General features: G+C 47.4%; 28 protein-coding genes (1 of these 28 cut by a window edge). 11 read left to right on the top strand and 17 right to left on the bottom strand.

The window, feature by feature from the left end:
* Window positions 1-210 (top strand): transposase (locus BM283_RS06565; protein ID WP_217646457.1); only part of this gene is annotated, 210 nt, incomplete at its 5' end.
* Between the two features lie 847 nt (window positions 211-1,057).
* Window positions 1,058-2,599, top strand: coding sequence for a cytochrome B6 (locus BM283_RS06560; RefSeq protein ID WP_090691115.1), 1,542 nt, complete (start codon window positions 1,058-1,060; stop codon window positions 2,597-2,599).
* Between the two features lie 130 nt (window positions 2,600-2,729).
* On the opposite strand, the gene BM283_RS06555 is transcribed toward BM283_RS06560, so the two are convergent.
* The 11 genes from BM283_RS06555 to BM283_RS06510 all read right to left on the bottom strand — a co-directional run bounded on the left by BM283_RS06555 (window position 2,730) and on the right by BM283_RS06510 (window position 19,779).
* The gene (locus tag BM283_RS06555; RefSeq protein ID WP_090691112.1) at window positions 2,730-3,668 is read right to left on the bottom strand and encodes a bestrophin family protein; all 939 of its coding nucleotides are present in this window, start codon (window positions 3,666-3,668) and stop codon (window positions 2,730-2,732) included.
* 435 nt (window positions 3,669-4,103) lie between these two features.
* Window positions 4,104-6,287, bottom strand: coding sequence for a penicillin acylase family protein (locus BM283_RS06550; RefSeq protein WP_090691110.1), 2,184 nt, complete (start codon window positions 6,285-6,287; stop codon window positions 4,104-4,106).
* A gap of 79 nt (window positions 6,288-6,366) precedes the next feature.
* A complete protein-coding gene (locus tag BM283_RS18720; protein ID WP_175492051.1) occupies window positions 6,367-6,507 on the bottom strand; it encodes a hypothetical protein in 141 nt (46 codons plus the stop codon).
* 19 nt (window positions 6,508-6,526) lie between these two features.
* On the bottom strand, window positions 6,527-8,089 hold the full coding sequence (locus tag BM283_RS06545; RefSeq protein ID WP_090691107.1) for a long-chain-fatty-acid--CoA ligase: 1,563 nt from the start codon (window positions 8,087-8,089) through the stop codon (window positions 6,527-6,529).
* A gap of 12 nt (window positions 8,090-8,101) precedes the next feature.
* Complete coding sequence (locus tag BM283_RS06540) at window positions 8,102-11,251, bottom strand: efflux RND transporter permease subunit (protein ID WP_090691104.1); 3,150 nt, start codon at window positions 11,249-11,251, stop codon at window positions 8,102-8,104.
* Entirely contained in the window at window positions 11,248-12,447 is a 1,200-nt protein-coding gene (locus BM283_RS06535; RefSeq protein ID WP_090691100.1) for an efflux RND transporter periplasmic adaptor subunit, read from the bottom strand. Before BM283_RS06535 ends, BM283_RS06540 begins: the two co-directional genes overlap by 4 nt.
* A 48-nt stretch (window positions 12,448-12,495) precedes the next feature.
* Window positions 12,496-13,863 (bottom strand): efflux transporter outer membrane subunit, encoded by a 1,368-nt coding sequence (locus tag BM283_RS06530; RefSeq protein WP_090691098.1) that lies wholly within the window; start codon window positions 13,861-13,863, stop codon window positions 12,496-12,498.
* Between the two features lie 67 nt (window positions 13,864-13,930).
* A complete protein-coding gene (locus BM283_RS06525) occupies window positions 13,931-14,908 on the bottom strand; it encodes an alpha/beta hydrolase (RefSeq protein ID WP_090691096.1) in 978 nt (325 codons plus the stop codon).
* A gap of 71 nt (window positions 14,909-14,979) precedes the next feature.
* A complete protein-coding gene (locus BM283_RS06520) occupies window positions 14,980-17,325 on the bottom strand; it encodes a TonB-dependent siderophore receptor (protein ID WP_090691093.1) in 2,346 nt (781 codons plus the stop codon).
* 35 nt (window positions 17,326-17,360) lie between these two features.
* Window positions 17,361-18,662, bottom strand: a complete 1,302-nt coding sequence (locus tag BM283_RS06515; RefSeq protein ID WP_090691091.1) for a lysine N(6)-hydroxylase/L-ornithine N(5)-oxygenase family protein — start codon at window positions 18,660-18,662, stop codon at window positions 17,361-17,363.
* A 10-nt stretch (window positions 18,663-18,672) separates the two neighbouring features.
* On the bottom strand, window positions 18,673-19,779 hold the full coding sequence (locus BM283_RS06510; RefSeq protein ID WP_090691086.1) for a GNAT family N-acetyltransferase: 1,107 nt from the start codon (window positions 19,777-19,779) through the stop codon (window positions 18,673-18,675).
* A gap of 285 nt (window positions 19,780-20,064) precedes the next feature.
* Here BM283_RS06510 and BM283_RS06505 point away from each other — a divergent pair, with 285 nt between their 5' ends.
* A complete protein-coding gene (locus BM283_RS06505; RefSeq protein WP_090691084.1) occupies window positions 20,065-21,735 on the top strand; it encodes a cyclic peptide export ABC transporter in 1,671 nt (556 codons plus the stop codon).
* A 4-nt stretch (window positions 21,736-21,739) separates the two neighbouring features.
* Complete coding sequence (locus BM283_RS06500) at window positions 21,740-23,008, top strand: PepSY-associated TM helix domain-containing protein (RefSeq protein ID WP_090691081.1); 1,269 nt, start codon at window positions 21,740-21,742, stop codon at window positions 23,006-23,008.
* Between the two features lie 575 nt (window positions 23,009-23,583).
* Here BM283_RS06500 and BM283_RS06495 read toward each other — a convergent pair.
* The 5 genes from BM283_RS06495 to BM283_RS06475 all read right to left on the bottom strand — a co-directional run bounded on the left by BM283_RS06495 (window position 23,584) and on the right by BM283_RS06475 (window position 31,726).
* A complete protein-coding gene (locus tag BM283_RS06495; protein ID WP_090691078.1) occupies window positions 23,584-24,648 on the bottom strand; it encodes a multicopper oxidase domain-containing protein in 1,065 nt (354 codons plus the stop codon).
* 408 nt (window positions 24,649-25,056) lie between these two features.
* Window positions 25,057-26,166 (bottom strand): Wadjet anti-phage system protein JetD domain-containing protein, encoded by a 1,110-nt coding sequence (locus BM283_RS06490; protein ID WP_254776230.1) that lies wholly within the window; start codon window positions 26,164-26,166, stop codon window positions 25,057-25,059.
* 61 nt (window positions 26,167-26,227) lie between these two features.
* Window positions 26,228-29,629 carry an ATP-binding protein gene (locus BM283_RS06485; protein WP_254776228.1) on the bottom strand — a complete coding sequence of 1,134 codons (3,402 nt, stop codon included), beginning with the start codon at window positions 29,627-29,629 and terminating at the stop codon, window positions 26,228-26,230.
* Window positions 29,607-30,257 (bottom strand): DUF4194 domain-containing protein, encoded by a 651-nt coding sequence (locus BM283_RS06480; RefSeq protein ID WP_090691072.1) that lies wholly within the window; start codon window positions 30,255-30,257, stop codon window positions 29,607-29,609. The genes BM283_RS06485 and BM283_RS06480 overlap by 23 nt, the downstream gene beginning before the upstream one ends.
* 2 nt (window positions 30,258-30,259) lie before the next feature.
* Window positions 30,260-31,726 carry a DUF3375 domain-containing protein gene (locus BM283_RS06475; RefSeq protein WP_090691069.1) on the bottom strand — a complete coding sequence of 489 codons (1,467 nt, stop codon included), beginning with the start codon at window positions 31,724-31,726 and terminating at the stop codon, window positions 30,260-30,262.
* Window positions 31,727-32,617: 891 nt separating this feature from the next.
* Here BM283_RS06475 and BM283_RS06470 point away from each other — a divergent pair.
* The 7 genes from BM283_RS06470 (at window position 32,618) to BM283_RS06440 (ending at window position 42,687) form a co-directional block, all read left to right on the top strand.
* On the top strand, window positions 32,618-34,168 hold the full coding sequence (locus tag BM283_RS06470; protein WP_090691066.1) for a Fic family protein: 1,551 nt from the start codon (window positions 32,618-32,620) through the stop codon (window positions 34,166-34,168).
* Between the two features lie 446 nt (window positions 34,169-34,614).
* On the top strand, window positions 34,615-37,656 hold the full coding sequence (locus tag BM283_RS06465; RefSeq protein WP_090691063.1) for an ATP-binding protein: 3,042 nt from the start codon (window positions 34,615-34,617) through the stop codon (window positions 37,654-37,656).
* Window positions 37,626-40,340, top strand: coding sequence for a hypothetical protein (locus BM283_RS06460; RefSeq protein ID WP_090691060.1), 2,715 nt, complete (start codon window positions 37,626-37,628; stop codon window positions 40,338-40,340). The genes BM283_RS06465 and BM283_RS06460 overlap by 31 nt, the downstream gene beginning before the upstream one ends.
* Window positions 40,341-40,363: 23 nt before the next feature.
* The gene (locus tag BM283_RS18715) at window positions 40,364-40,897 is read left to right on the top strand and encodes a hypothetical protein (protein WP_090691056.1); all 534 of its coding nucleotides are present in this window, start codon (window positions 40,364-40,366) and stop codon (window positions 40,895-40,897) included.
* The gene (locus tag BM283_RS06450; RefSeq protein ID WP_090691052.1) at window positions 40,872-41,561 is read left to right on the top strand and encodes a hypothetical protein; all 690 of its coding nucleotides are present in this window, start codon (window positions 40,872-40,874) and stop codon (window positions 41,559-41,561) included. Before BM283_RS18715 ends, BM283_RS06450 begins: the two co-directional genes overlap by 26 nt.
* 200 nt (window positions 41,562-41,761) lie before the next feature.
* Window positions 41,762-41,947 (top strand): IS630 transposase-related protein, encoded by a 186-nt coding sequence (locus BM283_RS17990; RefSeq protein WP_139225208.1) that lies wholly within the window; start codon window positions 41,762-41,764, stop codon window positions 41,945-41,947.
* Between the two features lie 95 nt (window positions 41,948-42,042).
* Window positions 42,043-42,687: an IS630 family transposase gene (locus BM283_RS06440; RefSeq protein ID WP_090691046.1), complete on the top strand. Its 645-nt coding sequence runs from the start codon at window positions 42,043-42,045 to the stop codon at window positions 42,685-42,687.
* Window positions 42,688-42,923: 236 nt separating this feature from the next.
* Here BM283_RS06440 and BM283_RS06435 read toward each other — a convergent pair whose 3' ends face one another.
* A protein-coding gene (locus BM283_RS06435; RefSeq protein ID WP_090691043.1) for an amino acid adenylation domain-containing protein crosses the window boundary here: on the bottom strand, window positions 42,924-51,051 show its 3' portion. 3,827 nt of this gene lie beyond the right edge of the window; only the last 8,128 of its 11,955 coding nucleotides appear in the window; the start codon falls outside the window, past its right edge; the stop codon is at window positions 42,924-42,926.

Here is a 51,051-nt window from a genome sequence, read left to right as displayed (position 1 = left end):
CTTTTTGACAAGCTGATGTTACGTAAACGCTCGATCATTGAGACCGCCAATGACCCATTGAAGAATATTTCGCAAATCGAGCATTCCCGTCATCGCAGCCCGGTTAACTTCTTTGTTAATCTGATAGCCGGACTGGTGGCTTACACCTTTCGCGAGAAGAAACCCTCGCTTAATATCAGACTCCCTCAAGCTCTTCCAATCGTGATGTGATGATTCTTATGTCGAACTCACGTTAAATACAAACTGAGATAATTATTCAGCTTATCCTGAGTCCCGGATGAGCTTGCCATGTAGGCATAACTTACAAGCTTTATATTTGCACCAGCACGAAAAAATTTCAGAAAGCGTTTAAAAACCAAATACACTTGCCCAATGACTGCGGCAACAAGCGCTATTGTGTGCTAATACATAACATTCACGATACTTCATTAAAAGAACAATGGCGGTTTCAATGCACCTCGCATGAACTCGTTCTTGAGGAAATAAGCGACTATGAAGTAGCGAATAATTCTACAGACGAAGATGAGATATGAAAGGCTACCTGTAAAAGAACTCATCGTACCAACCGTCCATCATTTGTAGCACTTTCAAGAAATCCTTTTTTACAAGGAACAAATTCTGCATAGTCAGTTCCAACATACAAGGCACTGTTGTATAGCGAGCGTTTTGGATAATTGGGTATTTTTAAGTGATTGATTTTATCAGTCAGATTTAGACAGAAAAGTCTAAAAACAGTTATGCAGAAGTCTCGTCTCTATAAGCAGTGTACTTTCATTTTCAGGGGGTTGAGTATGATTTATTCTCCTGAATACTATCAATAGAAATTCTTATACTTGCAACCTGCAATTACGATAGTTCGTCAGGAATCTCTACAATTGATTTACTTTCGTTTTCAGGAGATTGCTCATGGTCTATTCTCCAGAATATTGTAAATATTAGAAATTCTTACACCTGAGACTTGCAATTATGATAGTTCGTTCTAGAACAGAGAAATTTTCTTCATCAGAGCTTTAATCCAATCCTTAATATAACCCTAGATTTCTCTAAGGAGGTTATTATGAAAAAATCAAATATTTTATTTCTTGCTATAACAGGAGTCAGCTTGTTCGGATTTATAGCGAATAATGCTATTGGTAAGAACGATAAAGAAGCATCTAAGGATTCAGATGATGCAGTTGTACGGGCACAAGAAGCTCGACCAGTGGAAAAAAAAGAAAAAATAGACAAACAAACTGAGGCTCACGATAAATCCGATATTTTTAAAGCCTCCAATGCTATGCCTCTCTCAGATGCCTTTAAAAATCAACCGGATAATGGAAAAATTACAGGATTCGATTTTTATCGAGATCCGTTAAATGCTAAAAAACCGTTTGAGACTTTTGAAGAAATAAAAAGTAAGCTTACCAAAGAACGCCCAACTGTTACAAAAACCCAGCAAGTCCTCCTCCAGAAACGCTATGACTTAACTCCTCGGTTAGATCCTCATGCAACGATGACGCGCGGAAAGCCGCTGGCTGTGGGTCCAACTGCAAGGTTACCAGATGGTTTAACCTGGCAAAAGCTGGCAAAAATGTCCAGCGATGAAATACGCAAAAAGAATATCTTCCCCTACCCTAGTCTTCCGCATCCACAACAATCAAGCGGTGGTATGGTATTTCCACCCACTCAGATTAAGATGTTTCCAAGGCTGGAAAGGTTTGACATAGAATTTGATTTACCAGAAGCTTTTTTGCCAGAATTTCCGCCCGCAATGTTTCTGCAGAATCGTCCAGAATTAGGAGATGTTTCCCGGGGAGAAGTTGTCTCGATTAACAATTTTTATGATCTTTTCAAAGATATTTTGACCCCTGTACAATTAAATGGTCTGCAAATGCTGCTGACACCACTCCCACAGGAAGATTTTAATCCAACAGATGATCGTAAATCTGAAAAACCCAGTCTCGGAGTAGCTTGTTTCGATTGCCATGTAAATGGTCATACGACAGCTCAATTTCATCAGAGCCCTGATATTCGCCCACAAGAAAGAAGATTTCGCCTAGACACAACAAGTTTAAGAGGAATGTATAATCAACAGATTCATAGTTCAAAACGAAGCTTGCGATCTGTTGAAGATTTCACTGAATTTGAATTCCGTACAGCTTATTTTAACGGCGATCCTATTCACGCAATGAAAAAAGGATTTCCAGTAATAGACAGAATTCACGTAAGCCATATGGCTCAGTTTCAAAATATGCTGGATTTCCCGCCAGCACCCAAATTAGATGTGTTGGGACGCCTTGATAAAGACAAAGCTACTGAGCAGGAATTACGCGGTGAAACGATCTTTTTTGGTAAAGGCCAATGCGCTACTTGCCATCAACCTCCTGCGTTTCTAGACCATCAAATGCATGATCTAAAGCTTGAACGATTTTTGAATGAACCGGGAGACGGGCCGATCAAAACGTTTACACTTCGCGGTATCAAGGACAGCCCCCCTTATTTACATGATGGCCGTTTATTAACCTTAGAGGATACTGTCGAGTTTTTTAACCTGGTTTTACAACTTCAATTGACGGACGAAGAAAAATCTGACCTTGTAGCATACATGAGGCAATTATAATCTCTCAAGGTCTGTTGCCAATTTGTGATAAGTATTTTAATAAGGTGCAAATTCGTCATATTGGGGTTCCTAACCTACAATGAAACGAGTTTGCACTGTCTCCACTGATGATTTGATCATTTTTTACAACTTATCTCAAAATATCACCTTCAGGCTTCAGTGCTTCAGGACGATTGCAGTCATTCATCAATTCAAGCAGGTTGATTTCAATATTCCGTGAGATTGCAGCTAAGGGCAGATCGTTAGGATGCAGGCCAAACGGATCTTCAAGCTCATCGCCAATAGCATCGAGTTCAAAGAATGCATACGAAATCATCAGTACTACGAGCGGTGTCAGGATGCCCGTTGTCTCAACTAATCCAAACGGTAAGAGAAAGCAGTAGGAAGCCACAATGCGATGAATCAATACCCTATAACTAAATGGAATTGGGGTATTTTTAATACGTTCGCAAGCACCGAGTATATTGGATAATTCGTTGAGCTGCGCGTCCATAAAGGGGTAACTGAATTCGTTTAGCCAGCGCCGATTGCGTGCGAATGCAAGATCACGACCCAGTTGCTGCAGAATGGCAAGTGGCCGATGTGTAGATTGAATAACCATGCTTAAATCTTCCGCAGGTAAAAACTTATTAATTTCCCCTGCCAGATCTTCATTACGCAAATGACAGCGTAGCGCATGTGCAAACGCAATGACACGTTTGACGAAAGCTTCTCGTAAATGTTGCAATTCCACACTATCCTGGACAGAGTCCAGCATAAAGCAAGCTTGGCGCGTCAAGCTACGCGAAGTATTGACTAAGCCCCCCCAAAGCTTGCGACCTTCCCAGAATTTATCGTATGAGGCGTTATTGCGGAAAGCCAGGAAAATGCCCATGATCACCCCGAGCAGCAAAAATGGTGTGGTAGTGAGCGTATAGGCTTGAATATTATAGTATAGTTCTATATAGGTAACGATCATCGAGGTAACCGTTACTGTAAGAATGCGGGGCCACGTTATCATAAAGCTGCTGCCTCGAAAGTGAAATAGCAACCGTACCCACGAAACTTTATCTTTATCTTTAACTATCACGTTAGTAACAATCTCTTATTAAATTCAATTCGTCCAATTCCGTTTACCAACCACTGGTTTCAAAATACTATTCCCAAAAGAGCTATGATAAGTTCATATCATAAGCCCATACTGTTTACCAAATGGAGATACCTGCCAGCCAAAGCACATAAAGATCAAGTATGATAAAAGACAGTCCGAGATAATTGACGGGAGAGTTTATGACATACGAACAGCTTGCCTTTGAGAAGAGAAATTATATCGAAAACAGCTAGTACGCAAAATCCTATATATAGGATATAAAGCGCTCTTGATCCATTACTAACCAAGTAGCTTATTCAGAACACAGGACTGCTCGCTACCGCTATAATTTAACTGGGAAATGAACTTAACTATAGCATCAGTGTGCAGCAGCCCGGTTAAGGTAGCGCTAGCCGAATCTGAGTAGTTTTGCCATTAACGTCGCAAGATCTCGCGCATCACCAGGTTCGCCTCGATCTCGTCCAGCATACGCCAGGCAGGGCGAAGCTGCTGTTTAGCAGCTAGCGGTAATTGACTCCCTATTTCGGATATAGGATGCTGACTGGCATTACCATAAGTTGTGAGCACCTGAGCGTGCACAGGCCGTGAGAATTCAATCAGAGCGATATAAGTATCTCCGGAGAATGATTTAAATTTACCATCTTCATCCGGTTCATAAACAATTTCACGAAAAACACCTAATGCAGTGCCGGCACCGTTACCGGGCAAATCAGTCTTGCCACGGCGCAAGCGGGCGATCTCGCCCCACGCTACATCGAGCGTGCCTTTAGTTGCCTGCAATTCACTCGCAGCATCCTGCAAGGCCAGTAGCGCCAGCGGTATATCCGCCAAACCATACGGAGTGGTCAATGGTTGAGTTGCATCAAAAGGTTGAGTATAGAAAAGACTGCCGACAAGCTGGTCCGGGGTAAAACTGTAATTGGGATCAGCTACAGTGGCTTTGGCAATCGTTCTTTCCAGCCATTTCTCAAACCACACGCCGAAAAGCCATGCCCCTCGACTTTCCGCCAGATACTGACGATCCCAATGACCCAATACATCGGCTGCTTGCAATAGCAATTGACTATTGCTCTCGCGCGCAGCGGTAATCAGGTCATCGAGCAATTGATCAGCTACCAGTGCGCGTGTCGAATGCTTGGCCGCGATCAATTCTTCATAACTCATCTGCTGGTGTGCATTCAGTATCTGCAATCCACGTAGTTCACGATTATTAGTAACATTCGCTGCGATGTTAGGGGAGTAATGATTTTTGTCAAGGAAAGGCATCGTCATATACCACGGTGCGCCGTTGGAATTTTGTACCCAACCACTGATGGGATCAATCGCTTTGGGTAGATCCGCATAGGAATGCGTCCTACTCCAAATCAAATTAGCGTTATTTCCGGGGACAGGCGCTCTCCAGAATGCTGCATCGCCTGTAGTTCGCACGGGAATAATACCGTTGTAAACAAGCATAATATGCTTATCTGCATCTGCATAAACCACATTGAATAAGGGTAGATGCTGACCTTGCAGCACATCCTGGAATTCTTCCAGACTACGCGCATGCCCCATTTCCCACCATTGCCGATTCATGCCAGCCAGCAATGGTGTTTCCAATAACGCAAAGCGCACCGCCAGTATCTGGTTATCCACCTCAATTACTGGCCCCTGCTTGGCGCGACGGATGAGTAAAACCTCGTTCGTCATGCTCCCATCCTGTTCGCGGCTTTGAATAATTTCGCGAGTAACAGTAAATGATTGTGTTATCCCATCGAGCAAATATCCCTCATCCAGCTTAGTCCCTGCCGGCTCTAGTTGGTAGAGATCGCAACCATCCATAGTGTTGACGGTATGCGTCCAGCCGAGGTGATCGTTAAAAGCAATTTGTAAAACCGGAGAACCTACCAGCGCTGTGCCATAAAGATTCACATCCGCCAGCAGGAAGTGTGCCTCATAGAATGTCTCCAGCCCGCGCCAATCCAGATGCGGATTGGCCAGTAACATGGCATTACCACTGGCTGAATAGGAAGAACCCAGTGCCCAGCCATTCGAGGCAACCGGCTGATCAGAAAAGTCGAAACCCGGCATTATTACACCACATTCGGAAGTACCAGCAATAAAAACGGTCATCACACGCGTCGTATGCGCAATCACATCCTGCGGCGTTACCGGCAACACCGCTCTGACTGGATCGGAAATAGTCTCCGGATACTGGTGTGCAAACTCATTAATGCCGGCAGCAAATGCATCTAGATTGGCACGAAAAGTAGCATCTTGTTCCCTATACCATTTTTCGGCTAGACCTGGAATACCCAATATCCGGACAGACCGGTCCGCGGGCAGATAATCTTCACCAAAAATTTCTGCGCTGCGCCCACGTGCGACGGCATAGAGTTTGAGTAGCAAATCCGCATGGCTGCGCATCTGCGCCCAGCCAAATGCATAGAAGGCATCGTTATCTTTATGGGCAATGATATGCGGCACACCCCAGCTATCCCATAAAATTTCTGGACCGCCATGGACTTGTGCAGGTGGCTGAATGAATTGGCAAGCACTCAGCAGTAGCGCTGCCCATAACATGTGCGGCAATGCACGCGGCATGGATTGAATTTTCATTTTGACTTTCTCAATTGAAGCTAATTATCTGATGAAATCCGCTTATACTTGTTGATGAGGTTCTGGAGGTACAGGTTATTTAAAGTGCAGCAGCATGCTGAGTACGCAAAGCTTTCTTATCTATTTTGCCGACACTGGTTTTGGCGATGATTTCAACCAGTTTGAATTGCGTGAGCAGTGCGTGTTTTGAAATCGATCCACGCTCGATTAATAAGCGCATTTGATCATGGACAGCCGACTCATTGAACGATGATTTCAACCAGTTTGAATTGCGTGAGCAGTGCGTGTTTTGAAATCGATCCACGCTCGATTAATAAGCGCATTTGATCATGGACAGCCGACTCATTGAACAATGCCTTATCCACTACTAGCAATGCCAGCGGTCGCTCACCCCAGCGCTTATCCGGCACGCCGATCACGGCAACTTCCTTGACGCCGGCAATCAATCCCAATGTATTTTCCAATTCAAGTGACGACACCCATTCACCTGCGACTTTGATGACGTCTTTCAGACGGTCAGTAATATACAAATAACCATCCCGATCAATAGTGCCTATATCCTGTGTGTGTAAATAACCACCTTGCCAAAGTGCTGTGCTGGCTTCAGGATTATCGAGATAACCCTGCGTCAGCCAGGGTGCACGCACGATGATTTCACCGCTGCCATGTCCATCATAAACCTGCGGATGCATCATGTCGTCGGCGATCCGTAAATCAACCAGCGGTATTGCACGCCCGGCGCAGCATAATGTAGACAGCGCATCATCCGTAACCGGCTCTTGCACACTGTCAAGGGCATTTAATTGTGCCAATGTCAAAATAGGAGCTGTTTCGGATAAACCATAGCCGGAAAAACAATCGACCCCCATTTCCAGTGCTAGTTTAGCCAGCGCTTGTGGCAATGCAGATCCGCCAACGACGACTTTCCAACCACAAAGATCCACACCGGATGATTGCGCTGCGGTCAATATCATTCTCAATAAGGTAGGAACACAATGTGAAAAAGTGACACGCTCTTCACGAATCTGTTTCAACAGCATGTCAGGTGTATAACGTCCCGGATAAACCTGCTTCACACCCAGTAGCGTCGCTATATAAGGAATACCCCATGCATGCACATGAAACATCGGTGTAACTGGCATGTAGACATCTTCACTATGGAATCGTTGTCGTGCAGCCGGTGCAGCTAACGCCATACCAGCAGCTAGTGTGTGCAGCACCAGTTGCCTATGTGTATAGTAAACACCTTTGGGCGCACCGGTCGTACCGGTAGTATAGAAAACGGTCGCCCGCATATTCTCGTCGAAGTCCGCAAATCTGAAATTATTGGCTCGGTCTGCCAGCCAGTTTTCGTATTCATCATCAAAGTGCAAAGAGGTTTGTGGCACCGCCGCTCCCTCCGTCATAACGATAAATTTTTTTATGTTAGATAATTCTATATGGATATTTTCGATAACAGGAATGAAATCAGCATGTAGCAACAGCATTGCGGCACCCGAATGATTCAGTGTATAAGCGATCTGTGCCGGTGTCAGCTTGGTATTGACCGTCATCATAACTGCACCATACATCGGTATGGCGAAATAGCATTCGAGATAACGGTGGCTGTCATGATCCATGACCGCGATTACCTCCCCTCTGCGAAAACCAGAGGCTGCCAATGCAGTACCAAATTGACTAATCCGCGTATACACATCGCGGTAACTCAGGCGCTGTTGATCACGGTAGACGATTTCCTGATTGGAGGCATTCGCCAACGGCGTATGCCAAAGCTGTTTCAGTAGTAATGGTGACGATGTCATTTTTTTAAGATTTCAACTAGAGAATCCACGCATCAGCTTATGAGTTTTTTTCTGACCGGATACTTTCTTTAAAACAACACAACTGACAGGTACCAGCAATAACGTAACAAATGCTGAAAAAATTTGACCAAATGCAAGCGAAATGACCATTGGCATCAGTTTCTCCGCATCGGAGCTTTGCTCGCTCATGAGAGGCAACAATCCCATCACAGTCGTTACTGTGGTTAGAAATATCGCACGGAAGCGTGCTTTACCCGCCAGAATTACTGCTTTATAAATCGGTATGTTTTTCTGGAGAATTTCATTGATTTTCGCAATCAATATCAGGCTATCGTTAATGGCAACCCCTCCTACGGCAAATAAAGCGACATAAGATTCCAACGATAGAGGAATTTTCAATAACAGATGACCTGCTACTGAGCCGATAAAACCAAATGGAATGGCTAGCATAATGATGAGCGGTTGCGCATAAGAACGCAGGGGTATTGCCAACAGCGCATAAATTCCCAGTAATGCCAACGCGCCATAACTCCATAGATCCGACATTGCTTTTTCTTGTTTTTGCCGGGTTTGACCTGGTTCAATTCTTAGTCCGGGATATTGCGCTTCCAGTTCGGGAATCACATTTGCACGCAAATCGGCAAGAATAGCTTCAACGTTGGCCTCTCCTTTAAAAATATCCGCACTGATTAATTGAATTCGTTCCCGGCTTTGCCGGGTAATGCTCGCAAAACCGGGAGTATATTCAGCTTCTGCTACTGTAGCGAATGGGACAGTATTGCCATTGGTCAATCTGATTGGCATACGGTATAAATCATCCAGAGAACGGCGATGCTCGGCAGGAAAGCGTAGCATCACCCTTACTTCATCCCGATCCATAAAAAAGCGCTGTACTTCCAGCCCAAAAAATCCATGGCGAACTTGCTCACCTAGACTCTGCATTGTTAATCCATAAAATGCTGCTTCTGGTTTAAGCTTGAGGCGCAACTCGGATTTACCTGTTTGCATAGAACTTGTTACACTGTGCACGCCAGCATAAGTAGAAAGCTTGGTTTTAAGAATTTCACCGACTGTGCTTTGTAGCGCAGCATCTGCGGCAACCAATTTCAATTCAATCGCTTTTGCAGAATGCGCCGTTGGCATGCCAAGATCTTTGGGCCAGAAAGTCTGGAAAGATAGCGTCGCACCAGAAGGAAGTTCACCGAATCGCTCCTGCCATTGTTTCTTCATGCCATCCATCCGGGAACGAATACGCTCATCAATCGCTATTTCGATATCAACAAATCCGGTATTGTCGTCGCTGACAGCAATAATATGCTGAAAACTGTCTTTTAATTTAGTCGATTCGTCGATTCCAAACTCTGTGTTTAACTCAGAGCGCATCTCACTGGCAATGCGCTCCAGCCGCATTATTTGATAATCAACTTCCTCAAATGGTGTGCCCGGCGGAAGTTGGAGAATGGCAAACAAATAATAGTCATTTACGGGAGCTTCCATCACGCTTTGAATGCGCCCAGAAAAAACAAGCGCAGCGGTAATCAGTAATATAATGGCAAACACGGATAGCGTGATATAACGAAGCCGTACCAGTCCTTTCAGTATTGGCGCATAGACATCATCAATAAACCATTGCAATCCACTATCAACACGCTCCTGCACAGAACTCATAGCAGCGGACCAGACATTACGATCTGTTTTTGAAGGGGAGCTGGCCGCCAAGTGCGAAGGTAAGATCAAAAGTGCTTCCAACATGGAAAATGCCAGAGTTACAATAACCACCAGACATATGTTGTACATCAGATAGCCGCTGAGCCCCGGCAACAAAAGGCCGGGAACAAAAGCAATCATCGTGGACAACACCATTAACACTACCAGAGGTGCCACCTCGAGTGTGCCACTGATTGCACCCGCTAAACCGGGACGTCCCCGCTGCTGATGCGTATAAATATTCTCACCTACAATAATAGCATCATCCGCTAAGACACCCAGGATAAGAATCAGAGCGGCAATTGAATAAGTATTTAGAGAAATTCCCAGCATCGGCATTAGCCAAAGTGCTCCTAGCAGTGAGATCAAAATACCACTGCTTACCCATAACGCCAGATAAAACCGCATGGTAAACATCAATATCAGAAAAACCAGAATAAAACCTGATACTGCGTTTTCCCATAACATAGACATATTATGTTTATAATATTTTGACCAGTCATCCCATGTCGAAATACCAATGCCATCAGGCAATTCAGGGCGGAATGCTTCAATGATTTCATTGACTGCTTCGACAGTTGTCGCAATCCGGTCTTTTGACATTACGAAGAGTTGCGCAGCCGGCTTGCCATCGATTCTTGCCATAAAATCTTTTTCACCGACTGTTTCGTGAATCTGTGCAATATCACCAAGCAGCAAGTGCGCACCATACGGTTCAGACCGCAGTTTGATCGCAGCATAATCAGCCATAGACATAGCCTGATTCTTACTTCGCAATAGCAGCTTGTTATCGGATTGTTTAAGTTCTCCTGCTGGTATGTTATTAGACGCAGCCCGAATAGCCTCGGCAATCTCCTCAAAAGTCAACGCATAGCGACGTAAATCGGATTCTGTAATTTCAATCGATACTTCATAAGGAGGTTTCGGCCAAGGTGTCAATAATCCGATCTCGGGGTGCTTGCTCAGCATGGCTTGTAATCGATCTCGTTGACGCATCAGGGCTAGCATACCGACTACATCATGTTCAGCATGCACCATTATAGTGACTGCAGTTGTGCCGATTTTCATTTCCTGAATTTTCGGCTTCTCGGCTTCTTTCGGAAAAGATGTAATGCGATCCAGTCTAGCTTGCACAGCAGAGTGGAAACGTGTCGAATCAATCGAGGGATCAAACTCGACGATGATCTCACATTCTGCCTGGCTGACAACGGTATTGATATGCCGGACACCTTCCAAGTCATGGATGGCTTCCTCAATAGGAATACATAGCGCTTGCTCCACTTCTGCAGGTCCTGCGCCAAAATACTCAACCTCGATTTTGAGTTGGTTCTGTGGTGCAGGGGGAACAGTATGACGCTTGGATACGGTTAAACCCATCAATCCGCCTGCAACAATAACCAGCATGAGCAAATTGGCAGCAATAGGATTCCTGGCAAACCAGATGATCAGTTTCATGGAACAATCTCAGTAGGGATGACTTCTACTCCCTCAACCGGGTGATGCAGACCAGACACAAGCACATATTCCCCTGCCTGTAATCCCGCTTTAATGACCACTTGTTCTCGTTCTCTACTGAGTACTTCCACAGTGCGAAAACGTAACTGCTGTTTCTGATCAACAATGACTACCCGATTATTATTGCGTAATGCACTGGCTGGCAAAATAACCAAATCTTCGAACCAGCGTCCTTCGATGCTGGCTTCTACGTACAAGCCTACCGGTAAACTAGCAGTAAACGATTTCGTGCTTTCCATGCCAGACGAGTTAATTTTTTTTGCGCTAAGACCGAATGGATCCGGGATTTGTGCAACCAGTACTACCATGCCGGTATCTTGCTCAACCACGCCTTCGCTTCGCACAATATGGCCTAGCCAGGTCTGTTGCTGCCCCTGGTAGTTTGCTGTGAACCTTACTGGTGCACCCTGCCTGGATTCATTACGAGTGGGGGAGTCTGAGAAATCGATGAAAGCAAGTTCATGTGTGCTTAATGGCAAGCGCACTTCGGCCAGATCACTGCTGTAAATTCTTCCCAATACCGCACCGCTACTCAGATACTGACCCATCCCTACTTCCTTATTACGTACCCGACCATTAAAAGGAGCGCGTATATCTGTGCGTTGACGTAATAACCGGGCATTCTTCAGCTCTTCTCGCTCTGCTGCTAACTTGGCTTTCTTCTCCTTAAGCTGCGGAATCCTTAGATTTAACGAATTAGGCTTTCCCTGTCCGAGATGTTGCCATTCATCACGTGCCTGTTCCGCTTCTGCTTCTTCTCGTGTCAGCTGATACTGGGCTTCCATTACCCTGGCTTGTGCTTGCGCTACCCGCAAATCATATTCTGCTGGGTCGATTGAAATCAGCAAGTCTCCTTTCTTGAAGAATCCACCGCTGACAAATTCAGGTGAAATTTTGATGATATTGCCTGAGACACCAGTCACCAGGTCTATTTCTGTTTGCGCCATGACACGCCCTCGCGACCGGACATCCATACGCAGCCGCTGAGGCTTTACTCTGATGACCTGAACGGATAGCGGTGTAACAATATCCTCCTGCTGCTCGGTTTGCGGCGGTGAAGTAACAATGGCAAAGGCAGCCAGTCCTCCCCCAATCGCAATCAGTAGCGCGATGAGTAATTGCTGGCGTGTTTTCATGGAGTAGTAACGATTAAATACCGGTTTCGGATCACTGCATCTGCCTCATTACACATCTCCACCCAGAGCCAAATAAAGATTGATGCGATTGCTAAGTAACTGCCGAGTGACAGACAAATGGGCGCTCTGTGCATTGAGTGTGCTGCGGTAACTGTCGAGTAAGGTGAGAATTCCGATCAGATTGTTACGATAAGAATAAACAGCCAATCTCTGGCTGGATTCAGTTTGTTCAACCGCTTTCCTAAGAGACGCTTCTTGTTGCCGTAACCACTCTTCTGCTGCCAGCGCCTGTTCAACTTCGCGAAAAGCATTAAGTGCGGTATTTTTGTAAAAATTCAGTGCTTCCTCTGCGCGTGCCTGATTCCGGAAAATTTCACCTTGGATACGCCCTCCGGTAAACAGAGGTTGCATGAGTCCGGCAAATACATTCCAAGCCACTGCCTTAGGGTCAATCAGTTCAGTCAGATCGCTGCTGCGCGTCCCGCCGGCAGCAGTCAGGGTAATACGCGGCAGACGCAGTTTTTTCGAGCTGGCTGTTCGGAAATCTGCAGCCTGCAGACGGTCAAATGCTGCAACTACGTCCGGTCTCCGTTCTAGTAATTCGGAAGGTAATCCGGCAGGGATATCAACAGGCAATTGCGGCAAGGCTATAGCATCTATTTCATTTCCACCCGGATAACGTCCCAGTAAAATTTCCAGACGGCGCGTGATCATCTGTATTCTATTACGTGTTTGCTTGAGTTGCGCTTCTGCATTAGCCAAATCAGTGAGGGCCAGGCGTAAGTCGAGACCGCGCTCCAGACCTCGTTGGAAACGTCCCCGGACTAAACTCACTATGATAGTTCGATCTTTGACCGATTGCTCGACCACCTTTGCCTGCAGATTTGCTTCAACTAACTCAAAATAGCTTTGTGCTACCCGTGCTGCCAAGGACAGTTTTACTCCATAATAATCGACAGCGGTTGCATCAGCTTCCAAAACTGCAGCCTGCTGAAAATCACGTATTCTCCCCCAAACATCCAATTCCCAACTCATCCCGAACAGAACTTCAAATACATCGAATCTTGATGATCCAAACCCTGCTTCTCGAATTTGAGCTCGCTCATGTTCAGCTGTGAGAAAAAACTGCGGCCAACGGCCTGATCCATCAATTCGTGCCTGTGCTATCGCTGCATCGACCCTGGCTGCTGCCGCTTTCAGTTCATAATTATCAGTCAGCGCATTGTCAACCAAAGTACTTAGCTGAGGATCACCAAAAGTCCCTACCCATTTAGTCGGCATCGGCTGGCCGAATGCTTTATCCTCAACCCATTGATCTGGTATCTCTGCGCCTACTTCCTCAACATGCCGCTGCGGCAGTATGTTACAACCTGTCAGGATAAGAAAAAGGATGATGCAAATAAAAATCCTGATCACTTAATCCATCCGATTCTAGTTATAAAAATGGCTAATAAACGTTGAAGGATAAAGAGGCATATCTGATCTAGCAGTTATTCCGGTTTGGGTAAAACTGATTAGCGAGCGCATTAGCGATATCCTTACGTACCTGATAAGCCTCATTAACAATGCTTCCAAGACGGGCGAAATCATGCGTCATTCCAGGATAAATTCTGACGAGCGTGGAAACATCTGCAGCCTTGAGCCGATTGGCATATGCAATACCTTCATCTATCAGGGGGTCATATTCGGCCAAAGCCAGAAACGCAGGAGCGAGATCAATCAGATTACTCGCCTCAAGAGGCGCAAAACGCCAGTCTTTTCGATCTGCTGCATCACGTAAATAATGGGTAAACATCCATTGCAGAGTCGTTGCTTCAAGCAGGTAGCCTTGTGCAAAACGACGATGTGACTCGGTATTCTGCCATGCGCTGGTACAAGGATAAAGCAATACCTGATATACAGGTTGTGGCCAATGGCTATCACGCGATGCTAAACACAGGCCAGTTGCCAGCGTTCCACCCGCACTATCTCCTCCTACAGCAATACGCGTAATATCCCAATTATATTCAGTACCTGCTGATAACATCCACTGATAGGCATCCTGTGCATCATAAACAGCTGTCGGGAAGCGATATTCAGGTGCCAGCCGATAGGCAACATTGAGCACACAACAGGGCGTTAATGCTGCCAAAGATCGGCATAAAGAATCATGAGAATCCAGTCCGCCTACACAATATCCTCCTCCATGAAAATAAAGTAATACTGGTAAAGGTCCCTTTTCTTCTGCTAACTCAATTGGCTTATAAAACCGTGCCTGGATCTGTCGGCCATCTCGGCATGGAATACTGATAGAGGTCATACTCTCAACAGTCATCCCAGGAGTATCCAATATCTGCGTTGAAGCATCATATTCTATCCGCGCCTGCGCAGGTGTTAACTCATGCATGCTGGGTCTACTTCCGCTCATGACATTAGCTTCAACCAATTCAAGAAATGCAGCGAGATCCGGGTCAAGCGACATTCAAACTTCTCCGATAATTAATAAAACCAGGTGTATCGCCTGGTAAGGATATGAATACAACATGGCGCCACCTAGAATCTGTACTTCAAAGTTCCCACGACCGTTCGTTCTGTTCCAAGAAAAAAATTACCAGCGAGCTGAGACGACACATACTTATTATTAAAAATATTGCTGGCGTTAATATTAAATACCCAAGATCCATAATCGTAGCGCAGCGTAGCATCGAATAAAGTAAATGCGGAGGTCGTACTGGTATTTTCCGGATCATTGTATACTCTACCAACATAACGAACGCCTCCTCCAATCCCCAGTCCCCGCAACCACTCTATGCCCAGACTCCTGAAAGAATAATCCAGCCAGGCCGAAGCCATGGTATTGGGTACTAAAATAGGCATTTTGTCTAAGTCGGTATCATTGCTTTTGGTAACGGTTACTTCCTGATAGGTAAATGAGCCAATAAAATTCAAGCCAGGTAATAAGCCAGGTAACAGTTCTGCTTTAGCCTCCAGTTCAGCGCCGCGCGAACCGATCTCGCCTGTTTGCATTCTGCGAAACGGATCATTGGGATCACGTGTCAATACATTGGTTTTAGTCAGATCAAATAATGCAAGTGTATAAAGGCTTCTGCCACCCACTGGTTGATATTTAACCCCCACTTCATATTGAGCACCACGTGTCGGATCGAATGGATTGTTGTTAGAATCAAAGCCCGGTTGTGGCAAAAATGATTGCGAATAGCTAACATAAGGGGCGATGCCATTGGCAAACCGATAAGTTAAACCAGCCCGACCGGTAAACGCATCAGCTTTGGTTTTTGTTGTTTCAGAAATCAGAAGATCCTTGTCAGTAGAATGAACTCTGTCATAACGGCCACTTAATGTCAGGATCCAATTCTCGTCGTACCGAATTTGGTCTTGTATATAGACACCAAATTGATCAATTTTTTGCTTGGAATGGATACCCAAGATATCAGGCTTAGGAATCGGTTGCGAATACACCGGATTAAGGATATCGATGCCAGGTGTAACAGAACCATCCTCGCTTCCTTCAAAAAATTTGAGTGAAGCATCGGTCTTATTCCAGTCTACACCTACAAGCATCGTATGATGAACTGGACCGGTATTGAGCTTAGCTTGTAAATGGGTATCGATTGCAGTCTGGTTTAATCGTTCCCTAGTAGAAAAAGCGGAACGATCCTGCAAGGTAGGTTGATCAACCGTATTATAGCCGAGCGGAAAGAAATCATTAAACCGCCCGTCTTGATCCGTATGGCGAAAATTCTGTCGTGCCGTAAACATCTCATTAAAGTGATGCTCGATCTGATAGCTGAAAGAAGATTGATTTGTCGAATATCTAACAAATTCTGGATCTCCTACCAGAACATTGGTACGTCTGCCATTCGAGCCCCCTAGATAAAAAGCGGATGAATTCGTACGATTGTTAAGCACATCGCCCATGAGCGTGATAGTCGTGTTGACTGTTGGCCGCCAAGTCACCGAAGGAGCAATATAAAAGCGTCTAAGAAATGCGCGTTCTCCGCCAGTATTGGGAAATTTAACCTGCGTATCCGTATCCAGTCCCAAGCTTACGAGGCGGAACATCAACGTTCCATCACTGTTTGCGAATCCTAAATCGGCAGCAACCCGTTTACGGTCAAAATTGCCATACTGCAACTCTATTTCCCGGATTGGATCAGCACTGGGACGCTTGGTCACACGATTGACGATCCCCCCTGCATCACCACGACCAAATAATATCGAGGATGGTCCGCGTAGCACATCAATTCGTTCCAATCCATAGGGATCGGTAATATAAGAACCAAAAAACAGACCCGTCGCTTGATTACTCAAGCCATCACGAAAATTTGCAGTGTTCAATGCATCGAAACCACGCATGAATAGATTTTCAAAGCCACGCCCCTCAAACCCGAAGTTATCAACGGTAACACCCGGTGTATAGCGTAAAGCTTCAGTAAAATTTTGTACGCTGCGTATGTCAAGTTCATCACGCGTAACCACCGAGATCGATTGCGGGATTTCAATAATCGGGGTATCTGTCTTGGTCCCAGTCATACTGCGTTTAGCAGCATAACCGTTAATCCGGTCAGATGCTTTGCCTTTAACTGTCACCGCCGGTAATACTGTAGCATTCAACTTATCCGCATCTGTCTCAGTTGAGTTGGCGGTCATTTCTGACTGTGGGCTTTTTGCTTCTGCTGCTTTATTCGTTGTTTGCTCAGATGATTCAGCAGCACCTTCAATCTGCTGGTTTTTTGCTTCTGCTGCTTTATCTGCTATTTGCTTTGTTTCTGCATAACTACTGAGTGATATTGCCAATAACGCCAGTTGCACGACTGATAATAGGATTACGTTTTTTAGTTTAATTGTTTCTGCGGGAGGCGTTATGATGCGATTCATATTAATATGCTGACTAGTTTAAGAAATATTGCCTATTAAGCAAATGCTGTAGAAACTCCACGTTTTGTCTGCATGGCGCTTGTTTGATTAGAGGCATTCATGAATGCCTGAGCAATTTCGTTCGTACGTACAGCAGTTACTGAGAGCAAGGTATCGCTCAATCCATGGCTTGATTCACAAGCACCTTGCAGAAAAACCGCTGGCTTGAAATTAGGGGTACTGCATAGTCGGTATTGACGATCTACCGTAAAATCTCCGAAATAAGGAGTGAGTGGCGCTAACAAGGATTTGTGATGATCCCGGTGATAGCCCGTGGCAAGCACCACAGCGTCATAAGTTTCTGTTCGTTCACAATGGGTATTCATATCATGTAAAACAAACTGAATACCTTCTTGCAGGGAAAGCACCTGCCTGACTTCATGTCGCCGCAGAAAACGATGGCGCTCGCTACCTGACACTTTCTGTCGGTAAAGCACATTGAAAATTTGTTCAATTAAAACCAGATCAGGCGCGGCATAATTGGTATGCCAGAAGTCATTAAGGATCTCGGCTCGATCTTGCTCAGAGCTATTAAAAATAAAATCCGTGAAGTCAGCATTGAAAATCTCATTGACGAATGGGCTGTCATCCGATGGCTTAATCGAGCGCGCACGCATAATCAGATCAACCTGAGTTATCTGGAAACGATCATGCAAATCCATGAAAATTTCTGCTGCACTTTGCCCCCCTCCCACTACTGCAATCCTATTGGCTGAGGGATATTGTTTAATCTCTTGCAGATAACTACTGGAATGAAATACACGTGGATCACCGTTGAGTGACAAGAAACTATCTGGAATTCTCGGCTGGCCGCCGATACTGATTACCAAATTTCGTGCTAGTCGCTCGTGCATAACTTGTTCAGCATCGCACGAACGGATACGCAGCAGTACAATCTCCTCTCCACGTTTCTCCGGTACTATCTCGATCACTTCCTCACCATAAGCGCAGCATTGGTCAAAATGCGATGCTGCCCATGCCAGATAATCATTAAATTCATGCCGACTCGGGAAGAAGGTTTTGAGATTGATAAAATCCTGCAACCGGTTCTTTTGATGGAGATAATTGATAAACGTGAAATGACTTGAAGGATTGCGCATCGTAGCCAAATCCTTGAGAAAAGAAACCTGCATATGCGCGTTATCCAACATCATGTTGGCGTGCCAGGCAAAACCGGGTTGTTTCTCAATGAAAAAAGACTCGATGTTATAACCAGCTTGCTTTTTTTCTTGGAGCGTAATAGCAAGCGCTATATTGGATGGGCCAAAGCCAATACCGATCAAATCGTAAACTTTCATGATGAAATCCTCAGGATAAATAAACAGAATGGAGTGGTAATGTGCTGCGTGGCACCCACAATTGTTCAGCAAAAAAGCGCTCTCGTAACAGCATCCCGAGCATGGCGCGTTTATGGGGGAAATCGAACTCCTTGAGAAGCGCGTAACCGCATTGAGCAAGATTCCGCATCATCTTGTGATTGTCAGCGCGGGGTTCGATGACAATGCGCTGAGTTCTATCATCATCAAGAAATAAATAGTGGGAAATAGACGGCAGCCAAGCGGTTACGAAAGGTTTGCCTCGTAAATGAGGCTCTCCAATTAACACATGCCAGCCACGATCAAAATTGTCTACATCATAATAGGGAGCAATCCGATCTTCTTTAGCCCAATATATTTCAAAATAACCAAAAGGTTCATCATCAAGGCAAGCAATGAGATTAATCACATGTGGATCACTCTGGATACCCTCGAGGTATGAACGGTGTTTAGCGAAATCACCCGTTTCCTGCCAGAATTCTGCCACAACCGGATCATTCATCCAGCGACTGAAACGTGCAAGATCGGTCGCGAGATCGACTGTTCGGAAGGATAAAGTCCGCCCCAGCCACATGATATAACGCTGATAAACAATACCAACGGGCTTAGGCGGCCGCAGCGGGTGGCGGCGGCCATGACTAAAAACAGGATAAATCGGATATGGCTGAGATCGCGATGGGGAAAGCCATACTCTGGCTTGCTGCCAGAAAAGCTCCACATACACAACATTTCGGCCATCTTCAGTCTTAACCACTACCCCCGAGTTGAATAACTCACCACACTGCTTAATGGATGTAGAAAGATATAACTTTGCCTGATTGAGGTAGGAGATAAACGCAATTTCAATTGCCGCCAGCAATTCAGTGACATCCGGATGTGCTGTATAAGGATCAGCCCACTCTAGCGTTAATTGATCAGATTGCTTATATAAGCGCCAGATCGTTCTTTTTTTGTTTTCGCAATTCTGCACGCTCAATGTGTTACCTTCACAGGTAACGAGATAGCGTGCCTGATCTGGGCAAGATAACAAGCTCACCGGACGCATCGACTGCTCTACTAGCGTCTCACAAGCTTGCTCGTTTAATTGATACCGTTCCATTTGTCTCCCAGTTAACTGATTTTGGTAAAACCCTCGTTATACTGATTGAAGACGAATGAGAAGTATTATTATTTACATATTTTATAAAATTTTAGCTATCTAGCATGTAGGGAAGAATTAGAAGATAGTTATGTCATTGATAAGCAGAGAAAATTGTCCGCAATGAGCAGCAGCTAGATGCACTGCTTTAGTAAAAATTAGTGAAAGGATGGCTATATTGGTGTTAAACATTTACCGTGACCATTCGTCTTTTTTGGTATATCTCCTCTCTTTTATGTATAAACCATGCTTAAGTATCTTATCAATCAATCCAAACTATTGCTGTTAAGTGCATCGTTTGCTAGTATCGTGCATGGCATTTGCAGTGTACTGCTGCTTGCTCAAATCAGTGAAGCACTCACTTCGACAGCATCTGATCAGGATGAAATGGCACTCATTTTTGCAGTAACGGCGCTCTGTGTCATGCTGAGTTATATGGTGGCGGCCATTCTCTTTGAACGTCTAGGGCAACGCGCACACTCCGAGCTACGCAGTTTTATCGCACAAAGAGTGATTGCTGCCGATTACCGGCAGCTCGAGCAACTCGGTGCTGCACGAGTACAATCTGCCCTTTCCGAACACTGCACACGAGTGGCTGAATTCTTTGTCAGTTTTCCGGTCATTCTTACCAACGCCGTAGTGGTCGCTGGTTGCCTGGTTTACATGGCGTTTTTATCATGGCAGGTATTCCTGCTCGCCCTCGCTGTGATTGGGTTCGGTTCACTAGGGTATCACCTCGCCCATTTACGTGCTATTAAACATCTTGATATTGCCGCCCAGGAACAAGATAACTTATTTGCCTATTTTCGTTCACTTACTGACGGCGCCAAGGAATTGCGCCTCAATCGCGATAAACGCACTGCTTTTTATGATGATGTGCTTAAACGCTCTATCGAAAAGGTACGTAAGGAACGAACATTTGGCATGTCTGTTTTTGTAGCCTCAGCAAGCTGGGGTAATTTCCTGATTTACGCATTTATTGGTTTGGTGTTATTTTTGCTGGTAGGCGACGTACCTGATCGGACATTGATCATGACGGGCTACGCTCTAGTGTTCGTTTATATGGTAGGACCGCTCGAAGCATTACTGTTGAATATTCCACGGGCTAACCTTGCTCAGGTATCAGCCAATCATATAGAGGAAATTACGCATTCCATGTTCTCTTCTGAATCCCAGACAGACAAAATCGAGCTGCCGCCTCTGCAATCTATTGTATTACAGAGGGTGTTGCACCGTTACTATCATGAACAAAAGAATGAAATGTTTACGCTGGGGCCGATTGATTTGCAGTTCTTTCCGGGTGAAATCACTTTTCTGATCGGAGGCAATGGCAGTGGTAAAACGACCTTGGCAAAATTACTGGTGGGACTCTATCCACCAGAAGAAGGTAGCATCAGCCTTAATGGCAAAGCTATAGATGATACAAACCGTGATTACTACCGACAGTTCTTTACCACTATTTTTTCCGACTTTCACCTTTTTGAGCGGCTGCTTGAAACGGATCATGGCAACGATCTGGATCAAAGGGGAAATCAGCTATTAACCAAACTTCATCTGCAAAATAAAGTAAAAGTCCAGGATGGCGCCTTTACCACGCTCACCTTGTCGCAAGGACAACGTAAACGTCTCGCGTTAGTGATCGCTTATCTGGAAAACAGACCCTTCCTGGTATTCGATGAATGGGCAGCCGATCAGGATCCAGCATTTAAGGAAATCTTTTATTATGAATTGCTTCCAGAATTGTGCGCGATGGGTAAAGCCATCCTGGTTATTTCACATGACGACCGCTACTTCCATTTAGCCGATCGTGTGCTACGCATGGAAAATGGACGTTTGATCTTTGATCATCGGAAAGCAACCAATACCCAAACTGAAATAACCACACCCTCTATGGTGACTGCCAATAGTGCCACTTAACGTCATGAAAAAATTTGTTGAATCCACGATAACTGCTGATATCCTGCAGCAGGAAAAACAGCCCAGCAAATCCAGAGCAAATCGCCAACTACTCACACTGTTGCACCGCTGGGCGGGTCTCTTTCTGGCAGCCTTCCTATTCATTTCAGGATTGACTGGCGCTATTATCTCTTGGGATCATGAGCTGGATGAGTGGCTTAACCCTCAATTATTCGAACGACAAAGTCAGGGAAATCCGCTTCCCCCCTTGATGCTCGCTGACCAATTCGAAGCATCTCATCCCAAAATTCTGATTACGTGGCTACCGTTGTCCCTGGAACCCGATGAGAACCTTGGGTTAGGTGTAAACTCTCGCCTTAATCCTGATACTGGCAAAGCATATGAGCTGGATTTCAATCAAGTGGCACTTGATCCCGTAAGTGGCGAAGTACGTGGTACGCGCATGTGGGGTGAAGTCTCACTCAGCCGGGAAAATTTCTTGCCCTTCCTGTATAAATTACACTATAGCATGCATATCCCGGATGCTTTTGGACTGGAATTAGGCATATTGTTTATGGGCATACTGGCGATGGTATGGTCAATCGATTGCTTCATCGCACTTTGGATCTCGTTTCCCCATTTTCAGGCATGGCGCAAATCATTTGCTTTCCGCTGGCAACAAGGCGGTTACAAGCTGAATTTCGATGTGCATCGCTCAGGTGGGGTGTGGTTATGGGCTTGTTTATTGATACTTGCTGTAACCGCTATTTCTATGAACCTTAAACAGGAAATCATGCGCCCTCTCGTCTCTGCCTTTTCCGCCCTCACCCCAGATCCGTTTGCGCACCGTACCCCCCGGCCGCATGATGAGCCGATCGAACCTTCGATTACACGGCATGAAATCATTCAACTCGCTACGACAGAAGCGCAAAGAAGAAATTGGAACATTCCGCCAGGTGGCATGTTTTATGAACCAGAGTATGGCATTTATGGTGTAACGTTTCATGAGCCAGGTCAAGATCACGCAAACTTTGGTCTTGGTAATCCTTGGCTTTATTTTGATGGCCAGGACGGATCCTTTCTCGGTGACAATATCCCGGGGGCAGGCAGTATGGGCGACTTATTCTTGCAAGCCCAGTTTCCCTTGCATTCCGGTCGCATCCTTGGCTTGCCTGGACGTATCCTGGTTTCCTTGCTAGGAATAGCAGTCGCAATAGTGTCCGTAACAGGAGTGATTATTTGGCAGAGGAAACGTTGTGCGCGTGCGAGAATCATTAGTCATTACTGTAAATAATCTTTATTTATTTACGTGAGTTCGACATAAGAATTATCACATAACAGCCGGATAGTTTGAGGAAGCTTGATATACGAATGTTGCATATCTAAAGACCAGCATCAATTCATCTCGCATCATTACATGATGAAAAGACAAACGCTTATTGTCTCCAAAAATATTCGCCAAATTATGGAGCATGAGCGTAAGCTATAAAACGTAATTTAGAGCACCAGCGAGTAGCTTAAGCTTTCCAGGTAACGCAAGAAATCGTCTGATCGCACGCAAACAGTAATGAGTGTTGAATAAAAATTATATTTTTTATGCCATGCCTCACAAAAAATACAATCTGGGGCTTTTTAGATGCATGGTTTCATTGCATTTATACAAAGATAAAGTTAGGTAGCTTGAAGATGAAAAAATGAGGATGTCGAACTGGCACCCGCTAGAGGCCTCAAGGATAAAGGATGTACAGTAACTTAAGAATAACCTGGTGAGGCCAATAGCTCACCAGGTTATATACGAGCATAATAAAGTTAACACAAATTTTCGACCCGATTTGCAAAATCTTTACTATTTTGTGATAGCCGTCATTTTTATTCGACCGTAAAAGTCGTTGACATGCCAGCACTGATGTGATCATTGACATGACAATGATACATCCACTCGCCCTTGACATCTGGCTGCATATCCAGCGTTTTGGTAGCTGCTGGCAACACTTCAGTTACATCCAGGCGGTTACCATTATGCAATAAAGTGGCGCCATGCCAATGCGGCGTATGAAGATCGACCTCGCTCCCCATGCTTATGATATACCAGCGCACCCGTTCTCCAGTGCGCATCACATAACCTTTATTATTGCCATAAAGCAATCCATTGATTCCATGCTTCAGATTACTTTCCTCAAATTCTTCGCTTTTCGGGTCACAAGAACCAGTGCAAGTGGAAAGATTAATATCTTTATATAAGCTGGCGTTCTCATCGAATACCGTAAAAAGGGAAATAAATTCACGATCTACATCCTGTGGTTTCTCTTTGTTACTTGAGATAATGATCGCACCAATCAGCCCGGCATTGGTATCGGCAGGTTCATTGACGTGACCATGGTAAACCCATGCAATGGAAGAAGGATCATTTGGGCCAGGACCTGCACGTTCTGGCACTTCCCAAATATAAGTGTGCTCCCCTCCCGGTTCCACGATCCCACCAGATTTATGCTTATCATCTGCTGAATGGGCAGCGCCTTCGTGTGACTTGGAATAACGCACGCCATGTGGATGGATACTTGCCGGAAAACGGGTATTGTTCTTAAAATGAACCGTAATTCTGTCTCCCACGGCTGCCCGAATGACAGGCCCAAGTATACCCAGGTGCTCTTCCTCAGCGACGCGCGGTTTTACCGCACCAAACCCGGCGGTATATTCCCGATAGACCGACTTTAAATATCGCCGGCCAATTCCTTGCTCGACGAATACACGCTCTTCCGCAGTAAATTCATTGCCTGTCATCGAATTAACAGGAAATGAAGGTGCATAATCCCACACCACTTCATCCGCTGCTATCCAATAAACTCGGTTTCCACCGTTAGCCCAAGCTGGATTGCTGATAAATATAGTCAGCATCAAAACTGACACAAGTGAAATAATTTTATTTTGCAACATCGAATCATCCCTCCTTAATAGAGAATCAAATGATTAAAGCAATGTATTATTTGTTGAATTGATGCATTCCATTCTTTGAAGAGCAACAGAAATAGCGATTGTTAATGATAATGAATATTATTTAGCTTTACAAATTAAAATAGTAGTAATGCGATTTTTGTATAACTGTATTTCTAGAGCTTTTTTGTGTATGTGTGGCTCATAAAATGAAACATTTAAAAAATACAGAGTAACGTGAGTTCGACATAAAGAGCACGCCACTACAACTGGAAGAGCTTGAGGATGTCTGATATGTGGGAAGGTTTCTTCTCATGAATAATGATGAAACTCTTTTCCAGAATCCATTTATCATAGGAAATACAGACCCCTTTTGCTGCTTTTTTTATCCCGAACTCACGTTAACTGAAATTACCTGAGCGCAGCCAGCGCTGCTTTCACCCAATCAAAGCCAATGCGTTCCTGTTCCAGCCGCAAATTCTTGCGCAAGCGGTTATCGCGTAAATCATCGTACAGCGCTTTCTCTTCCGGTGTCAGACGCGACAATTCGCGGTACGTGGGTTGGGTCTCTATCCCCCACTGTGCTTCGAATGCCAGTAAGGTGGCGCGGTCCATTAGAAACGAAGCAACATGCTGGAACTGGCTGCGCAGTTGATCAAGCATAGCAAAGCCATGGGTATCAATATCCCCCCAATAGTAAATACGACAATTCTCTAACCATGTTGTCTTGCGCAACATTTCGAAGCCGTAGCCTGCACCGAAGATAATCAAGCTGTGTTCGATATTGGGGAAAGCCAAAAAATTGATCTCATTTTCAGTGATGAAGACGCGCGACAATTTTGGATTGAGCCGGGCAAAACTGTCGGCATCCAGCGAAATATCTCGTTCACCTACCTCGGGTAACAAAGCATGGGTTCGATCCAGAACACGGAAGCGAATACACAGCGGTTTATCCAAAAAGCCGTAACGCTGTGCAAATTGGTTGGTGCCAGAAGCAATGGGATCAATTGCTTCGGCTGGCAGCACGAGGTCGAGCAATTCGCTGAGCACACCACGATGGTACTCGATAAATTTGCTGTGTATTCCTGGGATATCGACTTGCCTGAGATAAACGCTAGGACGCGGATGGACTTTGAGCCAGGCAACAATGGCCAGCAAGCGCTGCCATTCATCGACCAACTCCAGCGCACGCTGCGGCTTTTTAGCGAGCCAATCCAGCAATTCTGGCTGTTGTTGGCGTGTCATCGTAACCAGGTCAGTGAAATGGGCAGCTTCGCGCTGCTTGCTGATCAGGCTCAAGGCATCCCCAACTGTGTCGATCCAGACCTCATGGGGGAGCGTGTTAGTGCCGAATAGCCGGTGCTTGAATTCGCGCATTTCCAGTCGGCAGCGCGGCATCTTCCTGAGTGCTTCGATCCAGACACGCACCTCGCTAAAATATTCTGCTATTTCCGTTGAGGTGGGGCGCTTGAGAGATAAACGCCGCGGGAATAAGGGTGCACCCGTGACAAGACTGGCCAAATTTCTCCGCGCTCCCATAGCTTATGCAGTTGCGCGCGTAGATCAGCTGGCGTGGTCCAGTTCATCCCGTCATCCTTGCCTTTTCTTGTTGGTATGCTTCGATCGAGAGATTGCGCAATTTAGAGGTACGGCCATCTTCGTTATGAACAAAACCAACACTGGAGACGAAAGGCTCGATGATATGGATTTTTTGCAAGGGAGTGACGATGAGCAGTTGCAAATTAAGCTGGGCAAACAAGCGCAAGCCATATTGCGCTGACTCGTCCGAACCTCGCCCGAACGCCTCATCGATCACGACAAAGCGAAATGAGCGCGAGCGCACTGCTCCCCATTCCAGACCAAACTGATAAGCCAGGCTCGCGGCCAAAATGGTATAAGCCAGCTTCTCTTTTTGACCACCGGATTTGCCGCCCGAGTCAGAGTAATGTTCATGTTCACTGTCGTCCTCGTGCCAGCGCTCGCTGGCTGCAAATAGAAACCAGTTGCGCACATCGGTAACCTTGGCTGTCCAGCGCCGGTCCTGCTCGGCTAACCCTTGTCGACCACGAAAGCGTTCGATGATGTGTCGAACTTGCAAAAATTTGGCTTCGGAATATTGACTATCATCAGATCCGGTCAAAGCCCCTTCGGTGCAAGCGCGCAACTCGTTTTGAAAATCGCGGATATCGGCATCCAACGTTGATTGGGCTTCCAGGATGATGTAGCGGCCTGGGTTGTAGTCGATGTCGGTCAGTGATTCATTGATGCGGGCAATCCGCTCCTTGATCGTTTCCCGCTTGCGCACCAATTGCGAGTGAAAATTCGCTACTTCCCGTATCGTGTTCTCGTTAAGTAATTCCTTGAAGCGCGCCTCAAAGCGTGGCAGATCGTCGCTTTGGAGATGATGCAACATATTACGGTATTCGAAAGCCGCTTCAATACTGGCATCGATCTCTGCAGTCTCCAGCTTGAATTCTTCTTTATAGGAAGTCATTGCCTTGATGATCCGCTCTGCCAGCGAACTGAGCGTGCTGGATTTGCTATCGATCTGCTTTTGCAGCCAGTCGCGCATGTCACGTTCACGTGAATCACAGGACTCGATCGTGAGCGGCTGCTCACCCAGCGCCTGGCTGCGCATCGTGTCAAGCAGCTCGAAGTAGGCAGCGTGAGTAGCCTGCGCCGAATCATCCACGAGCGCTTGTGTCTGCGCACGCAAAACCTCGGTATCGCTTTTTTTCTGCTCGATTTTGGAGCGCTTGTCCTTGTGCACCTCGAGCTGGCTTTCTGTTTTCTGCAAGGCTGCCACGGCTTCATTTAGCCGTTCGGTCAATTGTTTAAGCACATCGGAAGTCGATTCCAGTTTTAACTTTTCATCCTGTAACTTTGCGAGTTCCACGGCAACCAATTGCCAGTCGAGTTCACCAAAATCAGTATATTCATCCAATTTCGACAACGCGGCCAGACGTGCCTTGAGTATGCTCTGCTCAGCCTGGATTTTGCTGATGAGGCTAGCCAATTCGCCAAGCTGCCTCTCCAGCTTTTTTGCTTTGGTTTCGAGTGCGGTGATCTTGGCCGCATTGCTCCAGCCCAGTACATAGCGGCTGCGGTCATTGAGCCGATGGCGATCGTCTTTTTCATGGCGCTCGCCGGGTGCTTTAATCTGTCCCGTACGCGTGATGGCACGCGTCTCGCGCCGAAACTGCTCTTGTGTGGTGCAGCAGGCAAGGTCAAAACGGTGGGATACCTCCCGTTCAAGCCAATCATAGAAAGACGAGTCAGGTTTGATCACCAGCTTGCGTGCGAGCGAATCCCGGTGCAAATCGGGAGGTTCGTTGCGAGCACTTGCCCGTACCCGGAAATAAACCAGGCGTCCCTGTAAATGGGTATTATCCACCCAATTTACCACGGCAGGATAATGCTCATCCGGCACCAGCAACGACAAACCAAAGTTGCGCAACAACCGCTCTACTGCACCTTCCCAGTCGCGCTCCTCGTCACGTATTTGCAGCAATTCGCCAGCAAAGGGCATCTTCTCCTCAGGCAAATCTAGCGCCTGGCAAAGGGCAGTACGCAGCGCTATTTGTTCGGCCGGGACATTGCTGCGCCTTGCTTTTAAGCTGATAATTTCAGCAGTCAGAGCATCATGTTCCTGCTTGCTTTGGCGCAAGCTGACGCCATACTCGGTCAAATCATTTTGCAGCTGGACATCGCGTGTTTGTACTGTTTCCACCAGCGCCGCCAAGCGTTGTCGTTGAGCAAGAAAATCGACCTCATTCTCAGCGGGCATGTCATCAATCGTGCGTACCAATTCGGCATAACGCTGCGCTTTGCGCTCCCGCAGCTGGCATTCCTGTTCTCTTTTATGAATCTCGATGACTAGCCGTTCCAGGCGATCGCCACCGTTGTCAGCGATGCTACGGTTCAGTTCATCTACATCTACGCGCTGGACATCACGACGTGCTTCACTGCGTTTAACCAGGGCATCCTGATTCATCCATTCAATGGCTAAGGCTGCAAGCCTGTTTTCCAGCAAATCGAGCTTAAGGCTGGCAAAATAGGGTTTAAGCGCCTCGCGACAGGCACGGCGTTCTTCGATCTGTGCACGCAATGAGGCATGCTGTTCACAGTTGGCGATCAGTGGGGTGAGCAATTCCACTTGGCGTTTCGCTTTCAGCACAGCTTCATGGGCCCGACTGAGGTCATCGAAGTGGGCAAGTAGCGCCGTGATGCGTGGCGCAACGTCGAAAGGTTCCAGCATGTGGTTGCGGACGAAATCGGTCAGGTTACCTATCGATTTCATCGATACCGTTTGATGAAACAGCTCTAGCGCCTGTTCGTTGTCGATGCCAAAGCGGCGGCGAAACCAGGCGCCGTAGGGTGGAAAGCTATCAAATAGTTCGACATCCCGGTTCTCGTTCCCAGCGCGCAGCTTTTTGCGCAATTGCGCAATATCGGAGCCAAACTCGGCAAAATCGGTGATGATCGATAAGGCACGTTCTGCGCAGACATAAAAGCGTGCAGGTTGCCCTTGCCCATCCTTCATCCAAAATACTTGCGCCAGCGTGATCGTCTGGTCGTAGCCCGCATTATGAAATACCCCCAGAATGACTGAATAGCTGCTGGCATCGCGTAGTGCCACCGGCTTGGCACTCACCCCCATCTCATTGCGCTCGGATTTGTAATACCCAAGCACATAGGAACGCAATGTGCGCTCCTTATTGTCCGCACCGGCGGCCTTGTTGTAAGCGATGCGGTGCGCGGGAACCAGCAGGGTCGTTATTGCGTCGACCAGGGTGGATTTGCCCGAACCGATATCGCCAGTCAGCAGACTGTTTTTGCCATTGAGCTGCAAGCTCCACACGCGACTATCGAAGGTGCCCCAGTTGAATACTTCCAGACGCTGCAAGCGGAAGCCCGACAGCATATCATCGGCCACAAAATCAAGTTCCAGGGGTTGTCGTTCAGCCATCGCTACTTTCTCCATGTTCATTTGCAAGATATGCCTGGTAGTCTGCTAGCCGTGCATCGAGATTTGCCAACCATTGAGCATCGACAAATGCCTTGAGGATGCGTTTTACTTCGAACACTACGGCTTGTTTGCCAGGAGGTGCAGTAACCGGTTTTAGCCGGCGCAGGAATCCCAATTCCACGATCTTGTTGATATACGTTTCGATCTGATCGATTAAACGCGCCTCATTGCTGCTTTCAGGCAGGAATACTCGCATCAGCTCGACGATCTCCTCACGGCTGAGCATCAATCGCGTATCGCTGCCACCCGCATCGAATTCAGCCAGCTTCTTACGCAATAGTGCCAGCAATAAACTTACCGGAAACGACAACGGTCTCCTGGCGATCAGCCGTGGCAGCTTGGGAGCTGCGTCATCATCCGGTTCTTCTTTATGCGCACGCAGAAAGACGTAACCCTCGGCTTCATCCAGCACCAATTCCAGTCCCAGCACGCCTACATAGTCTCGCACGCGTGCTTGAAGTTGTAACAGGGCATGCCACAGAATGGCATCATTTTCCTGATAAATCACGCCTTTGAGTAACGGAATGACCAGTGCTGACAAGTCATAGTCAGTTGCAGTATTTTCAATGGTTGATTCTGTCATGGCTATTTCACAAAAATTACGCGTGGCACACGCGCTTGCTTGATCTTTTCTTCACCTGTCGTGTCGGTGCCTGGCCAAACGATCGTTTCGGTCACTTCTTCATCCACCACGGTCTTGAAGGAATTGCTGGCGAGTTCCAGGTAAGCGACCAGTTCCGCCAGTCCATGCTGGAGTGGCTGCAGCTCGCACAGCTTGCCTAACGTGATTTGGGAGCGATCCTGTAAAGCATGGCGGATATGCCGCGTCAACCGTCCTTTGTCGATCACCACTTGTGAGTACAACGCTTGCATTGACCCTGCCTCACTTTCTTCAATATCGCCTGCTTGCAGTTCGATCTCTGCGATAGCCGTTTTGGCACTGACTGTGTACAACGGCCGTTCCATTGGTAGCTCGATAGTAGCAGCCATATCGGCAATGTCCATTATCTCACCTGGCGGAGGTGATTCCCGCAGTGCCAGCGCCTTGACTTCCAATCCGTGTAAGATATCCATGATGCGACGGTTTTCCAGCCAGGCTTGATCATCCAGAAAGCGCCGCAACTGTTGCGAGAGTTGGGCGACTGTACGCTGTGTATGCTCCCCCGCTTCCAGCCAATCATAATGTATCCGGCGAGTGCGGACGTCTGGTTTAAGTTCAATGACCGGTGGCAAGGATAAAACGCGTTCGAGCAAAGCCGTAAGTTCATCCTGACGACTGCTTGACATCAGAAAATCCCAGAAAGCACGAAAACTGCGCCCCTGATCCGAATCGGCAATAGCATCGCGTTCACCCATGATTTCTTCTAACAAAGCGCCTTTGGCCCCTTCCCATAGCGCAATGCGTTCGCGCACGCGCCGATCCAAACTGCGAAAATTGTGCTCCACTTCGCGGAAATCAGCGAGCAACTCGCGTGCCAGTTGCGTGAATTGTTGAAAGCGATCTTTTAGCGCGGTATTGTCCAACAGCGAAATGTCGCCTGCTTGCACGCGCGCAATCTCGGCATCGATCTCATCACGGCGTTTGTTTAATTCGGCAATACGTGCCTGCGGATCGGTTTCGCTACCTTCGCTCATCTGCTTAAGCAGCTCGAACAGAGTAAGCAGGCGCGATTCCGTGCCGACAAAACTGCGCTCGATCAGCGTGGCTAACCAGGCAATGGCTTTTTCACTGGCTGGGGTCAGATCGAAATGTGGCTCATCCGACCCACTGGTATAGAATTTGCGCAACCAGCCTTTCTCAGTACTGGCCCAGTCATTGAGGTACTCCAGTGCAGCCTTGGGAAATGCGTCTGCTCCTAATCGTTCGCGCAGAGCAAACAACTCATCTTCCAGCGCCTCCGACAAATCCGCTTGCGCCATCACGCGCACATTGGGCACGATAAAGACGCGCTGTAAAAAGCTCGCCACCAATGGTGCGTGATCGGAGCGCAGTAAACGCCAAGCCGGATGGTTCTGACGCAGCAAATCAAGGGTAGCGTAATCAAGAGTCATTGAAGCATGATAGAAATCGTAGTTCAATCGTTCAATCAGGAAGCTACATTTGGAAAATTGCGCAGAGGGTATGTTTGTGGGGTTTCACTTCGTAAATGTATGTCCACCTCCTTAGGTAACCGTAGAAAGGCACAAAAATTATAACCTCAATACCTTAATTGACAAAAACTAGTTTCCCGATTTTCTAAAGTCGTTTAATCCAAACAAGTTCATATTACACTACTACCAGCACCCTATGGTTTCCTGCATGCGTTACCAGTGTAAACAGCATATCAAAACAAAATACTAAATTTACCGGTCTGTTACACAAAATATCACATGGCCATGCCATCCAATCGCGCTTTAATCCTCTCCCACTGCGGCATCTCCTGCTTCATTTGCAGAAGGTGCACTCAGGAACAAAGCCTTTCATGACGATGTAATGAGCCGAGGGAGGAAACGCCTGGCCTGTAATCGGTGTTCCAATCATGGCAAGGCTGCTGTTCTTCCAGGGTCGAAAACACCATCATTGTTGCTTGCGGCTTTGCATTAGCCATATCCTTGTTTAGAGTTCAAAGGATATTTACAGGCCAGTCGAAAAAGGTGAATACCTACATGTACCGGATTGCAAGCAATGTAAGATTGATCATCTCGAATATTATGAAAGCTGCATCAAGAAAATCTTCCCCGTTCACAGCCAGTGTCATGAAGATATTCACGAAGTTGAAAGCTATCTATTCATAAAGCTGGGTGATAAATTACTAGCTGAATTTACGCAGGTTGCATCAGAACATAAAGAGTAATTAATTTTCATTAAAATCCTTATAATAAATTATTTTTCATGAGCTGTGATCGTTTTTCATGATACTGTTACACTGGCAAGCATAAAATCACAAAGAGCAACTATTTTTCATGAAAAGCAGAAAAAATAATCGATTTTCAGAAGAAGTGAGTATTTTTCAGGAAAGACGCTTGCCTGAAAAAGCGATTCTTGCTGGATATTCTGCTCTGATCAATGCTTACGATTTGGCCGTGCCTTTGCCGCGCAAATTGTCTGCCATAGGCGCACGCCATAAAATTTATGAAGAAGATGACTGGCATATTTATACGCCTCGCCATATGCCTGAGGCTTCCCTCGAAGGACATCTCGTTTTTGCCCTGAAATATGAAGGACTCGACCTGGCTGTTTTGAAACGGCTTTTTGAAGCCGTTACTCCGGAAGAAATTGAGCATATCATCAAAACAAAGCCTACCAGCAGTTACACCCGGCGTCTCTGGTTTTTATATGAATGGCTTCTGGGTCGGGAGCTGGATTTGCCTGATGCTAAAACCGGCTCATACGTCGATATTGTCGATTCGGAGCAGCAATGGGCGATTCATGGCATTACATCTACACGGCACAGGGTACGTAATAACTTGCCAGGCACACGGGATTTCTGCCCGCTGGTTTTTCGCACGGAAACAATCGAACAGTACGTGGCCAGCAATCTTGCTGAGCGGGCAAAGGAAGCCGTAGGCAGAATTTCTGCCGATATCCTGGCTCGAACAGTAGCTTTCCTGCTGCTCAAAGATTCTAAATCCAGCTACGCGATTGAAGGGGAAACGCCGCCACAAAACCGAATCCAAAGATGGGGGCGGGTTATAGGCGAAGCAGGACGAAGGCCTCTCGATCTGGATGAATTACTGCGCCTTCAACGTATTGTTATTGGTGATAGCAGATTTATTACAATGGGCCTTAGAACACAGGGCGGATTTGTTGGTGAGCATGAGTTCGGAACGCGCTTGCCTCTGCCGGAGCATATCAGTGCCAGGCCAGAAGACCTTCCTGACCTCATGCGGGGTATGATTGATTTTGACCGCTATTATGCTGGGGAATTGGATGCTGTTATAGCCGCTGCCATTCTTGCTTTCGGTTTTGTTTATATTCATCCGTTTGAGGATGGGAATGGGCGGCTTCACCGTTATTTAATTCATCATGTTCTGGCGCAACGCGGTTTTAACCCGGCAGGAGTTATATTCCCAATATCAGCAAGCATTTTAGAGCGAATTGATGAATATCGCTTAGTTCTGGAAAGTTATTCAAAACGATTACTTTCCTTCATTGAGTGGGAACCTACGAAAAAGATGAACGTACATGTTCTGAACGACACAGGGGATTTTTACCGTTACTTCGATGCTACGCCGCATGTGGAATTTCTCTATGCCTGTGTTGAAAAAACAATTGATTTCGATTTGCCACGGGAAGCAGATTTTCTTAAACGCTGTAACCTTTTTAAAACGCGTGTGGAATCTTTCATTGAAATGCCCGATTCTATGATTGATCTACTGTTCAACTTTTTGGAACAAAATAACGGGCATTTATCAAAACGGGCAAAAGAAAAAGAATTTGCTGCTCTTACGGCTGGTGAAGTGGACTATATTGAGAAAAACTACGCTGAAATATTCCAGAATGCCTATCCGTGACGAGTGAGGTTTAAATTGCTCACAATACCACTAAACTAACACCTACTCCCAGTAGCAGTAGGTGTAAATCTCCGATAATCTGTCTAAATAATATGAGACAGTCTGTACTGTCACGATCTTCAGATCTGTATATCGTTTTATTTAGAATGATATATAGTTATTAGCAAACCTGATAAGCATAACGACTCCATTGCTGTTAATGCCAAAAGTATGGAAGATATATGGAAACTATATAATTACTTGTTAGACGGCACCTACTTGGTTGAGCATTATCGACCTAAAGCAGAAATTTACAAATCAGATATGTTCCATAATGGCGAGTTTTCATCGAAACCCACTCTTTGCCCCTGCCGCTAATGACCGTGACAATATTACATTGCCTAAATACCATAGTGGACTCTACAGCTTGTAAAGTACGAAAACCCATTTGAATTGAAAGACGCCCAATGATAAGAAAATCAGACACAGTTCGATATACGCGGGCCGGTGATCAATTTCACTATCGATGGGCTGCCCGCCGTTGCCTTGGTCTGCTCGATCTCCGGTCGGAGCTGGCATGCATCACCATAGAGGGAGTGTCCAGCGACGAATCCCCGAATAACAATGCCGGAACCGGTGAAGAGGTCGTTGATGTCGCGGAATACTACGGCGACAGCACTATCAAGCGCGCAAAAAAGATCTCTTACCACCAACTGAAGCACTCATATACGGAAGGTAGCCCTTGGACATTGAGCGCGTTGAGCAAAATCCTAACTGGTTTTTTCAAGCGTTTTAAGATTTTCAAGGAGGAAGCCGAAGACACTGTCCAACAAACAGTGGATTTCACATTTACAACCAATCGCCGTGTCGCAAGCGATGTGCATGAACTGCTTGGGAAGATTCGGAAAAAAACACTGACTCCGGAGGATTTAAAGCAGTGGAATCAAATCAAACGGTACCTGGAAACCAGTGATGATGTATTGGCTCAGGAGTTTTTCGCCAGTTTTCGTATTGATGATGTAAATGACGCACACTGGAAACAGCGGAGTATTCTAATTGAAGAGCTCAACGGCTACATGGCCGGGTCAGATAAGGAAGCAGCCGACCAGCTTTGGAGGCTTGTAGTAGAGAAGGCGTTGCCGGAGCAGGCAAGCAATCCCGAAATCACCCGTGAAGACGTCCTTCGCTTCCTCAATACAGACGAAGATGAATTGTTCCCTGCGCCTTGTTTGATCGAGGGCACAGAAAACTATTTTGCTCGCGAACAGGAAGATGAATGCCTCCGTATAATCCTTGAGAATGACCATAATCCCGTAATCATTCACGCCGAAGGCGGAGTTGGGAAAACCGCCTTAGCAAGTAGGTTGTGCAACCGCATGCCAGAACATTCGGTTGCGGTGCTTTATGATTGCTTTGGTAACGGCGAGTACCGAAATGCGACACAAAGGCGTGACGAGCATCGCGTTGGGCTTGTGCAAATTGCAAATGAGCTGGCTTCGCGTAAGCTCTGCCACCCCCTTATTCCGTCGGCCCACGCCAGACTGGCCGACTACCTGAAGGCTTTCAATTATCGTCTTAGGCAATCGATTGAGGTGTTAAAAGGAAGCGATCCCAACGCGAAACTGGTGATGCTCATTGACGCGGCCGACAATGCGGAAATGGCAGCGGAAGAATATCAAGAGCGTGCCAGTTTCGCGAAAGATCTTATTAGGCAGCAGTTACCCGACGGGGTAGTACTCGTACTCCTGTGTCGTTCTCATCGGATCGAAAAGCTAGATCCGCCAAACGGATACGTTGATTTAAGCCTCAGGGCCTTTTCAGAAGCCGAAACAGACAAGTTGCTAAGAAAGCGGTTTCCTAATGCGACTCCGCATGACGTCCGGGAATTCCATCGCTTAAGTTCTCAGAACCCCCGTGTCCAGGCGACCGCATTGGACAGAGGCCTCAGCTTGCCCGAGACACTGCTGATGCTTGGCCCAAACCCGACTACCGTCGAAGATGCGATCAAGGGTATTTTTGAACAGTCGATCAAGCAGCTCTTAGGCAGTGCCCCCAAGGCTGAAGCCAAACAGATACATACATTGTGCGAAGCGCTGGCTGCCCTTCGCCCCTTCGTTCCAATTGAGGTTCTGTCATTGGCGTCTGGCTTAAGCGCGAGTGCTATTCGGACTTTTGTCCTGGATTTAGGGCGTCCGTTGTCGCTGACGGGCGACGCCGTGCAGTTTTTTGACGAGCCGTCAGAGATATGGTTTCGAGAGACTTATAAACCAAAAGAAGCCAAGCTCATCAAGTTCATAAGAGCGCTGCAACCTCTTGCCTTAAAAAACAGCTACGTTGCCTCCGCATTACCGCAGTTAATGCTGGAGGCAGGCCAGTATAGCGAGCTTGTTGATTTGGTGCTCAAAGATGGGGAGCTACCGAACGAAAATCCAGTCAATAAACGTAATGCATCTTTGCAGCGCTTGCAGTTCGCACTCAAAGCCGCGCTCAGAAACAATCGCTACGATGACGCTGCAAAACTGGTCTTGAAAGCCGGAGGTGAAACAGCCGGCAATGACCGACAGGAGTCGTTGATTCAGGCTAATACGGATCTGATTTCGCATTTACTGCCCGCTCATCGGCTCCGAGAAATAGTGGCTCAGAAAACATTTTCGACGGATTGGTACGGCGGACACCACGCATATGAGGCATGCCTTCTATCCGGTTGTGCGGATACGTTAGCCGAGTCCCGCAGCTACCTCCGCCTCACACACAAATGGGTTCGCAACTGGTCGCGATTGTCCAGAGAAGAGCGAAAAAATGCCGAGATACATGACAGTGACATTGCTGAAATGGCCATGTGTCAACTTTACCTCAATGGTGCTGAATTATTCGTGGGTGAGCTGGAGAGCTGGACGCCGAGAAGCGTTGCCTATCGCGTTGGTTCAATCGTTTTCCAGCGAATGGTCGATCTGGGACAATACTATCTGATCGATGAAGTCGTTGCCCATTCCTCGGGGAATATATGCATACTGTTTGCTGCCATCAGCGCACAGAGTGCAGTCCTTAAATACCCGCATTCGAATGCTGTCCAAGCTGCACTTCATGGGCTGAAAAGGTACGCACGACAAATACGAAAACACCAGCTAGGGCCGCCATATGAGGAACCGACCCTTTCAGTTGTGAATTCGGTGGTGCAGGCGGCGATTGTCCGGAACGCTGCGCAACAAAGCGAGATTGCTGATGTTCTCGACATCTATATCCCAGCCCCTGAGAAATACTATTTCAGCAGGCATTCAGATGAGCCACGATTCACGCTCCTGCGAGCAAATTGCCTGAGAGCGGCGCTGCGAGGGCAATCTATTGAGCTTTCAAACTTGGCTAAGCCAGAAGTGAAAAAGCAGATGGAGAAGGAAAGCCATTATCACAACAGCGATACCCAGGAGTTCCTGAGGATGTTGGTGCCGTTTTACCTTGGCACAGGCTATGGACGCGCGCTTTGCTGGGACAGGTCGAGCCGGACGAACTAGATCAGGCAATCGAGCAATGCATTTCGGAAGCTCAGAAGGCTGCTCGCATCTACCATCGGGATGACCGTTTCACGTCGAAAGAGATTTCAAGACTCTGGATTGAAATCCTACTCATGATCGATCCTACAACGGCGAGAATGGACAAGTTTGCTGCATGGAAGGGCTCGCTCAAACAAAAACTATTCACCCCGGCCTTAACGGGATTAGCGAGACTTTGCGCGCGTTCGGGCGCGTATTCCGATCATGCGTACGACTTCGCTCAAGAGGCATTCGATATCATCAACGAAGAGCGAATGGATGTGGAGCAAAAGGTTGAAACTTACATCGACATATCCAGGGCGATCTACGCATTAAGCCCTCACGAAGCGGAGCACTATTTAGACAAGGCGGTGGAGGTTGCTGGGCGGATCGGCCAAGAAAATCTCGATCGCTGGGCTGCTCTGCTTGAACTTTCTATCGCGGCATCCGATCCTGATCAGCCGCAACCTGAATTGTGTTATCGCCTCTCTCGCGCCGCGGAAGTAGTCTATGATTTCGTAGCACGCGATAAATACTTTGACTGGGAAGGAACCATAGAAGGGATTACTAAACTCTGTCCTGTTTCAAGCTTGGCTATCTTGAGTCGCTGGAGAGATCGATCATTTTGTTGGGCAGACAGAGAGTTTCCACGCGCGATAAGTCATCTCGTTGATTTGAACAAAGTTGCACCGTCAACAGCATTGGCACTTATTGGCTACCAATATAATTGGCCACATGCTGAATTAGTACAGTCAGCAACGCCATCCGTACAAAATAAGCAGCGACGCAAAGCACTCTTCGAGCATGCAATGCGGTATATCCAGCTTCGGGGAACAACGTCACAAGACTGGAAGACTATTGCGGGAGTTGCTGACCAAAATAGTTGGAAGGACTGGAACTTCGAAGGCCACTTGGGTCTATCCGAAAGCAGAGAAAAACTGGAACGAAAGCGTAACAGCGGTTCGCTGAGCCATTATGAACCGAAACCCGATCCGCCAAAGGACTGGGATCAGATCTTTTCCGAATTACAGGAAGCATCTCCAGAGTCCATTCAGGACGCCTATAGAAAAATGCGGTCAGGGAAACCACCTTATTACTGTCAGATATTTGCAGACGAATTCTTTCGCCGTGTTACTCCTGGACAGGAGAGAGAGGCGCTGGAAGCTATCTTTGGTGTCCAGGACTTCAGTTTGTATGACATACGTGGCTTGTATGAGGCGATCCCACAGAATTGGCTTTCCCGAAACTACATTCGTTCGGCGTTGGGGAGAATTACGGAAAGGGTCTGCAAGGCATATTACTATGAGATCGCGGAATCACGTTATTATCAGGTCTTGCCATACAAAGTCATCGCGCAATGCTCGGACGTAACCGAGATGCAGATTTATCGTTGGGTTGTCGAGGCGACCGCAGAAAATCCTGTCATTCTTGGTTCTAGCCGTCTTTTTTCCCTCGTAGGATTGATAGCGCCCACACTTACGAAGCAGCAGGCTGCGGCGGCTTTAGACTACGGGCTCCAATTGCTCGAGGAGGACATGAGCAACAAAGATGGCGATGGAAACTGGTCTTTGGGCCTACGGCCACCTAAAGAGGTGGGGATTTCCTTAGCAGGATATGTTTGGGCATCCCTTGCGTCGCCGGACACAGCAGAAAGATGGCAAGCGGCGCACGTCGTCTGCCTACTGTGCGCGTTTGAAAGGCAGGAAATCTTAAGTCCCCTTCTGTCGTTTGCGGTAGGTCAGGACCCCAGCCCATTCCACGGTTCAGGCCTTCCTTTCTATGAGTTGAGCGCCAAGCTCTGGTTGCTAATCGCTCTACGGAGAGCAGTCAAACTTGTTCATGCGAATTCTGTTCTTCACTTTGAGGAATTTATCCGTCGGGCATGCGCCCCGATGGAGCGTCATCTCATGCTTCGTGAAATAGGCGCAAAAATCCTTTTGGAGCTTGAAAGTATGCAGACGATCGAACTGGCAGGAGAAGAGCTAGATCGGCTGCAAGCGATCAATGTCTCAAAACGCGAAGTGGTTATGTCGAATACATACCAGCGCAATTTGGCAGTGCCTACTCCCAGACCGAGTTCTGACGAAGAGAAGTATTACTTTGGATATGATATCTCCCGCTACTGGTTTGAGAGTTTAGGGAGGATATTTGCTTTTGGGCCTGCTGAAATAGAAAGCCGAGCGCTGAAAATTGTACGCGATGAGTTTGGGGTGTTTGGACAAGGAGGTTGGAGCGGCGATCCGCGACATCATCGTAGACTATACGGAGACCGTGAAACTCAGCACTCGCATGGCTCATACCCTCGGGTAGAGGACTTATCATTCTACCATTCTTATCACTCCATGATGATGGTAGCGGGTGAGCTGATCGACACGGTTCAAAGGCATCAGCACAGCGACTATTCTGATGAACTCGAAGAGTGGATCACTAGGCATAGTCTTACACGTACCGACGGCCTCTGGCTGGCGGATCGTGCGACCCAGACCCTCTCGAAGTTCCCGGATGGAAATCCGAAGAGGCCGGCGATACATGGTGCTTCTCGGTGGCCAAGGGCGATTTATTGGACGCAGTCAAGTTTGTGGACGAAGGCATCTGCGTCTGGGGCAGTTGGAATTATACAGACAGCGACCGAGAGGAGCGTATCAGCGTCTCTAGTGCGCTTGTAAATGCGGAGCACGCGCACTCGCTGATGCGCGCACTCCAGACCGCATCAAATCCCCACGACTACCGCATTCCGCCTAGTGAAAACGATTTAGAGATCGATTCAGGCCAATTCAAACTGAAGGGATGGGTTTGGGAGACATCAAAAGAGCACGGAATTGATGAACGCGATCCTTGGGCAGGTGACATCGGTTATCCACCCTTACGTCCAGCAAATTGGTTTGCGACAAGCAATGGTCTTCAGTCTGATTATGAATGCCGCATCTGGCGTTCACTGTCTCTCGGCGAACGACCAGTTCTGTATTCACATGTCTGGGGCCGAAAATCGAAGAAGAATGAGTATATTGCTCCGGAAACCGGTTCACGGCTGATCGCAAACATAGAAGCGTTGAAGCTGTGGCTCTCTTCAATCAACATGGATTTGATGCTCGAGGTCCAAATCAATCGAGAATATAGGCGGAACTCCTATCGCCACAGACAGCAAGAAAATTTAGAATATCTCCCACCATACACTCTGCTCGTACGATTCGGATCAAATGGAGAAATCGCAACAATATATTGACATCATTGCGCTCGGGAAGCTGCTCGTTGACGAACTTCAACTTCATCAGCCAGTCGACACCTTGGGGCGGTGGATGGCGCATCATATTGCCGAAGTGATGCTGGCAACTGAGAGAGCCACAGGCCGGAAAAGAGTCGAAGCTGAAGATCGGTGTCGTGAAGCAATTCTTGCTCTGTGGAAACACATCAATGCTTTTCCGCGCGATCACCGTCCGTTGAAGGATATCGAACTGCTTCTCGCAACCATCCAAGCTCTTGCCCCTGACAACGGCGCCTACTTCTATCAATCGGAAGCCCAATCCCGGCTCGATAATTCTACGCTCTCAGAAAAAACAAAAATCTGGTTGGAGCTGGCACGTGGAATTAACTACTCGGCACACCTTCTAATCACCATGTGTCTCAAGAAAACTGCACACGACATCGCAGAGGTCAAGCGCGAATATTTTGAACTCGCTGAAGCGCTTGATGAAGATCTTCCCATCATGCACGTAGTCCGAGTTGTTGCGAGCAGCGATCAGAATCTTGAGAGCCATCTTCTGGAAAATAGTCGAATGAAGGCAGTTAAGGCACTGATAAATCGGCGCGAACGTCTGGAAAAGATGGTTCAGCTTTCGAGGATGCTGGCGCAGGATTTGGAAGAGAAAATTAAGGAGCTTGAAAATTAACTAGTTGAAAGATTCCGTCTAACAATACCATCAAAGCGACGCTCGTACCTCATGCGCTTTATGGCAGGCGTTATCTCTGTTAAAAATGAATTTTGCATTATTTCACCGTCCGCTTCGGGTCGTGTCAAGAATTATTTTTCTTCATTAACTTTGATGCAATATATATAGCACAACCAGATAATTCTGATTATAATTTAGAGATGGCATATTCACTGGATTTCCACCGTAAAGTCCTGTCTGTCCGGAAGAAAGAAGGACTTACGATAGCCGAGGTGGCGGCCCGGTTTGATATTGGCGTGGCAAGCGTGACACGCTGGATTAAGAACATCCATCGTAAACCTCAAGGGTTTCGTCAACGCAAGATTGATCTTGATTCCAATTCTTAATAGAAACTGAAATTATAATTTTACATAACACTATGTAAATAAATAAAAATATGTCTAATATTATTTACTTTTCTATTGGGATTTAGAATGAGGTATTGCGGCAGGATGTTCGCGATTATCCTGATGCTTATCAGTACGAGCGGGCAAAACGTTTGGGTGTAGCGCAGAACGCTATTTTTCTGGAGCTCAAAAAGCTTGGCATCACCTATAAAAAAACTCTGAAGCATCCCAAAGCAATTGCTCCCGCACGGCGCATCTTCCAGGAGAAGATCGCTGCCTATGAAGCTGCAGGCCGGGCCATTGTCTACATTGATGAAAGTGGCTTTGCACAGGATGCGCCGCGTACGCACGGTTATGCACCTGCTGGCCAGAGATGTCATGGCACCCATGACTGGCATGCGCCAGGTCGTATCAACGCGATTGGCGCCCTGATCGGAAAACTATTGCTCACCGTCAGCCTGTTTGCACTCAATATCAATGCCGATGTGTTTCACGGATGGGCGATGCAGGACCTGCTGCCTGAATTGCCGTCACATGCCGTCGTTGTGATGGATAATGCCACCTTCCATCAGAGGCAGGATACGCAAGAGGCCATACAAAACGCTGGGCACACCCTTGAATATTTGCCCGCTTATTCTCCTGATCTTAATCCTATTGAACATAAATGGGCACAGGCCAAAGCACTGCGTAGACAACAAAACCAGACCGTTGAGATGTTCTTTAAATCCTATATATTCTGAATCATTTTTAACTGGTTAAGCTATATTTTCAAGCTTATGAATCAGAATATTTGCTTTAATGCGGGTAATCATGTGCAGATCGTTGGGGCCAAGGAGTAAACAGGAATGAAACAGTTGCGCGTGAAAATTACTGGTCTGGCTGTTTTTTTTCCGCAAGCTCCAGGCATGATTAGCCACCCTGCCAAAGGATGGGGGCAAATCGATGCCGCCTTGCCATAAACTGAACCAGTCTATTGTTATGCCATAGCCGAGGTCAGATTGTCTGGTGTATCTGGAGCGTGTATGATTTGTTCGAGTTCAGACCTGATTTCCAACAATAAGGATTCAGACCTCACGATATCAAAATGATCTGTTTCAATCTCAACCGAGTGTATCTCGGCAGGTTTGATTTGTTGTTCCAGCACCAGCCGATCATTCATCTCACGTGTCGTTGCCCACCAACACGTTGTTTGGCATTTCAAAGGACGCAGTGCGCTGGTTTGCAACGACAGCATTTTTAAATGGCGCGCAACAAGAAAGATATTCGCCAATTCTTCCGTTCCCATCTCGGCATAACCTTGCATAGCTGTTTGCCCATTCGTTCGGCTTTCAGCTTGCCGGATAGCGAGTACGCTTTCCAGTAAATCAACGATGACCTGCTTTGACACTGTTACCGCAGATCGACCGGATAACTTTGTCTGAAGTGCGACATTGGGCGTCACGCCAGGAATCGCCACTGAAACAAAATCAGTAAAATCTTGTCGCCAATCATCTTGCTGCGGTGATTCCGTTCCAGGAACGTAGAGATCGATCAGGCCCAGAAACGCAACCGTCTGCCCGGCTGCTTCCAGCAACGCGGCAATCATGGCAGCCAGTGTCCCACCCAATGACCAGCCCAGCAAATGATAGGGGCCTTCTGGTTGAACGGCGCGAATCATGCTGCAATAATCTTCTGCCATCTGATTTAAAGAGGTGTCTCGGTGGGCAGGATCAGCAAGCATGCGGCAAGGTAAACCATAGACGGTCTGCAGCCCTTGCAGGCGCCGGGCAAGTGGCTGGTAATCAAATACCGTGCCCAGACCCGCGTGCAAACAGAACAATGGTTGAGTATTTCTATCGCCAACTGCCTGGTTGAGCATCAATAATCCCTGATTGGATTGCGATTGTTTATCCAGACCAAGCAAGCCTGCGATGGTTGGGCGCTGGATCAAATCCCTCAGCTTGAAATCCAATTTCACCTCAGTCAGGCTACGTATGCGTGCCATCACCTTCAGGCTGGATAGAGAATCTCCGCCGAGCGCAAAAAAATTATCTGTTTCCCCGACACGTTCGACGCCTAGAACTTCCTGCCATATGTTGGCGATCAATCTGGCTTCTAACGTAGAAGGCGCTTGATAATGCGCTCCTGGCAAACAATCAGGCTCTGGTAACGCTTTGCGATCAAGCTTGCCGCTCGGTAAGCGCGGCAAGTTAGTCAGTGTTATAAAATGGGCAGGCAACATATACTCGGGCAATCGCTCGCCAAGGGATTGTTTGAGTTGCGCGATCAATTGCTGTATTGATTGCTTTGTCGCATCTTGTTTGGCGGGTATGATGTAGGCTACCAACTGGGCGCCGCTTACTCCCTGGTGAACAGTCACAGCCGCTTCTGCAATACCGGTTGCTTCACGAATACGAGCCTCGATTTCACCGAGCTCGATACGAAATCCGCGTATTTTGACCTGATGATCTGCACGGCCAATATATTCGATATTGCCATCCTCCAGCCATCTAACCAGATCACCCGTACGGTAAAGGCGGCCGCCTTTTTGGTCGAAAGGATCGGCGATAAAGCGTTCTGCCGTCAGACCAGCTCGTCCCAGATAACCGCGTGCCAGTCCATATCCGCCAATATAAAGCTCACCCACGATGCCCATCGGCACCGGCTGCATATCGACATCCAGCACATACACGGCGCGTTCTCCCACTGGGCGTCCAATCGGCGCATAAGCGCATTCGAAGCTGTTGTTGGCATCGGTTTTCCAGATCAGGGGAGTGACGACGGTTTCGGTGGGTCCATAACCATTGATCAGCATTTGCGGCCGCAATGTCTGGCGTATCAAGTCATAAGACGCTTTTGGCATCGCTTCGCCACCAAAGACATAGAGCTCTACCGGTGGCGGATCATTACGTGGGTTAGCCCATTCCGCAACCTGACCAAGATAGGCGGGAGGAAAGGCAGCATTGGTAATACCGTAATGACGCAAAGCATCATAAGTCTGCTCGGCGGTCCATAATTCCTGATCGCGTACCGCAAGCCCCGCCCCTACCGTCAATGCAGTAAGCCAGCGTTCATGCGCGCCGTCGAAGGAAAAGGACATGAACAGCAGTTCACAGGAGCGAGGCGTCATCTCGTAAATGCGCGCAGTTGCCTGACAATGCATGGCAAGTGGGCCATGGGTAACCGCCACACCTTTAGGTAGCCCGGTCGATCCAGAGGTGTAAATCACATAAGCGAGATTGTGCTCATGTACTGGTATTTCGGGATTGCACATCTGTTCGGCTTCAAGCTCGATTGTATCCAGAACAAGGATGGGGACAGGCACAGTCGCATTGAATTGGAGCTTTGCGAGTGTCTTGCTTTGCGTGATCAGCAGCGATAAGGCGCTGTCTTTCATCATGAACGCAAGCCTATCAGATGGGTAGTCTATATCAAGCGGCACATAAGCTGCGCCTGACTTGAGAATAGCGAGCAGCGTTACGATAACATCCAAGGAACGTTCCATCACAACGCCAAACCGTATCTCCGGTTTAGCACCCAATTGAATCAAACGATGTGCTAGCTGGTTTGCGCGCCTGTTCAGTTCTGCATAAGTCATTTCTTGCTCGCCCATCAGCAGCGCGATGGCATCGGGTTGGTGTACTGCATTATGTTCGATCAGATAATGAACGGGTTGATAGGACTGGGACCAACTACTCATTGTCTCCGTATCGCTACGCAGCATTAGCAGCCGATCAAGTGTCTCCTTAGCGAACCCCCTCAATTCACCCACCACACGCTGTGGGTAAGCCATCATTTCCCGCATCAGGTATTCCATGTGGCTGCGTAATTCAATTACAAATTCATCAGTAAAATCATAACAGCCATAGGCATATTCGATTTCCAGCGACTCTCCGACCGTCACTTGCAAGTCCATGGCATAACCGGTCAGTCCTTTACCGGCAATTTTACCGAAACGCAGACCATACAATTCATTACTGCGCAAGGACGCATCGATCGGATAGTTTTCAAAAACGACAATGCTGTCAAACAACGGTTGCCCAGGAAAACCCGCCCAGCGCTGAACATCCGCAAGTGCACTATGTTCATAATCGCGTAATCGGGCATTTGTTTGCTGCAACGACTGTAAATATTCATTTACCGTCAATTCGCTGCGGCGCGCTACCGGGACCGGGATCATATTAATGAACAAGCCTAGAATCTCGTCTGCTTGCGGCAGGCTGGGCGGACGCCCGGCTACAGTTGCCCCGAAGATGACGGTCTCTTTTCCGGTATAACGTTGCAATAACAGCGCCCAGGCTGCCTGGACAAAGGTATTTAAGGTTACATGCGCTTGCTGCACAAAAGCTTGCAAACGACGGGTTTCTTCTGGGCTTAAGCGTGTATAAACCTGGGCAAAACCAGATCGGCTCTGATTCTTTACTGCCTTCGCGACCGATTCTGCTAACAACGTCGGTCCTTCAATGTTACTGAGTTCAGTTTGCCAGAAATGCTGGGTTGCCTGACTGGTCTGCTTGGCCAACCAGCGTACATAAACGCCATAACCTGGCCCTGCCGGAGGTAATATTTCTCCGTTATAGCAACGCAGCCAATCGCTGATCAGTATAGAATCGCCCCAACCATCCACCAAGATATGGTGTTTGGTCCAGATCAACTGATAACGGTTATCGTCTAACCGAATCAAGCACAAGCGCGCTAAGGGAGGATGAAGAAAATCGAATTCCCGCTTCAGCTCCTGATCAGCATAGGCAATAAGGCATTCTTCTAGGTTATCCTTATCCCGCCAATCCAAATGGATTACTGGAGCCTCGCTTTGCTTGAAGACAATCTGTAAAGGGCGTGCCAATCCCGTCTGCCATAAAAACCCCGTGCGCAGTACGGGATGACGGGCAATCATAGCCTGCCAAGCTTGCGCCAGTCGCGGAGTATCGAGGCCCTCGACTTCGACGCTAATCTGATTCACATACAATCCAGTACCAGGTGCCTCCAGGGTATGAAATAGCATTCCTTCCTGTGTCGGCGACAGTGGGTAGATATCCTCGACATCATCGTTGCTAAAAGGTAATGTTGCCAAGAGACTTTCATCGAGGTAATCTTCTAGACGCGCACGCTCAAATAGAGGTATCAATGAAGGCGTTTCTCCCATAGACTCTGACAGGGGCTCAGCGACTGGTGCGAGTGCAGCGATTGTTTGCCGTTCAAACAATTGGCGTGGTGTGATTTTCCAGCCTGCGCGTCGCGCTTGGGTCACAATCTGCAAACTAAGTATGGAATCTCCCCCTAATTCGAAGAAATTATCGTTGCGTCCTACCCGTCCAAGACCTAATCCTTCGGCCCAGATTGCCGCCAAGGTTTTTTCTACTTCTCCTTCGGGCGCTGCGTATTGCTTATCGCTGACAAGTTCCGGTTCAGGCAAGCGTTTGCGATCCACTTTACCGTTTGCATTCAACGGGAGATTTTCCAGCACGACAATTGCCGAGGGCAGCATGTAATCAGGCAGGGTTTGCGCAAGCGCCTCGCGCAATGCTTCCGTTGTCAATGTGCTGCCTGCATGTAATGAAACATAGGCTGCCAGCCGCGTGCCGTTTGGCCCATCCTTGGCGACTACCACCGCTTCCCTCACAGCCGGCTGATGCAGCAATCGTGTTTCGATTTCACCTAATTCGATACGAAAACCTCTGATTTTGATCTGATGATCCACCCGCCCCAAGTATTCGATTTGTCCATCCGGGTGCCATCTCGCCAGATCGCCTGTGCGATAGATCCTTCCTCCCTGCTCGCCGAATGGATCAGCCACAAACCTCTCGGCTGTCAATCCAGCTCTGTTGAGATAGCCACGCGCGAGCAAGTCTCCTCCGATATACAACTCTCCCGCTACGCCAGGCAAAACGGGTATCAGATTGGCATCGAGCAGATAAATATGACGTGCAGGCAGCGGTTTGCCAATGGTGACCACCGGCTCCTGATCGTAGTCCTGTGTCCCTCCTGTGCTTCTGCCACAATCAGCAATGGTTGCTGTCACGATTGCTTCGGTGGGTCCATAAGTGTTCAGTAAAGTTATTCCCTCCAAACCAGCTTGCCGCCAAGCCTTGATGCCTTCCGGGGACATCGCTTCACCGCCTGCATGCACTTGTCGCAATACACCAAAATCCCGTGGCCCTTCTTTGGCAAAGTCTTGCACGAGCAAGAACCAGTATGCAGTGGTTAAATCGGCAATCGTTATCCGTTTATCGATCAATTCGTGGTAGAACGTTTCACTGTCCCAAAGTGCGGAGCCGCGTAACACGATCGTAGCACCAACACATAGTGGTGGAAAAAGCTGTTCGATAAAACCATCGAAATTGATAGTGGAAAATTGCAGCATACGATCACGACTGCTTAGCTTAAAGAACTCAACGGCGATCAGTGCATGTTCAACAAGAGCATGATGCGCAACAGCTACCCCTTTGGGTTGGCCGGTAGAACCTGAAGTATAGATGATATAAGCCAAGTGCTCACCATGCAGGGTAACAGTTGGATTATCCTCGGGGGAATAGATTAAATCCAATTTATCCAGTTCCAGCACATGACCTGAAATCGGTCCAGGAATCTGTACTCGAAGAATACTTTGGGTCAGCAGCAGCTCAATAGTGCTATCTGCGACCATATGGTGCAGTCGCTCCCGTGGATAATCCGGATCGAGCGGCACATACACTCCCCCTGCTTTAAGAATCGCCAGCACTCCCACGATCATGTCGATCGAACGCTCAACCGCAATTCCGACCCTGCTTTCAGGTCGAATGCCCAATGTGATCAGCCGATGCGCCAACCGGTTCGCGCGACGGTTCAATTCCGCATAACTGTATTCAGTATCGCCAAAAATCAGCGCAGTTGCTTCCGGACGCATCAAAGCTTGCTGTTCGAAAAGATGGTGGACGGGCTCGACCGATGTAAATCGCTGTTCGTTGATTCCCCACGCCTTGAGTTGAACCTGCTGCGCTTTACTCAAAAAAGCCAGATCGCCTAACCGCCTGGCAGCGCTTTGCATAATTTCATGCAGCAATTTCTCAACTTGCAGCGCGATGCCATTGACCGTCGCTTCGGAAAAATATTTGCAGTCGTAACTGTACTGCAGAGTAAAACCATGACTTTCAATGACTGAAACAGTCATGGGGTAATTCGTTTCCTCGCGCCCCTGCGCGTTTGTGATCACAAGCCCACCGGGGGTATCATGTTTGAACGCTTCATCGAGCGGATAATTCTCAAATACCAGAATACTGTCAAATAATTCCTGCTGACCTGCCCAGCGCTGGATTTCGTATAGTGGGGTGTGTTCATGTTCCCGTGAAGCCAGATTCTGCGCTTGTAGGGCACGCAGCCATTCCCTCACGGCAAGTTCTGGTTTGAGTTCAACCTTCACGGGCAAGGTATTGATGAACAGACCTAGCATCTGATCCGATTCGGGCAAATCGGTCGGTCGACCGGCGACAGTCACGCCAAAAGTCACCATACGCTGGCTGGTGTAATGACCGAGCAATAAGGCCCAGGCTGCCTGCACGAGAGTATTGACCGTAACTCGCTCCTGCCGGGAAAAATGAATCAGCGCTTCGGTAAACTCATGATCGAGTGGACAGGCCGTGTGCTGGTAACCTTCATTGACTGATGGAGAGGCAATGGATCCAGCCAGCTTGGTAGGCTCGTTGAATTGACTTAACCACGCCTGCCAGTAATTTTCTGCGGTTTTTCGCTCCTGCCCTTGCAACCATGCGATGAAATCCCGGTAACGGGCGCGTGGTGAGGAAGGGAACGCGCCGCCATACTGCCGCAATACTTCACCTAGCAATTGCGAAGTACTCCACCCATCCACTAACAAATGATGAATTGTCATAATGACGTGATAGCGATCATCAGCCAGGCTGACCACAGCAATACGCAGCAGCGGCGGCTTCTTCAGATTGAAGCCCTGCGCATGTTCCGATTGCGCAAGGTCATCGAGCGCCTGCTCCAAGACCGCCGCAGAAGACATAGTGCGATCTCGCCAATCGATGATGACAAAAGGAAGCTCAGCTGTTTTAGCGACCCACTGTAAAGGAGTATTGCCTTCCTGCAGGAAACCGGTACGCAATATTTCATGCCGGTCAATCGCCGCCTGCCAGGCGCTTCTGAATCGTTCTACCGACAGGTGTCTAATGTCCGCTCTGAGTTGATTGAGATAAGCACCGCCCCCGGTATCGAAGACACTATGAAACAGCATCCCTGTCTGCATCGGAGAAAGCGGATAAAGATCCTCAAGCTGATCGATAGAAATGGGTAGGTGATCCAATTCATCCTGGGTGATCCAAGTCAAGGGGAAATCAGAAGGGGTAACTGCACGAATGCCTTGTGTGCAATGGGCGATCACAGATTCAAGCTCGACCAGGAAAATACGAATAAACGCTTCAATGTTCACTCGCGTATAACGCGCTTTACTGTAGCTTACTTCCAGGCAGAGTTGACCTTGATAAATATGGCTATTGATCGATAAATCATGTGGTTGCAGCGCATCCCGATCCATTGTGTCACCGCTAGACTCACTGGCCAATTGCCAGAGACTATCCGATTCAAAACTGGTATCGAATTGCCCGAGATAGTTGAATACGACTTGCGCTTGAGGCAATTTGCTCAGGACTCGTTGCTGCGCTTCCGTTCCATAGTATTTGAACAGGCCATAGCCCAATCCTTTGTGCGGCACTTGGCGCAAACATTCTTTGATACGTTTGAGCCGTGTAGCTAAATCGCCTGTAGGATCAAGTACCACTGGAAACAGGGAGGTAAACCAGCCTATCGTGCGGGATAGATCAATATCAGAATACAGATCTTCGCGTCCATGACCTTCCACATCGATCAAAATTTTTTCATGCTCACTCCATTGGCATAGCGCGCTACCCAGGGCGGTAAGCAGCAGATCGTTCACTTGCGTACGATACGCTGCTGGTGCATCTTTGAGCAGAGCCTGCGTATTCGCTTGATCGAGTTTCATGGTCACACGATTAATGTGCAGCATGGTATTTGAGCCTTCTGGGTAATCACGAGCAAGCGCAACAGGAATATCTGTCAGATTCTGCCAATAAGCGAACTCGGCAGCATGCGTCGCGGGGAAATGCTGC

The organism is Nitrosomonas sp. Nm34 (assembly GCF_900113925.1).
Lineage (GTDB): Bacteria > Pseudomonadota > Gammaproteobacteria > Burkholderiales > Nitrosomonadaceae > Nitrosomonas.
This window is presented reverse-complemented; position numbering and strand designations above follow the sequence as displayed.

Coding starts and splice junctions, on each gene's coding strand:
- BM283_RS06560 (WP_090691115.1), top strand. CDS start 1,058: ATGAAAAAATCAAATATTTTATTTCTTGCTATAACAGGAGTCAGCTTG.
- BM283_RS06550 (WP_090691110.1), bottom strand. CDS start 6,287: ATGAAAATTCAATCCATGCCGCGTGCATTGCCGCACATGTTATGGGCA.
- BM283_RS18720 (WP_175492051.1), bottom strand. CDS start 6,507: ATGCGCTTATTAATCGAGCGTGGATCGATTTCAAAACACGCACTGCTC.
- BM283_RS06545 (WP_090691107.1), bottom strand. CDS start 8,089: ATGACATCGTCACCATTACTACTGAAACAGCTTTGGCATACGCCGTTG.
- BM283_RS06540 (WP_090691104.1), bottom strand. CDS start 11,251: ATGAAACTGATCATCTGGTTTGCCAGGAATCCTATTGCTGCCAATTTG.
- BM283_RS06535 (WP_090691100.1), bottom strand. CDS start 12,447: ATGAAAACACGCCAGCAATTACTCATCGCGCTACTGATTGCGATTGGG.
- BM283_RS06525 (WP_090691096.1), bottom strand. CDS start 14,908: ATGTCGCTTGACCCGGATCTCGCTGCATTTCTTGAATTGGTTGAAGCT.
- BM283_RS06520 (WP_090691093.1), bottom strand. CDS start 17,325: ATGAATCGCATCATAACGCCTCCCGCAGAAACAATTAAACTAAAAAAC.
- BM283_RS06515 (WP_090691091.1), bottom strand. CDS start 18,662: ATGAAAGTTTACGATTTGATCGGTATTGGCTTTGGCCCATCCAATATA.
- BM283_RS06510 (WP_090691086.1), bottom strand. CDS start 19,779: ATGGAACGGTATCAATTAAACGAGCAAGCTTGTGAGACGCTAGTAGAG.
- BM283_RS06505 (WP_090691084.1), top strand. CDS start 20,065: ATGCTTAAGTATCTTATCAATCAATCCAAACTATTGCTGTTAAGTGCA.
- BM283_RS06500 (WP_090691081.1), top strand. CDS start 21,740: ATGAAAAAATTTGTTGAATCCACGATAACTGCTGATATCCTGCAGCAG.
- BM283_RS06495 (WP_090691078.1), bottom strand. CDS start 24,648: ATGTTGCAAAATAAAATTATTTCACTTGTGTCAGTTTTGATGCTGACT.
- BM283_RS06485 (WP_254776228.1), bottom strand. CDS start 29,629: ATGGAGAAAGTAGCGATGGCTGAACGACAACCCCTGGAACTTGATTTT.
- BM283_RS06480 (WP_090691072.1), bottom strand. CDS start 30,257: ATGACAGAATCAACCATTGAAAATACTGCAACTGACTATGACTTGTCA.
- BM283_RS06475 (WP_090691069.1), bottom strand. CDS start 31,726: ATGACTCTTGATTACGCTACCCTTGATTTGCTGCGTCAGAACCATCCG.
- BM283_RS06470 (WP_090691066.1), top strand. CDS start 32,618: ATGAAAAGCAGAAAAAATAATCGATTTTCAGAAGAAGTGAGTATTTTT.
- BM283_RS06465 (WP_090691063.1), top strand. CDS start 34,615: ATGATAAGAAAATCAGACACAGTTCGATATACGCGGGCCGGTGATCAA.
- BM283_RS18715 (WP_090691056.1), top strand. CDS start 40,364: ATGCGCGCACTCCAGACCGCATCAAATCCCCACGACTACCGCATTCCG.
- BM283_RS06450 (WP_090691052.1), top strand. CDS start 40,872: ATGGAGAAATCGCAACAATATATTGACATCATTGCGCTCGGGAAGCTG.
- BM283_RS17990 (WP_139225208.1), top strand. CDS start 41,762: ATGGCATATTCACTGGATTTCCACCGTAAAGTCCTGTCTGTCCGGAAG.